The 49,169-nt window shown below is 71.1% G+C and carries 43 protein-coding genes and 2 pseudogenes; 29 read left to right on the top strand and 16 right to left on the bottom strand.

The window, feature by feature from the left end; translation table 11 throughout:
- Positions 1 to 41 precede the first annotated feature (41 nt).
- The 3 genes from AC507J_RS28935 to AC507J_RS28925 form a co-directional block, all read right to left on the bottom strand.
- Positions 42 to 464, bottom strand: a complete 423-nt coding sequence (locus tag AC507J_RS28935) for a roadblock/LC7 domain-containing protein (protein WP_169596503.1) — start codon at positions 462 to 464, stop codon at positions 42 to 44.
- Positions 461 to 2,971: a sensor histidine kinase gene (locus AC507J_RS28930; RefSeq protein WP_496293094.1), complete on the bottom strand. Its 2,511-nt coding sequence runs from the start codon at positions 2,969 to 2,971 to the stop codon at positions 461 to 463. Before AC507J_RS28930 ends, AC507J_RS28935 begins: the two co-directional genes overlap by 4 nt.
- Before the next feature lie 124 nt (positions 2,972 to 3,095).
- Complete coding sequence (locus AC507J_RS28925; RefSeq protein ID WP_496293092.1) at positions 3,096 to 4,481, bottom strand: FGGY family carbohydrate kinase; 1,386 nt, start codon at positions 4,479 to 4,481, stop codon at positions 3,096 to 3,098.
- A gap of 253 nt (positions 4,482 to 4,734) precedes the next feature.
- Between AC507J_RS28925 and AC507J_RS28920 the strand changes: the two genes are divergently transcribed.
- The gene (locus AC507J_RS28920) at positions 4,735 to 6,696 is read left to right on the top strand and encodes an anthranilate synthase family protein (RefSeq protein WP_496293090.1); all 1,962 of its coding nucleotides are present in this window, start codon (positions 4,735 to 4,737) and stop codon (positions 6,694 to 6,696) included.
- Between the two features lie 127 nt (positions 6,697 to 6,823).
- On the opposite strand, the gene wrbA is transcribed toward AC507J_RS28920, so the two are convergent.
- Positions 6,824 to 7,441: an NAD(P)H:quinone oxidoreductase gene (wrbA, locus tag AC507J_RS28915; RefSeq protein ID WP_496293088.1), complete on the bottom strand. Its 618-nt coding sequence runs from the start codon at positions 7,439 to 7,441 to the stop codon at positions 6,824 to 6,826.
- Positions 7,442 to 7,630: 189 nt separating this feature from the next.
- On the opposite strand from wrbA, the gene AC507J_RS28910 reads away from it, so the two are divergent.
- From AC507J_RS28910 to AC507J_RS28900, 3 genes are all read left to right on the top strand, one after another.
- Positions 7,631 to 8,218 carry an HAD family hydrolase gene (locus tag AC507J_RS28910; RefSeq protein WP_496293103.1) on the top strand — a complete coding sequence of 196 codons (588 nt, stop codon included), beginning with the start codon at positions 7,631 to 7,633 and terminating at the stop codon, positions 8,216 to 8,218.
- A 283-nt stretch (positions 8,219 to 8,501) separates the two neighbouring features.
- On the top strand, positions 8,502 to 9,626 hold the full coding sequence (locus AC507J_RS28905) for a winged helix DNA-binding domain-containing protein (protein WP_496293086.1): 1,125 nt from the start codon (positions 8,502 to 8,504) through the stop codon (positions 9,624 to 9,626).
- 76 nt (positions 9,627 to 9,702) lie between these two features.
- Positions 9,703 to 10,707 (top strand): NAD-dependent epimerase/dehydratase family protein, encoded by a 1,005-nt coding sequence (locus tag AC507J_RS28900; protein WP_496293084.1) that lies wholly within the window; start codon positions 9,703 to 9,705, stop codon positions 10,705 to 10,707.
- A gap of 93 nt (positions 10,708 to 10,800) precedes the next feature.
- Here AC507J_RS28900 and AC507J_RS28895 read toward each other — a convergent pair.
- Positions 10,801 to 11,177, bottom strand: a pseudogene (locus tag AC507J_RS28895) (winged helix-turn-helix transcriptional regulator).
- A gap of 136 nt (positions 11,178 to 11,313) precedes the next feature.
- Here AC507J_RS28895 and AC507J_RS28890 point away from each other — a divergent pair.
- A pseudogene (locus AC507J_RS28890) lies at positions 11,314 to 11,715 on the top strand (RidA family protein); the annotation flags it as partial.
- An 81-nt stretch (positions 11,716 to 11,796) separates the two neighbouring features.
- Complete coding sequence (locus tag AC507J_RS28885; RefSeq protein WP_496293101.1) at positions 11,797 to 12,168, top strand: Rid family hydrolase; 372 nt, start codon at positions 11,797 to 11,799, stop codon at positions 12,166 to 12,168.
- 28 nt (positions 12,169 to 12,196) lie between these two features.
- Here AC507J_RS28885 and AC507J_RS28880 read toward each other — a convergent pair whose 3' ends face one another.
- Positions 12,197 to 13,057 carry an alpha/beta fold hydrolase gene (locus AC507J_RS28880; RefSeq protein WP_496293082.1) on the bottom strand — a complete coding sequence of 287 codons (861 nt, stop codon included), beginning with the start codon at positions 13,055 to 13,057 and terminating at the stop codon, positions 12,197 to 12,199.
- 325 nt (positions 13,058 to 13,382) lie between these two features.
- On the opposite strand from AC507J_RS28880, the gene AC507J_RS28875 reads away from it, so the two are divergent.
- Positions 13,383 to 13,862, top strand: a complete 480-nt coding sequence (locus tag AC507J_RS28875) for a hypothetical protein (protein ID WP_496293080.1) — start codon at positions 13,383 to 13,385, stop codon at positions 13,860 to 13,862.
- A gap of 122 nt (positions 13,863 to 13,984) precedes the next feature.
- On the opposite strand, the gene AC507J_RS28870 is transcribed toward AC507J_RS28875, so the two are convergent.
- Genes AC507J_RS28870 through AC507J_RS28855 form a run of 4 tightly spaced genes read right to left on the bottom strand, consistent with a single transcriptional unit; the run spans position 13,985 to position 18,384 of the window.
- Positions 13,985 to 15,190, bottom strand: a complete 1,206-nt coding sequence (locus AC507J_RS28870; RefSeq protein ID WP_496293079.1) for an ABC transporter ATP-binding protein — start codon at positions 15,188 to 15,190, stop codon at positions 13,985 to 13,987.
- A gap of 39 nt (positions 15,191 to 15,229) precedes the next feature.
- A complete protein-coding gene (locus AC507J_RS28865; RefSeq protein ID WP_496293077.1) occupies positions 15,230 to 16,063 on the bottom strand; it encodes a carbohydrate ABC transporter permease in 834 nt (277 codons plus the stop codon).
- Between the two features lies 1 nt (position 16,064).
- Entirely contained in the window at positions 16,065 to 17,066 is a 1,002-nt protein-coding gene (locus AC507J_RS28860; RefSeq protein ID WP_496293075.1) for a carbohydrate ABC transporter permease, read from the bottom strand.
- Positions 17,067 to 17,094: 28 nt separating this feature from the next.
- On the bottom strand, positions 17,095 to 18,384 hold the full coding sequence (locus AC507J_RS28855) for an ABC transporter substrate-binding protein (RefSeq protein ID WP_496293073.1): 1,290 nt from the start codon (positions 18,382 to 18,384) through the stop codon (positions 17,095 to 17,097).
- Between the two features lie 308 nt (positions 18,385 to 18,692).
- Here AC507J_RS28855 and AC507J_RS28850 point away from each other — a divergent pair, with 308 nt between their 5' ends.
- The 3 genes from AC507J_RS28850 to AC507J_RS28840 all read left to right on the top strand — a co-directional run bounded on the left by AC507J_RS28850 (position 18,693) and on the right by AC507J_RS28840 (position 25,660).
- Complete coding sequence (locus tag AC507J_RS28850) at positions 18,693 to 19,271, top strand: DsbA family protein (protein ID WP_496293071.1); 579 nt, start codon at positions 18,693 to 18,695, stop codon at positions 19,269 to 19,271.
- Between the two features lie 102 nt (positions 19,272 to 19,373).
- Positions 19,374 to 24,809, top strand: coding sequence for a LamG-like jellyroll fold domain-containing protein (locus AC507J_RS28845; protein WP_496293069.1), 5,436 nt, complete (start codon positions 19,374 to 19,376; stop codon positions 24,807 to 24,809).
- Between the two features lie 137 nt (positions 24,810 to 24,946).
- Positions 24,947 to 25,660, top strand: coding sequence for a VOC family protein (locus AC507J_RS28840; protein ID WP_496293067.1), 714 nt, complete (start codon positions 24,947 to 24,949; stop codon positions 25,658 to 25,660).
- Positions 25,661 to 25,670: 10 nt separating this feature from the next.
- Here AC507J_RS28840 and AC507J_RS28835 read toward each other — a convergent pair whose 3' ends face one another.
- A complete protein-coding gene (locus AC507J_RS28835) occupies positions 25,671 to 26,132 on the bottom strand; it encodes a MarR family winged helix-turn-helix transcriptional regulator (protein ID WP_496293065.1) in 462 nt (153 codons plus the stop codon).
- A 31-nt stretch (positions 26,133 to 26,163) separates the two neighbouring features.
- Here AC507J_RS28835 and AC507J_RS28830 point away from each other — a divergent pair, with 31 nt between their 5' ends.
- A complete protein-coding gene (locus AC507J_RS28830) occupies positions 26,164 to 27,246 on the top strand; it encodes a GNAT family N-acetyltransferase (RefSeq protein ID WP_496293063.1) in 1,083 nt (360 codons plus the stop codon).
- On the opposite strand, the gene AC507J_RS28825 is transcribed toward AC507J_RS28830, so the two are convergent.
- The gene (locus tag AC507J_RS28825; RefSeq protein ID WP_496293061.1) at positions 27,178 to 27,945 is read right to left on the bottom strand and encodes a TetR/AcrR family transcriptional regulator; all 768 of its coding nucleotides are present in this window, start codon (positions 27,943 to 27,945) and stop codon (positions 27,178 to 27,180) included. The two genes, AC507J_RS28830 and AC507J_RS28825, sit on opposite strands and share 69 nt — an antisense overlap.
- 113 nt (positions 27,946 to 28,058) lie before the next feature.
- Between AC507J_RS28825 and AC507J_RS28820 the strand changes: the two genes are divergently transcribed.
- The 3 genes from AC507J_RS28820 to AC507J_RS28810 all read left to right on the top strand — a co-directional run bounded on the left by AC507J_RS28820 (position 28,059) and on the right by AC507J_RS28810 (position 30,002).
- Positions 28,059 to 29,048, top strand: coding sequence for an NAD(P)-dependent alcohol dehydrogenase (locus AC507J_RS28820; RefSeq protein WP_496293059.1), 990 nt, complete (start codon positions 28,059 to 28,061; stop codon positions 29,046 to 29,048).
- Positions 29,049 to 29,253: 205 nt separating this feature from the next.
- Complete coding sequence (locus AC507J_RS28815) at positions 29,254 to 29,685, top strand: RusA family crossover junction endodeoxyribonuclease (protein ID WP_496293099.1); 432 nt, start codon at positions 29,254 to 29,256, stop codon at positions 29,683 to 29,685.
- Positions 29,686 to 29,732: 47 nt separating this feature from the next.
- Positions 29,733 to 30,002 (top strand): hypothetical protein, encoded by a 270-nt coding sequence (locus tag AC507J_RS28810; protein WP_496293057.1) that lies wholly within the window; start codon positions 29,733 to 29,735, stop codon positions 30,000 to 30,002.
- A gap of 117 nt (positions 30,003 to 30,119) precedes the next feature.
- On the opposite strand, the gene AC507J_RS28805 is transcribed toward AC507J_RS28810, so the two are convergent.
- From AC507J_RS28805 to AC507J_RS28790, 4 genes are all read right to left on the bottom strand, one after another.
- A complete protein-coding gene (locus tag AC507J_RS28805; protein ID WP_496293097.1) occupies positions 30,120 to 30,434 on the bottom strand; it encodes a pentapeptide repeat-containing protein in 315 nt (104 codons plus the stop codon).
- Between the two features lie 24 nt (positions 30,435 to 30,458).
- Positions 30,459 to 31,433, bottom strand: coding sequence for an acetyltransferase (locus tag AC507J_RS28800; protein ID WP_496293055.1), 975 nt, complete (start codon positions 31,431 to 31,433; stop codon positions 30,459 to 30,461).
- Positions 31,434 to 31,726: 293 nt separating this feature from the next.
- Positions 31,727 to 32,479, bottom strand: a complete 753-nt coding sequence (locus AC507J_RS28795) for a TetR/AcrR family transcriptional regulator (RefSeq protein WP_496293053.1) — start codon at positions 32,477 to 32,479, stop codon at positions 31,727 to 31,729.
- Between the two features lie 144 nt (positions 32,480 to 32,623).
- Positions 32,624 to 35,329: an MGH1-like glycoside hydrolase domain-containing protein gene (locus AC507J_RS28790; RefSeq protein WP_496293051.1), complete on the bottom strand. Its 2,706-nt coding sequence runs from the start codon at positions 35,327 to 35,329 to the stop codon at positions 32,624 to 32,626.
- A 42-nt stretch (positions 35,330 to 35,371) separates the two neighbouring features.
- Here AC507J_RS28790 and AC507J_RS28785 point away from each other — a divergent pair, with 42 nt between their 5' ends.
- The 15 genes from AC507J_RS28785 to AC507J_RS28715 all read left to right on the top strand — a co-directional run bounded on the left by AC507J_RS28785 (position 35,372) and on the right by AC507J_RS28715 (position 49,133).
- Positions 35,372 to 37,303 carry an amylo-alpha-1,6-glucosidase gene (locus AC507J_RS28785; protein ID WP_496293049.1) on the top strand — a complete coding sequence of 644 codons (1,932 nt, stop codon included), beginning with the start codon at positions 35,372 to 35,374 and terminating at the stop codon, positions 37,301 to 37,303.
- Between the two features lie 140 nt (positions 37,304 to 37,443).
- The gene (locus AC507J_RS28780; RefSeq protein WP_496293047.1) at positions 37,444 to 38,772 is read left to right on the top strand and encodes a glycosyltransferase family 4 protein; all 1,329 of its coding nucleotides are present in this window, start codon (positions 37,444 to 37,446) and stop codon (positions 38,770 to 38,772) included.
- Positions 38,773 to 38,946: 174 nt separating this feature from the next.
- Positions 38,947 to 39,936, top strand: a complete 990-nt coding sequence (locus AC507J_RS28775) for an ABC transporter substrate-binding protein (RefSeq protein ID WP_496293045.1) — start codon at positions 38,947 to 38,949, stop codon at positions 39,934 to 39,936.
- 1 nt (position 39,937) lies between these two features.
- Positions 39,938 to 40,759, top strand: a complete 822-nt coding sequence (locus tag AC507J_RS28770; RefSeq protein ID WP_496293043.1) for an ABC transporter permease — start codon at positions 39,938 to 39,940, stop codon at positions 40,757 to 40,759.
- Positions 40,756 to 41,583 carry an ABC transporter ATP-binding protein gene (locus tag AC507J_RS28765; RefSeq protein ID WP_496293041.1) on the top strand — a complete coding sequence of 276 codons (828 nt, stop codon included), beginning with the start codon at positions 40,756 to 40,758 and terminating at the stop codon, positions 41,581 to 41,583. Before AC507J_RS28770 ends, AC507J_RS28765 begins: the two co-directional genes overlap by 4 nt.
- Positions 41,580 to 42,353 (top strand): ABC transporter permease, encoded by a 774-nt coding sequence (locus AC507J_RS28760; RefSeq protein ID WP_496293039.1) that lies wholly within the window; start codon positions 41,580 to 41,582, stop codon positions 42,351 to 42,353. The genes AC507J_RS28765 and AC507J_RS28760 overlap by 4 nt, the downstream gene beginning before the upstream one ends.
- Positions 42,350 to 43,126 carry a GntR family transcriptional regulator gene (locus tag AC507J_RS28755; protein ID WP_496293037.1) on the top strand — a complete coding sequence of 259 codons (777 nt, stop codon included), beginning with the start codon at positions 42,350 to 42,352 and terminating at the stop codon, positions 43,124 to 43,126. Before AC507J_RS28760 ends, AC507J_RS28755 begins: the two co-directional genes overlap by 4 nt.
- A complete protein-coding gene (locus AC507J_RS28750) occupies positions 43,123 to 44,235 on the top strand; it encodes an Ldh family oxidoreductase (RefSeq protein WP_496293035.1) in 1,113 nt (370 codons plus the stop codon). Before AC507J_RS28755 ends, AC507J_RS28750 begins: the two co-directional genes overlap by 4 nt.
- The gene (locus tag AC507J_RS28745; RefSeq protein ID WP_496293033.1) at positions 44,235 to 44,717 is read left to right on the top strand and encodes a cupin domain-containing protein; all 483 of its coding nucleotides are present in this window, start codon (positions 44,235 to 44,237) and stop codon (positions 44,715 to 44,717) included. The genes AC507J_RS28750 and AC507J_RS28745 overlap by 1 nt, the downstream gene beginning before the upstream one ends.
- 18 nt (positions 44,718 to 44,735) lie before the next feature.
- The gene (locus AC507J_RS28740; RefSeq protein WP_496293031.1) at positions 44,736 to 45,143 is read left to right on the top strand and encodes a RidA family protein; all 408 of its coding nucleotides are present in this window, start codon (positions 44,736 to 44,738) and stop codon (positions 45,141 to 45,143) included.
- Positions 45,140 to 46,018, top strand: coding sequence for a fumarylacetoacetate hydrolase family protein (locus AC507J_RS28735; RefSeq protein WP_496293029.1), 879 nt, complete (start codon positions 45,140 to 45,142; stop codon positions 46,016 to 46,018). The genes AC507J_RS28740 and AC507J_RS28735 overlap by 4 nt, the downstream gene beginning before the upstream one ends.
- Positions 46,015 to 47,043: an amidohydrolase family protein gene (locus AC507J_RS28730; protein WP_496293027.1), complete on the top strand. Its 1,029-nt coding sequence runs from the start codon at positions 46,015 to 46,017 to the stop codon at positions 47,041 to 47,043. Before AC507J_RS28735 ends, AC507J_RS28730 begins: the two co-directional genes overlap by 4 nt.
- A gap of 116 nt (positions 47,044 to 47,159) precedes the next feature.
- Entirely contained in the window at positions 47,160 to 47,750 is a 591-nt protein-coding gene (locus AC507J_RS28725; protein ID WP_496293025.1) for a DUF1707 SHOCT-like domain-containing protein, read from the top strand.
- 64 nt (positions 47,751 to 47,814) lie between these two features.
- Positions 47,815 to 48,027, top strand: a complete 213-nt coding sequence (locus AC507J_RS28720; RefSeq protein WP_496293023.1) for a helix-hairpin-helix domain-containing protein — start codon at positions 47,815 to 47,817, stop codon at positions 48,025 to 48,027.
- A gap of 296 nt (positions 48,028 to 48,323) precedes the next feature.
- Positions 48,324 to 49,133 carry a metal-dependent hydrolase gene (locus AC507J_RS28715; RefSeq protein WP_496293021.1) on the top strand — a complete coding sequence of 270 codons (810 nt, stop codon included), beginning with the start codon at positions 48,324 to 48,326 and terminating at the stop codon, positions 49,131 to 49,133.
- Positions 49,134 to 49,169: the final 36 nt, after the last annotated feature.

Raw genomic sequence — 49,169 nt, 5'->3', positions numbered from 1 at the left:
TTACTACCGCAGGCGTTAACAAGGGGCCCTTCCTTACACCCTCAGCGGGGGAGGGCCTGCTGGAGTTCCGCGCGGAGGGCGGGTGTCAGCATCTCCCCCGCCTGCTTGGCCAGCCGGGCCATCTCGTAGCCCACCACACCGATGTCGGCGTCCGCCGCCGCCAGGGTGGCCAGGATCGAGCCGTCGCGTACCTGCATCACCAGGAAGTAGCCGCGTCCCATCTCGACCACGGTCTGCTTGACCACGTCACCGTCGAACATCTGGGCCGCGCCGGCAGTGATGCTCATCAGGCCCGAGGTCACCGCGGCGAGCTTGTCGGCGTGGTCCCGCGGCAGGTGGTCGGAGATCGCGACAAGTAATCCGTCGGAGGAGACCACGACCGCGTGCGCCACTCCCGGCACCCGCTCGGCGAAGCCGCTGACCAGCCAGCTCAGGTCCCGAGCCTCCTGCGACAACGTCGTCACTGCTGTCCTCCTCTGTTCGACATCCCGGGCGGTGACACGGGGATCTCCGTGGTCTCCTCAGCCTCTGCCCGGCGCACACCGCTGTACAACCTCGACAACATCCCGCCGACCGCCGCCGGGTCCGGTTCGTGCCGGACCGGCTGCTGCCGCTGTGGGCCGGCCGGCTCGGTGACGGCGCTCAACTGCGCCATCGGCACCCGTACCGGCAGGCCCCGCTCGTTGGTTCCGGCGGTCACCGGTACCGCCGGTGGCGCTGGACTACCGGCACCCACCGCCGGCACCGCCGACGAAGGACCTTCCCGCGACCACCAGCCGCCGCCGGTGCCCGCCGGTGCCGCCGGGGCGAGCACGTCCTCCGCGCGCACCGGCACCGGATGGGCCTGGCGGGGCACCGTGACCGGTCGCCGGCCGGCGACCGGCAGGTCCGTCGGATCCGGGTTGCTCGAAACCTGCGGCCGGGTCCGCCCGGCCGGCAGTCCCCGCGGCGACGGCGGCGGGTCCAGGCTCGGTGGCGGGGCCGCCGCCAGCAGCGCGCCGGGCAGCCGCACCCGGGCCACCAGCCCGCCGGCGCCGCCGTGCAGCCGTACCTCGATGCCGTGCCGGGCGGCCAGGTGACTGACCACGAACAGACCCATCCGCTCCACCGTCGCCACGTCCGCAGCCGGCGGGGTGGCCAGCACCTCGTTCGCCTCGGCCAGCGCCGTCGCGCTCATGCCCAGGCCCTGGTCGACGACTTCGATCACCGCCCCGGTGCCGTCGGCCCGCGCCGTCACCTGCACGAAGGTGTCCGGCCGGGAAAAGGCGGTGGCGTTCTCCAGCAACTCGGCCAGCAGGTGCACAAGCTCACCGACGGCGTGCCCGACGACGTGCAGTTCGGCCACCGCCTCGTGCCGGATCCGCTGGTACTGCTCGATCTCGGCGCTGGCCGCCAGCAACACCGCGCTCAACCCGATGGGCCGGTTCCAGCGGCGGGTCGACTCGGTGCCGGCCAGCACCAGCAGACTCTCGTCGTTACGGCGCATCCGCGCGGCCAGGTGGTCCAGTTTGAACAGGTTCTCCAGCTGGTCGGGGTCGCCCTCCTCGCGTTCCAGGTCGTCGAGCAGCTCCAACTGCCGCTCCACCAGCACCTGGCTACGCCGGGCGAGGTTGACGAACATGGCGTTGACGTTACGCCGCATGTTTGCCTGCTCGACCGCGACGCCGACCGCGCTGCGGTGCACCGCGACGAACGCCTCGGCCAGTTCACCGATCTCGTCCAGGGAGCGCACCACCGCCGGGGCGACCTCGATGTTCGGCACGCCGCCGGAGACCGACCGCAGCCGGGCCAGCGCCTCGGGCAGCTCGATCTGCGCGATGCGCAACGCCTGCGACCGCAGCAGCCGGATCGACCTGGCCAGCGACCGGCCGATCAGGACGGAGATCAGCACCGCCCCCAGCAGCACCGTGATGATCACACCGACCACCATCAGCGTCTCGCGCAGCTGCGCGCCGGCGGCTGCGTCCGCCTGCTCCCTCGACGCGGCCAGCACCTCGGCCTCGAAGTCACGCAGCAGACCGTGGCGCGCCTCGCTGGCCGTCCACCACTGCTCGGGCGGCAGCAGCCTCGGCGTGGCCGCACCCTGCGTCAGGGCCCGCTCCTCCAACTGGGCCGCTGCGACGAAGATCGGATCCTGACTCAGCTGGTCGTAACGGGCCACCTGGTTGTTGGTGGCGGCGATCCGGAACGCGCCCAGGGCGGTGAACTGTCGCGACCGCAGATCGGCCAGCGCGGCCGCGGCGCCGGTGTCGTACTCACGGGCGCGCGACGCCGCGTACAGCTCCGCCCGCAGCCGCGAGGAGAGTTCCTTGGCCCGGGCGAACTGCACGTAACGCAGTGCCGCGTCGGAGAGCTCCGGCCGGTCGGCACCGGGTGACGGCTGCGCGAGCAGGGTCAGCAGCGCGTCGATGGCCCGGTGGTAGTTGCCCAGGATGGTCTCATCGCTGAGCACCACGGTGGCCAGGGTCTCCCGGATGTAGTTGACCTGCTGGTACGCCTGCGAGGCCACCGCGTAGGCACCCCGCCAGGCGGTGTCGTCGTCGGCCACCGGCTCGGCCGCCTCGCGTAGCGCCTGCGCTGCCACGTCCGAGGCCTCCCGGAACGGCCGCAGGGCGGCCAGCGTCTGGTCGATCCCCTCCTGGCCGACGATGCGCAGCGCAAACAGCTCGCCGGCCGTACGGTCGCGTTCATCCTGCAACCGGTGCACCAGCTCGGTGATCTCCTGCCCGATCCCGACCTGCGCGGCAAAGTTACCGAGCGTGCTGGCCCGCCCCACCAGGCTCTGGGTCTGCACGCCGGCCAGCACCAGGAAGGCGACCGACGGAATGATCAGCACCGTGGCGAGCTTGGTGCGCATCCGCCAGTCCTGAAGGCGCAACGGGGAGCGACGCCGGTGCGGCACCACCCGGACGTCGAACCGACGCCGACGGTGGTGCGACACCGTGTGCGCCCGGTCCGGTCCTACAGCCACCCGTTCCTCCTCCCCCACGCGTCCTCCGCGACCCGGGGAGCGCCGTCCATCCAACCAGCCCCCGGAGCAGTGTCAACGGCTCGCCCTGATGAACGGTTCAGGAAGGGTACCGCCGGCCGCCACCCTATGCCGTGGTCGGCGAAGCTTGATCATCCGTCCGGCCGATGTCGGCCACCATCGCGGCGTCGGCGATCCGGCCACAGGCGACAAGCGCCGCACCTGTCGCGCCGATCTCCGGGTAGCGCCCGAAGCGCACCCGCCGCGGCGCCAGCACGTCCGCGAACGCCCCACGCCACCACGGCGAGGCCGCCATGGCGCCACCGCCCAGCACCACCTCCACCGACCGACCGACCGTCGACTCCAACGCCACCAGATCGTCCACGACCTGCACGCACACCCCGCGCATCAGCCCGGCCAGCAGCTCCACCGCGCTGGTGGCGAAGCCCAGGCCACGCAGCTCACCCGAGCCGGCGGGCCGCCGCCCCGGCGGTCGGTCGCCGCCGAAACCGACGCCCGCCGCAGCGACCGTCTCGGGGGGCAGCGCCGCCAGCGCCGCGTCCAGCGCCGCGCCGTCGGGCAACCGCAGGGTCCGCTCGGCCCAGGCGAACAGGTTCCCACCGGAGGAGTACGCCGCCCCGGTCACCACGTGGTCGTGGTCCACCCGGTAGCGCCAGAGCCGCTGCGGCAACGGCGGCAGCGGCGCCCCCGCGGGCATCCGCTGGAGCAGGCGTACCGCCGAGGAGGTGCCGACGGTCACCGCCGCCCGGGTGTGATCGACGCAACCGGAGCCGACGTTGGAGGCGGCACCGTCGCCGATCGGGGCGGCCCAGCGTGCCCCCGCCAGGTCCGGCCAGCGCCGGGCGGATCCGGTACGCACCCGGCCGTACCAGCCCGGCGGCGCCAGCTCGGGCAGATCCGTGCCCCGGACGCCGGCCAGCGCGCAGGCCTCGGCGTCCCAGTCCAGGGTGCACAGGTCCAGCAGGCCGGTGCCCGACGCCTGCGACACCGACATCGGCGCGTCGGTGAGGAACTCACCCAGCACGTACTCGACCAGCCCGACGAAGCGGGCTGGCGGAGTGCCCAGGTGGGTCCGCAGCCAGGGCAGCCGCACCGTCCAGTAGCAGCGGTGCCACCAGGTGCCGGTGCGCTGGTGAAAGGCGTCCGGGTCGGCCGGCCCCGCCTGCGTCGCGGGCGGCTCGGGTCGGGTGTCCAGCCAGGTCAGCACCGGGCCGAGTGGCTCGCCGTCCGCCCCGAGCGGCAGCACCGAGTGCCACTGGGCGCTGATCGCCACCAACTCCACCCCACGCAGCCGGCCCCGCTGGCTCAGCTCGTCCAGACACTCGGCGAGGCAGGCCAGGTAGTCGCGGGCGTCCACGGTGCCGGTGCCGTCGTCGTGGGCGGTCAGCACCACCCGGCGGCGGGCCAGCGCGCCCGGCATCGGTCGGGCATCGCCGTCCAGCACCAGCCCGCGTACCGAGGAGGTGCCGAGGTCGAGCGCGAGAATCTTCATCGCGGGTCAACGTACCCGTTGGTTCCGGCGAGACAACCGGAGCGCGCACCGGGTACACCGATCGGCTTCCGCGCCCGGCACCGGCCGCGTAGAGTGACCGCATGCTCGCGCGACTGACCTGCTGGTGGCCCGCCGACCCGGCGGCCCATTCCCGCGCGTAGCTTCCCCACGCGGCCGCCCGACGAGGCGGCCGCCGGTCACTTCCCGGCCCGTTGGCCGCCGACGACGGCGGCATCCGGCCCAGAGGAGACCGATGACCCCGCTGACCGACCTGCTCACCGCCCTCGCCACCGGCGCCGATCCGGGCCCGTTCGCGCTGGTCCGCCGAGAGCGCGCCGAGCACCTGGACCTGTTCACCGGTGCGGTGCACACCGTCGACCGGCTCGCCGACATCCCGCTGCCCGCCGGCACGCCCGGCCCCGCCACGCTGGCGCTGGTGCCGTATCGGCAGGTCGCCGAGCGGGGCTTCGCCTGCGTCGACGACGGCATGCCGCTGGAGTGCCTACGCATCACCGGGCACCACCGGCTGCCGCTGGCCGCCGTCCTGGACGCCCTGCCCGACACCCCGGTACGCGCCACCGGCGCGGCATTCGACGTCACCGACGAGCAGTACGCGGCCACCGTCGCCCGGGTGCTCGCCGAGGAGATCGGCCACGGCGAGGGTGCCAACTTCGTCATCCACCGCGCCCTGCACGCCCGGGTGCAGGGCGCGCCGGTGACCGCCGCCCTGGCCGCGCTGCGCTCGCTGCTGCTGCGCGAACGCGGCGCGTACTGGACGTTCGTGCTGCACACCGGCACCCGCACGCTTGTCGGGGCCAGCCCCGAACGGCACGTCAGCGTCGACGACGGGCTGGTCATGATGAACCCGATCAGCGGCACCTTCCGGCACACCGGGGCCAGCGTCGACCGCGCCGCGCTGCTGCGCTTCCTCGCCGACGTCAAGGAGACCGAGGAGCTGTACATGGTCCTCGACGAGGAGCTGAAGATGATGGCCACCGTGGCCGAGCACGGCGGGCAGGTGGTCGGGCCGTACCTGAAGGAGATGTCGCACCTGGCACACACCGAGTACCTGCTCGCCGGGCACGGCTCCAAGGACGTGCGGGACGTGCTGCGGGAGACGATGTACGCGCCGACCGTGACCGGCAGTCCGATGGAGAACGCCTGCCGGGTGATCGCCCGGTACGAGCCGGCCGGGCGCCGCTACTACGGCGCGGTGCTGGCGCTGCTCGGTCACGACGACGCCGGCCGGCAGACCCTGGACGCGCCGATCCTCATCCGCACCGCCGAGATCTCCCCCGCCGGTGAGCTGCGGGTGCCGGTCGGTGCGACGCTGGTGCGCCACTCCACACCGGCGGCCGAGGTCGCCGAGACCCACGCCAAGGCCGCCGGGGTGCTGGCCGCGCTCGGCCTCGGACCGCAGGCGCCCGCGACCGGCCCGGATCCGGCGGTACGCCTCGCCGACGATCCCGACGTCCGCGCCGCGCTGGCCGCCCGTAACGCGCCACTGGCCCGGTTCTGGCTGGACCAGCGCCCCCCGGGTGCGCTCACCGTGCCCGGGTTGACCGGCCGCCGGGCGCTGATCGTCGACGGCGAGGACACCTTCACCGGGATGCTGGCCCACCAGCTCGGCGCGCTCGGACTGGCGGTGACCCTCCGGCCGTGGCACGACGCCGGAGCGGTGTCCGGGTACGACCTGGTGGTGGTGGGACCGGGGCCGGGCGACCCGACCGGCCACACCCCGAAGATGAGCACCCTGCGCGCACTGCTGGCCACACTGCTGGAGAGCGGGCGGCCGATCCTCGCCGTCTGCCTGGGGCACCAGCTCCTCGCCGGCCTGCTGGGGCTGGCCGTGCACCGCCGTGACGCCCCCTACCAGGGGCTGCAACGCACGGTGCCGCTGTTCGGCACGCCCCGACGGGTCGGCTTCTACTCCACCTTCACCGCCCGCGCCGCCGCCGACCGCCTGGACGGCCCGTACGGTCCGGTCGAGCTGGCTCGTGACGAGGCCGACGGTTCGGTGCACGCGCTACGCGGTCGGGGCTTCGCCGGGGTGCAGTTCCACCCGGAGTCGGTGCTCAGCCCGGACGGCGTGACGGTCCTGGTAGACCTGCTGCGTGACCTGCTGCCGGCGCCCGCCGGGGAGCTGCCGGCATCCGCCGGGAACGGGGAGCTGCCGGCATCCGCCGGGAAGTTGTCGGGGCGCGCCCCGGCATAGTCACACCGATCCGGGGTAGCGCTGTGACAGCCGACGGTCCGGGCGGGTTTGAGAGCCCCCGCCCGGACCGCCGGTCCACGTTCGGGTCGGCCGCCAGGTCACCGCTGCTGGCCAGCCGGATGATCGGTCAGCCGGCCAGGCCCTGCTTGAGCGCGGCGCCGATCCGCACCGCCCGCTTGGCGGTCAGGGCCGTCGCCGACAGAGCGACGTGATCCGGGGCGACCTCACCGTTGTTGCTGGTGTGCGAGGCACCGTACGGGTTTCCGGCGACGAACTGGCTCTGGTCGGTGTAGCCGGGGGTGACCACGATCCCGCCCCAGTGGTAGAAGACGTTGAACAGCGACAGCAGGGTGGCCTCCTGCCCGCCGTGCGCGGTCGCGGTCGAGGTGAAGGCCGAGTACACCTTGTCGGCAAGCATCCCGTTGGCCCAGAGCGGGCCGGTGGTGTCGATGAACTGCTTGAGCTGGGCGGCGATCAGCCCGTACCGGGTCGGTGAACCGAAGAGCACAACGTCGGCCCAGCTGAGATCGTCCGGCTGGGCCTCGTCGACGTCCTGGGTTTCCAGCCGGTGCGCCTGCCAACCCGAGTTGGCCCGGATCGCCTCGTCCGGGGCCAGTTCCCGCACCTTGCGCAGCCGCACCTCCGCGCCCGCCTCACCGGCGGCCTCGCACGCCGCCTGCGCCATCTGGTAGGTGATGCCGGTCGCGCTGTAGTAGATCACCGCCACCTTGACCTGTGCCGCCATCGCACGTCCTTTCTGTTTTTGGATCAGCTTCGGCGACTACCCGGTGTTTGCGTCGGCAAACATCGACACGTCCACCCTTCGGTGACATCCGCCCTGCTCACCGGACGGATCGGCGACCGCTGTCCACCGGCCCGCACTGAGCGGGCGGATCATCGGTGGTCGGCACCGGCCGATAGCCTGGGCGGCGTGATGCTGCCCCTGCCCACCGGCGAGTTCCAGGCGTACCTGTTCGACTGCGACGGCACCATCGTCGACTCGATGCCGCTGCACTACACGGCCTGGCGGCAGACCCTCGACGAGTGGGACTGCCCGTTCCCCGAAACCCTCTTCTACGCCTGGGCCGGACGGCCGACCGCCGACATCGTGGCCGCCCTCAACGAGCAGCACGGCCTCGACATGCCGCTGGCGACGGTCGTCGCTCACCGGGAGGCCCGTTACGAGCAGCTGCTGCCCACCGCGACCGGCATCCCCGGGGTGCTGCACCACATCGACGACGCGCACGGGCGCATCCCGTTCGCCGTGGTCTCCGGCAGTACCCGGGCGGCGGTCACCGCCTCACTCGACGCGTTGGGCATCCTGGACCGCTTCGACGTGCTGGTCTGCGCGGAGGACTACACCCGCCCCAAGCCCGACCCGGAACCCTTCCTGCGCGCCGCCGAACTGCTCGGCGTACCGCCGCGCTCCTGCCTGGTCTTCGAGGACGCCGATCTGGGCATCGAGGCCGCCGCCGCAGCCGGCATGGCGGCGGTACGCGTGCCGCAGCCCCGCCAGGGCTGAACGCCTGCGGCACCGATCCGTCACGGGGTGCTTGCTCAAGTTATCCGCAAGTTGCCCCGATCATGGTTCTCGACCGGGCTGGAAAACGCCATCCTGGTGAGACCGGTGCCGGCGAACGTGTCGCCGCCCCGCACCGGCGAACCTGAACGGGGGATCGCGCTCCGCCACCAACGGCGTTGGCGTAGCGCGATCAGGGGCGCTGCGATCAGGGGCGCTGCGGCGGTGGGATGTCGGTGCCCGCGCCTATGCTGCCGTCGACCACTTCAAGGAAGGCGGCCGACCCGTGGCACCCACCGGTAACGGGGCACTGACCGGCAGCGAGGCGCTCGCATTGCGGATGAGCAGCCTGCGGCTGCGTCCGCATCCCACCGCCGCACCGCTGAGCACGGTGGCCGAGGTGGTGCAGTGGTTCGGCGCCATGCAGGCGCAGGACCTGGCCAGCGGCTTGTGGTCTCTTGGCGTACGGCTGCCCGGGTCCACCCACGCGGACGTGCACGCCGCGCTGGAGCGCCGGGAGGCGCTGCGGACCTGGCCGATGCGCGGCACCATCCACCTGGTACCGGCCCGCGACGCCCGCTGGATGCTGGAGCTGACCGGGGTACGCGCCCTGGCCGGCGCGGCCCGGCGGCGCGAGTTCCTCGGCCTGTCGGAGGCCGACGCGGACCGCGCGGCCGACGTGCTGGGCCAGACCCTGGCCGGTGGTGGCCGGCTGACCCGCACGGAGTGCGTGGCGGCGTTGACCGCGGCCGGCATCGACGGCGCCGGCCAACGCGGCTACCACCTGCTCTGGTATGCCAGCCAGCGCGGCGTCACCTGCATCGCCCCCAACGTCGGCACCGAGCAGACCTTCGCCCTGCTCGACGAGTGGGCGCCCGGCCAGCACCGGCCCGACCGGGACGAGGCGCTGGCCACCCTGGCGCTGCGTTACTTCCGCAGCCACGGCCCCACCACCCGGCAGGACTTCGCCGGCTGGACCGGCCTGACCGCGACCGACGCGAAGCGCGCCATCGCCGCCGCCGGAGACGACCTGGCCACGGTACGCGTCGACGGGGTCGAGGCGGTGCTGCCAGCGCCGCTGCTCGACGCGGATCGGACGGCCGTCGACGACGTGCTGATCCTGCCCGGCTTCGACGAGTACCTGCTCGGCTACAAGGACCGCACGCTCATGCTCGACCCGGAACACAAGCAGGCGATCATCCCCGGCGGCAACGGCGTCTTCCAGGCCACCGTGGTGGTCGGCGGCCGGGTGGTCGGCACCTGGAAGCGCAGCCTCGCCAAGACCCGGGTCACCCTGACCGTTGCGCCCCTGGTCGACCTCGACGCCGTGCGCCGCAAGCAGGTCGAGCAGGCCCTCGACCGGTACGCCGACTTCCTCGCCCTGCCACCCCGGGTGACCTGGAGTCGGTGAGCCGTCGCCGAGTCGGTGTTCTGCCCACGGCGAAGATCCTTGGCTGCCTGGCATCGCCGCTGCTTGGCTGGTGGGCATGCAGATCCTGGTGCTGGGCGGGACGGCGTGGCTGGGTCGGGAAGTGGCCCGGCAGGCGGTCGATCGGGGGCACGCGGTCACCTGCCTGGCCCGGGGCGAGAGCGGCGCGGTGCCACCCGGCGCCATCCTCGTCGCCGCCGACCGCACCGATTCCGCCGCCTACGACGAGGTGCGCGGCCGGGACTGGGACGCCGTCGTCGAGGTGTCGTGGCAGCCGGGCTTCGTCCGGAACGCCCTGCGGGCGCTCGGCGACCGGTCCCGGCACTGGAGTTACGTCTCCTCGGTCAGCGCCTACGCCGCACACGACACGCCCGACGCCGACGAGACCGCCGCCACCCTGCCGCCGACGACCCGGGAGGTGGTCGACCGCACGGCGTACGGCGAGGCCAAGGTCGCCTGCGAGCAGCTCTCCAGGGCCGAGGTGGGTGACCGGCTGCTGGTCGCCCGCGCCGGGTTGATCGGCGGCCCCGGCGACCACACCGGCCGCTCCGGCTACTGGGTGGCCCGCGCCGCCCGCGCCCCCGGGGCGCCGATGCTGGTCCCCCGCACCCCCGACCTACCGACCCAGGTCATCGACGTACGCGATCTCGCGGCCTGGCTGCTCGACAGCGCCCAGGCCGGCACGGTGGGCACCTTCAACGCGGTCGGCCCGGTGGTGCCCTTCGGTGAGTGGATCGGCCGGTGCCGTGCCGTCGGTGGGCACACCGGCCCGGTCGTCGAGGCCGACCCGGACTGGCTGCTGACCCAGGGCGTGGCGCAGTACATGGGCCCCGGGTCGCTGCCGATGTGGCTGGTCGAGCCGGGCTGGGCGGGCTGGTCAGCGCGCAGCGGCGCGGCGTCCGTCGCCGCCGGGCTGCGCCACCGACCGCGCACCGACCTGCTGGCGGACACCCTCGCCTGGGAACGCGAGGCCGGACTGCACCGCGAACGGCCCGCCGGACTGAGCTCCGCCCGCGAGGCGGAGCTGCTCGCCGCCATGCCCCGTTCGGCCGGTGCCGCCTGAGGCACCGGACTCGCTCAACTGCCTCCTGACGCCGGAGGCGCCGGCTCGCCCGCTCAGCTGCCTCCGGCCGCCGGAGGCAGCGGACTTGCCCGCTCAGCTGCCGAAGCTGTGGCGTGCGCTCTCGATGTTCCCGATGTTGCGGCGGGTCCACTCGCACATCAGGTCGACGGTGGCGCGCAGCTCGCGGCCGGGCTCGGTAAGCGTGTACTCGACCCGGGGCGGGACCGTCGGGTGCACGGTGCGCTCGACCAGGCCGTTGCGTTCCATCATGCGCAGGTTCTGGGTCAGCATCTTGTGGCTGATGCCTTCGAGCGCGTCGCGCAGCTCGCTGAAGCGCAGCGTGCCGTCACCCAGGGTCTCGATGATCAGCAGGGCCCACTTGTTGCGACGTCCGAGAAGATCTCCCGTGCCAGGGTGCCGGCACGCATGATGTCGTCCTGGGCCGGATCGCTGGACCGGGTGGTCACCATCAGGTTCCTCCGTCACCGAAAAGTGCCTTCTTCCATGTTCGCCATGACTCTCCTACGGTTACGGTTTCTAAGTAACCTCAAGTGACCACGGTGGTCGGGACTACAGATCACGTGGCGAGAGAGGAAGCGAAACGTCATGGCCGTCACGCTCACCAATCCGCAGGGGCTCCCCGAGAACACCGCGTACCACCATGTCGCGGTCGCGACCGGTGGCCGGCAGGTTTTCGTCGCGGGCCAGGTCGCCTGGGACGCCGACGGCGTCACGGTCGGCGCCGGCGATCTCGCCGCCCAGGTCGAGCAGAGCTACCTCAACGTCGCCACCGCCCTGGCCGGGGTCGGCGCCGGGATCGACGACGTCGTCCGACTGACCGTCTACGTCGTGGACTGGACGCCGGACAAGATGCCGGCATTCCTCGACGGCGTGGCCCGCGCCACAGCCCGGCTCGGCAGCACCGCGACGCCACCGGCCACGTTGATCGGCGTCGCCGCCCTGCACACCCCGGAGCATCTGGTCGAGGTCGAGGCCACCGCGGTCGTCGGAGATCCGGCACCCGGAGCCGCCGACCCACGGCCGGAGTTCTTCGCTACGCCCGGCTACGGCGAGCGGCAGCTGGACCGGATGCGCTACCACCAGGCCGTCCGGATCGGGAACCGCGTCGAGATTTCGGGCCAGGGTGGCTGGGACGACGACCTGCGCTTCCCGGACTCCCTGGAGGACGAGATCGTCCGGGCCTTCGACAACATCGAACGCACCCTCGCAACCGCCGGGGCCAGCTGGCGCGACGTGGTGCACGTCAACTCGTACCACGTGCCCGAGGTCGACGGCTTCATCGGCGAGACGCACAATCGCGTGATGGTCGAGCAGTTCCGCAAGCACATGGGCGACCGCGCCCCCGTCTGGACCGAGACCGGCGTGCCCGCGCTCGGTGCCCCGGGCATGCGGGTCGAGATCCGGGTGACCGCGGTCGTCGAACCGACCGAAGGCCGCTGATCCGCACCGACGTTGCCGCGTCGGTCGGTCAGGAGGTCGGGTCGGCGGCCAGGAAGGCGCGGATGGTTGCGGTGACGGCGGGCCAGTCGCCGGCGAACTCGTAGAAATGATGGTTCGCCTGGCTCTCCACCAGGCGCGCTCGGGAGATCCCGGCGACCAGGGCCTCGGCGTGCGTGAACGGCACGGCGCCGTCGCGGCGGCTGGCGATCACCAGGGTCGGCTGGCTGACCTGGCTGGTGAGATCCTCGCGGGGTCGCTGGTCGTTGCGGAATCCGCTGCCGGAACGCATCCGGGAGAAGAGCCAGACCAGTTGCGTACGCTGCTCCGGGGTCAGCTCGGCCAACGCCTGCTCTGGCGGGAGGGCGGAGAGGCCGGCAAGCAGCTGCCGTAGGCCTCGATCCGGCGAGCGGCGCAGCAGCGCCCGCATCCCGCCCCAGGTCAGGCCCTCGGTCCAGGGCGAGAACATCAGGCCGGCGAGGAGCCGGGTGCGGGGGTCCGGGTAGGGCAGCGGCCCCACGGCAGCCTGCGTGATCAGCCGCTCGACCAGGGCCGGGTGCCGGGCGGCCAGGGCCACCCCCGTCGGCCCGCCGGCCGAGATGCCGACCGACGCGGCGACCCGCTCGATGCCCAGGTGCCGGCAGAGGTCGGCGGTCACGTCGGCGAAACCGGGCACGGTCGTCCCGGTGGTCAGCGGGGTGCGACCGTAGCCCGGACGCGACGGTGCCAGCACACTGACGTTCGCCTCGGCGTACACCCGCTCGTCCAACGTCAGGCCGGCCCGCATGTGCCCGCCGTGGAACACCACCACGACGGGGTCGCCACGCCGCTCCAACCGATATTCCACCCGGCCACTCGGTAGCTCCACAATGGTCGTCGAGTGCTCGGTCATCGGGATCACCATACGAAGAGTAGGGCACCACATCGCACAGCGATGCCCCGCTCGACTCCGACTTCGGATCCGACTCCGACTCCGGCGTCGGCGTCGGCGTCGGCGTCGGCGTCGGCGTCGGCGTCGGCGTCAGCGTCAGCGACCGGACGCGCAGAGTACGTGTGTCGGTGTGCGCCATACTGGGATCAAGCTGGCGGGGGATCCGGCCGATGTCCACATTTACGGCGATCTCCGCTGTCCAGGGTGGCTCTGGCACACGAGCGGCGCTGCGCACGGGGAGGTTTCCCTGCCGGAGCGGACGTAGCTGCATCAGAGAGGATATGTAGTGTCTCGGACGTACCGGCGCGTACTCGCGCGGATCGGTTTGGCCCTTGGCCTTGTGCTCGCCTCGATCACCTTCGTGGCCTCCCCCGCCTCGGCTCACACCCTGAACCAGGCCGTCGTCGCATCGCAGGGCTGCGGTTGGTCCAACGGTGTCTACACGGTGCTCACCAGAACGGATCTCTGGGACGACCGGAACAACATGCCCCTGGGCGAGGTCTACGTCCTGTGGAGTAGCAGCTATCAGCAGAACTGCGTGCTCACCCTCCGGGTCGGCCGGGCAGACGGCGTCGCCAGCTACACCGAGGCCGTCCTGGAGCGTCAGGGCATGAGCACCATCCGAGACTCAGGGAACTATGCCCACTACGCGGCGGCCCGCGGGTACGCCGCCGGCACCTGCATCAGGTGGACGGGCGCCATCGGGGCGATCTACGGCGGAGGGATCTACGGCACCACCAGCACGGTGTGGCGATACTGCGGCTGAAGGTTGCCCCGGTGAATGCCGACGCCTCGGGCCCGCGACGCTCCTGCGTCGCGGGCCCGAGGCGGTCCGACTGTTAAAAAGGGGCCCTTCCTCTACACCAGGCGTTAATAAGGTGCCCTTCCTTACATCAAGGTGCCGGCGGCGCGGCCCTCGTGCAGAGTGAGATTGCGGCCGTCCGCCGGGTTGAACAGGTGGATCTTCTCCAGGTTGAACCAGACCCGGTGGCTCTGGCCCTCGGTGACGGTCGACTCGGCCGACAGGCGGGTGACCAGGTTGGAGCCGGCGCCGCTGAAGTCGGCGGCACCGGCGTCGGCGGCCAGCTCCTCCAACTCGGCGGCGGTGGCCCGCTCCCCCTCGACGGTGAAGTAGACGTACTTGTCCGAGCCCATCGACTCGACGATGTCCACCGGCGCCTCGAACACCATGCCCCGACGGCGGGTCTCCTCGTCGATCACTTCGGCGTCCTCGAAGTGCTCGGGGCGGATGCCGAGGATCAGCTCGCGGGGCGCCTCCGCACCCTCCAGCTCGCGGCGGATCCGGTCGCCGATCGGCACGTCGCCCAGGGCGGTACGCAGCTTGCCCTCCTCGACGGTGGCGGTCAGGAAGTTCATCGACGGCGAGCCGATGAACCCGGCGACGAAGAGGTTGCGTGGGTGGTCGTACAGCTCCTGCGGCGGCCCTACCTGCTGCACCGCGCCGCCCCGCATGATCACCACGCGGTCGCCGAGGGTCATCGCCTCGGTCTGGTCGTGGGTTACGTAGACGGTGGTGGTGCCGAGCTGCTTCTGGAGCCGGGAGACCACGGTACGCATCTGCACCCGCAGCTTGGCGTCCAGGTTGGAGAGCGGCTCGTCCATCAGGAACGCCTTGGGCTGGCGGACGATCGCCCGGCCCATCGCCACCCGCTGCCGCTGGCCGCCGGAGAGGTTGGCCGGCTTGCGGTCCAGCAGCGAGGTCAGCTCCAGGACTTTGGCCGCCTCCTCGACCTTCTGGTTGATCGTCTCCTTGTCGAGCTTCGCCAGCCGCAGCGGGAAGGCCATGTTCTCCCGCACGGTCATGTTCGGGTACAGCGCGTACGACTGGAAGACCATGGCGATGTCCCGGTCGCGCGGAGCCTTGTCGTTGACCCGCTCCCCGTCGATGCGCAGCTCGCCGGAGCTGATGTCCTCCAGCCCCGCGATCATGTTGAGCGTGGTGGACTTGCCGCAACCGGAGGGGCCGACCAGGATCACGAACTCGCCGTCGGCGATCTCCAGGTCGACGTCCCGCACCGCCGTGGTGCCGTCCGGGAACTTCTTGCTCACCTTGTCGAGCACGATGTCAGCCACCGTTACCACCTGATCCCTTGGCTTCGCATTTTGACTCACCTATCCCTTGACGGCGCCGGAGGTCAGGCCGGAGACGATGCGGCGCTGGAAGAAGAGGACGAACAGGATGATCGGTACCGTGATCACCACGGCGGCGGCACAGATCGCCCCGGTGGGGTCCTCGAACTGCGACTCGCCGGTGAAGAACGACAGCGCCACCGGCACCGTGCGGGACCGCTCGGTGGAGGTCAGCGAGATGGCGAAGAGGAAGTCGTTCCAGCAGAAGATGAAGACCAGGATCGCCGTGGTGAACACGCCCGGCGCGGCCAACGGAGCGATCACCCGGCGGAACGCCTGCCCCTGGGTCGCGCCGTCCATCTTCGCGGCCTTCTCCAGATCCCAGGGAACCTGCTTGAAGAACGCCGACAGTGTGTAGATCGCCAGCGGTAGCGCGAAGGTGATGTACGGCAGGATCAGCCCCGGCCAGGTGTCGAAGAGCCCCAACTGCCGCTCGATCTCGAAGAGCGGCGAGACCAGCGACACCTGTGGAAACATCGCGATCAGCAGGGCGACGCCGACGAGTAGCCGCTTGCCGGGGAAGTCCAGCCGGGCGATCGCGTACGCGGCCATGGTGCCGAGCACGACGGCGATCGTGGTGGCGATCAGCGCGATGCCGATGGAGTTGATCAGGGCCCGGACGAACTGGTCGGTGGCGAAGATGTTGCGGTAGTTCTCAAGCGTCCACTCGCGCGGGATGAAGTTGCCGTCGGTGAGGGTGGCCGGTGTCTTGAACGACAGCGACATGATCCACAACACCGGGATCAGCGCGAAGACGACCACGATGGTGTTCATCACGCCCCACTGGAGCCTGGCTCGGGTGGTGGTGTCGGCCATCTCAGCGCCTCTCCCCGTCGTCGCTGCCGGGAGCAGCGGTACCGAACAGCTTCACGAAGATGAACGCGATGATCGCCACGGTGATGAAGATCAGCACCGACATGGTGGAGCCGATGCCGAGGTTCAGACCCCGGATCAGGTTGTTGTAGGCGATCATCGACACCGACGAGGTCTGGTTGGCCCCGTTGGTCAGCACGTAGATGTTGTCGAAGACCCGGAACGCGTCCAGGGTGCGGAACAGCAGGGCGACCAGGATCGCCGGCTTCATCACCGGCAACATCACCTTGGTGAACCGCTGCCAGGCGGTGGCCCCGTCGGTGGAGGCCGCCTTGAGCAGGTCCTCCGGCACCAGCGCCAGGCCCGCCATCAACAGCAGCGCCATGAACGGGGTGGTCTTCCAGATCTCCGCCAACATGATGATCGCCAGGGAACTGGCCCGCTCGGTGAGCGGCGCCCCGTCGGAGAAGAGGTTGGCCAGGTATCCGGTGCCGGGCGTCCACGCGTACCGCCAGGAGAAGGCGGCCACGACCGTGACGATGCCGTACGGGATCAGCGCCGCGGTGCGCACGATCCCCCGGCCGACAAGCGTACGGTGCATGATCAGCGCCAGCCCCATGCCGAGCACCAACTCGACGGCGACGGTGACCACCGTGATCAGCATCGTGACGCCGAACGCCGTCCACCAGAACTCGTTTGTCAGCACGGTGATGTAGTTGTCCAGGCCGACGAACTCGCGTTCGGCCGGAAAGCGCAGGTCGAAACGCTGCAACGACAGCCATACCGAGTACAGGATCGGATAGCCGGTCACCGCAACCATGACCAGCGCGGCCGGCGCGCAGAGCAGCCAGCCCAGCTTGCGCTCGGCCCGCTTGTTCTCGCTCAGCGGGGCCCGCCGGCGTCGGTTGGCCCGCTGGGCGGGCACGGCGGCGTGCTGCCCGCCGGTGCGGGGGTCGGCCTCGTCGGCGGCCACGTCCGCACCGGCCGGGGTGGCGTTGATGCTCATGCCCTCACCTCCCGGTGGATCGGCTCGCTCACGGCAGAACCCCCCTCGACTCCAGGGCGTCGGCGATGGCGTCGCGCAGCTCGTCGGCGGTGGCCTGCGGGTCGATCGCCGACGGCGGCGACAGGATCGCCGACATCACTGTGGAGATGCTCTGGTACGCCGGGGTCAGCGGCCGCACCGCCGGCTCCCGCAGCTGCTCCAGGATGGCCTCCTTCATCGGGTACGCCTCGTCCATCTCCGGGTCGTCGAAGACGCTCTCGATGGTCGGCGGAACTCCGTCGTTGATCGCGGAGAACTTCTGGTTCTCGGCGCTGCGCAGGCACTTGGCCGCGGCGAAGGACTCCTCGGGGTGCTGGGAGAACCGGCTGACCGCGAGGTTGATCCCGCCGATGGTCACCCGGCTCGGCTTGTCCGCGTCGACGGCCGGCACCCGGGCCCACCGGACCCGTTCCGCCAGGTCCGGGTTGGCCTCCTGCATCGCCGGATAGACGTAGGGCCAGTTGATCTGGAAGGCGCCGTTACCGGCCTGGAACTCCAGCCGCATCGGGTCCTCGGTGGCGTTGCTGAACGACGGCGAGGTCACGCCCGACGTGGCAAAGTTCGCCAGCACCTCAAGTGCCCGCACCGCCCCCTCGTCCAGCAGCGATTCGGTGCCGTCGGAGCTGAGGATGTTGCCGCCGGCGCTGGCGACCAGGCTGTTGTAGAGCACCACCAGACCCTCGTACTGGGCGCCCGTGGCGAGCACCTGGTGCGGCTGGCCCTGCCCCTTGAGGTCCTGGGCGATCGAGATCATCTCGTCCCAGGTGGCGGGCGGCTCGGGTACCAGGTCCGTGCGGTACCAGAGCAGCTGGACGTTTGTGTGCTTCGGCGCCCCGTAGAGCTTGTCCTCGTACCGGGCGGTGTCCAGCGGGCCTTCGAGAGTGCCCTGCTCCACCTCGGCCCGGTCCTGGCCGGTCCACTCCAGGATCCAGTTCGCGCTGGCGAACTCCTGGGTCCAGGTCACGTCCAGACCGAGCACGTCCATGCCGTCGTCCTCGGCCGCGAGCCGCCGCACCATCTGCACCCGCTGCTCGTCGGCCTCGCGCGGCAGCACCCGGTTGACGATGCGGTACCGCCCCTCGGCCTCGGTGTTGCACCTGTCGACCACCTGCTGGAGGTTCTGCTCCGGCGGGTAGTACAGGTTGATCGTGGGTACGCCGCCGTCGCCGCCGCCGGAGGAACAGGCCGCCATCGGCGCCACCAACGTCAGCGCCGCGGCGGTCGCGGCCACCCGTACGCGGGCTCGCCGCCGGGGCCGGATCTTGTCACGCCCACTCATGTCGGCCCCCGCTGCGCTCCGCACCGCCATGAGGCACCGGCACGCTGAGCCGGATGTGTCGCTCGCCACGCTCGCTCATGACCCTCCCCTCGCACCTCGGCAACAACCCGGGGAAGGTCTCCGTGCCCCGGCGCACGGCGCGACGGTCAAGGCGTCCACCTGCTGGTTTCCCGCCCGTCACGTTTCGTGGCTGCAACACTGCCCGAGCTGCGAAGTCGCGAAACCTCACCAGAATGAGACGACTTAAACATGCAATTAGCGTCACGCTCCGCACTGCCGGCCGTCGCCGTCGGCGTTAGCCTCGGGCGGTGGACGTCACCTTTTTCTTCGACCCGATCTGCCCGTGGACCTGGCGCACCTCACGCTGGCTGGTGTCCGTCGCCGATCCTCGCGACCTGCGTATCGAGTGGCGGGCGTTCAGCCTGGCCATCCTCAACGGCGGTGACGTGCCACCGGAGTACGCCGAGGCGATGACCGCCTCGGGCCGGGCGCTGCGCCTGGTCGAGGCGTTGCGCGCCGAGGGCCGCCACGCCGACGCCGGCCGGTTCTACGCCGAGTTGGGCGCGCTCACCCACGACGCCGGCAATCCGCCGAGCGGCAAGCTGGTGGCGGCGGCCGTCGAGGCCGCCGGGCTCGACGACGCGGCGACCGCCCTGGACGACGCGGGCTGGGACGACGCCGTGCACGCCTCGCACGCGCTTGCCTTCGGCTCGGCCGGGCCGGACATCGGCTCCCCGGTGCTTATGGTTCCCGACGCCGAGCGGGGCCTGCACGGGCCGATCCTGACCGAGGTGCCGGAGCTCGACGACGCGCTGACGATCTGGGACAGCATCGTGCCGCTGATGCGCCTGCCCGCCTTCCACGAGATCAAGCGCGGGCGCCGCTGAGCGCGGCGACCTCGATCCGGCGCGCTGCCGTCGAACCTGGCTGACCACTGGATTCGAGGTTCACCCAAGGTATGTTCCAGCGGTTGAATCGACGCTTGGCGCATGCTGAAGAAACCCATCTTCGGGTGCGCGATGGCGCTGACGGTGGTACTTACCGTCACGCTGGCGACAGTACCCGCGGGCGCCGCGCCGCCCGACCCCACGTCAGCTGGCCAGGCGACCACCGCCGGACTCGGCGCCGCCTGGGCGAAGGCAGCCGAGACGGGTACGCCCGTCGAGGTTCCCGATCGGTTCACCGAGACCATGAAGGTCTGGGCCGAACCCGACGGCAAGCGCCTGCGCGCCCAGCTGCACACCCGGCCCATCCAGCTCAAAAACCCGGACAGTGGCGTCTGGGAGCCCATCGACACAAGCATCGTCGCCCGCGACGGCGAGCTGCGGACGGTACGCACCAAGACGCCGCTGACCTTCGGCGGTCGCGGGAGCAGGGAGCTGGTCTCTGCGGCCGGAACGCAGGGCACCGCTGGACTCAAGGTCCGGCGGGCGCTGCCGGAGCCGAAGATCTCCGGCAGCACGATCACCTACCCCGACGCCGTGGCGGCAGGTGCGGACCTGGTGGTGCAGTCCCAGGCCGACGGCTTCGTCTCCCAGGTGGTCTTCCGGCGTAAGCCGACGGGCCCGGTGACGGTGCGGCTGCCGCTCACGCTGCCCAAGGGCACCACGTTCGGCAAGACCTCCGGCGGCCTGCCGCAGCTGAAGGACGCCAAGGGTAGGGCGAAGGCCGCGCCGATCGTACTGACCGCGGTGGACGCCAAGGCGGAAGCCTCGGCAGAGGGCGGCAGGAGCGTCCCGGTCACCACCCGGGTGGAGACCTCCCGCGCGAAGTCGGAGCTGGTCTTCACGCCGGATCCGGAGTTCCTGGCCGACCCGGCGGTGACCTATCCGGTGACGATCGCCGCCGCCTCGGAATGGTTCGGCGGCGGAGTTCCGGACGATGCCTGGGTCAGCAAGAACGACCCCTACAACAACCACGCGGCCGACGGATGGCTACGTGCGGGCACCACCCAGACCAGCGCGGACATCGCGCGGGTCTACCTCAAGTTCAACACCGCGGCCCCGCAGCTGAAGGGGGCGACGGTCGTCCAAGCCGACCTCATCATGTGGAACTACAAGTCCGGCGGTCCCAACGGTGCCCTGTGCGGGGATCCGCTGGGGGCGGGCATCGTCGCCGCCCGTGTCTCTTCCTCGTGGAGCCCTTCCGGCTTGAGCTGGTACAACCAGCCCGCCACCGCCGGCGGCACCGAGGGGCTGAACCGGGCCGGCTACAACTACGACGCCAGCGGCACCTGGTGCGCCAAGGACGAGCAGCTCTGGCATCGGGTCACCGGCATGGCCCGCGCCTGGATCGAACAGGACGTGCCCAACCACGGGCTGGTGCTGCGGGCCGCGAGCGAGACCGCGGCAATCAACTGGCGGCAGTACTACGCAAGCGAATACAGCGGCAACCCGTACCCGGGCTACCGCCACCCACCCACCCTCATGGTCGAGTACACCCCGCCACCCACCGAAACCCAGTGGGTGAAGTTCGAGGCGGACGACCTGACCGAGTTTCCCACCTACCAGCAGGCCAAGGCGTTGGCGGCCGAGCCCTTGGACGACGCCGCCAACTGGTCGCTGACGACCCAGGAGGCCGACGGGATCGAGCAGCTGGGCCTGGGCGTGGCCAACGAGATCACCGCCAGCCAACTACAACCATCACCGAGCGACGTCGAGGTCGACCCGGCCACCATGGATCCCGACGAGGCCCCGGCCGGTAGCCTGCCCAGCGACGAGACGCCACCGACGGTCACCGAGGTACGCCCCGCCGCCGACAGCGCCGACGTCCCGGTCGGCACCACAGTCGCCGTGACCTTCAGCGAACCCGTCTGGGAACCCCAGATCACCATCAAGGACATCGCCGGAACCGCGGTCTCGGGAACGACTGCCCTGGACGCCACCAACAAGGTCGCCACCTTCACCCCCACCCAACCCCTGAAGTCCGGAACCGTCCACAGCGCGGAGGTGAGCGAGGCCTACGACGCGGACGGCAACGAAATGGCCCCACATTCCTGGCGCTTCACCACCGAGAACGACACCACGCCACCTGTCGTCTCCGCGAACACCCCGGCGGCCCAGGCGACGAACGTGCCCGTCACGACTCCGGTCACGGTGACGTTCAGCGAACCGGTCACCGACGCCCGGTTCACCCTGAAGGGCGCTGCCGACACGGTGGTGACCGGCACGTCGGCCATGGACGCCACCCAGCGGGTTCTCACGTTCACTCCCGCCGCGCCACTGGCCGAGAGCACCGCGTACAGCGCCGAGGTGGCCGGGGCCAAGGACGACGCGGGCAACACCATGGTCGCGCCGCACACCTGGTCGTTCACCACAGGCGTGCGACCACCCACCGGGCTGGTGGCCGCCTACGGCATGAACGAGGGCGCCGGGACGGGCGTGAGCGACTCCTCCGGCCAGCACCACACCGGAACGGCCACCGGCACGACCTGGGCCACCAACGGCAGGTACGGCAAGGCGTTGTCGTTCAACGGCAGCAGCAGCCGGGTCACCGTCGCCGACGCTCCTTCCCTGCGGCTCGGCCGCACGCTGACCCTGTCCGCCTGGGTGCGACCCACCACCGTCACGAACTGGCGTACCGTCGTCGGCAAGGGACTCACCCAACGGCAGGGTGCCTCCTACGTGCTGTACGCCGCCAACGGGACCGCGCCCTCGGGCTGGCTGGAAACCGGCGGCCAGTCATATCAGGTGAACGGCTCGGCGCCACTCCCCGCCAACGCCTGGAGCCACCTGGCGGTCACCTACGACGGCACCACCGCTCGGCTCTACGTCAACGGGACCCGGGTCGCTCAGACGCCACTCACCGGGGCGCTCGACGTGGACGGTGGGGCGGTCACCATCGGTGGTAACGACGTCTGGGGCGAGTACTTCAGCGGCCTGATCGACGAGGTACGCATCTACAACCGCGCCCTCGACGTGGCGTCGATCCAGGCCGACATGAACACTCCCGTCGGCGCTTCCGACCCCACCCCGACTCCCAGCCCGACCCCGACCCCGTCCCCGACGCCCACCGGGCCGCCGGCCCAGGTGCCCGGACTGGTCGCCGCGTACGGCATGAACGAGGGCGCCGGCAGCACGGTGTCGGACTCCTCCGGGCAACACAACACCGGCACCGCCGCGGACACGACCTGGGCCACGAATGGCAAGTACGGCAAGGCGCTGTCGTTCAACGGCCGCACCAGTCTCGTCGATGTCACCCACGCGCCCTCGCTCCGACTCACCGGAGCGCTTACCCTCTCGGCCTGGGTCAAACCCGATGACCTGGACGGCTGGCGCACGGTGGTGCTGAAGAACATGGCCTCCGGATACGGCGCCTCCTACGGCCTGTACGCCTCCGAGGGGAGCGTGCCCGCGGGCTGGCTCACCACCACCGGGGATCCCTTCGGGCCCAGCGGGTCCACACCGCTGCCGCAGGGCGCGTGGAGCAACGTGGCGCTCACCTATGACGGGAGCAGGGCCACCATCTATGTAAACGGCGCCAAGGCTGGTGAGGTGGCCGCCACCGGCGGCATCCGCGACGACGGCGGAACGGTCACCATCGGCGGCAACGAGATCTGGGGCGAGTACTTCAGCGGCCTGATCGACGAGGTACGCATCTACAACCGCGCGCTGACCGCGGCTCAGATCCAGAGCGACATGAACACCCCGATCGGCACCGCACCGGCCGGCGCCGCCCAGGTCGCACCGCGCGCCGCCGCCACCAGCACCGCGCCGCAGATCGCGAAGCTGGCGACAGCCACCGGCAAGGGCACCACTCCGACGTTCACCACCTGGGTGACCGATGCGCAGGACCGCCCGACGACGGTGCAGGTGGAGGTGGCGCCGCAGCCGACCAAGTCAGCCAAGAGCAAGTGGACGGTCGCCAAGGAGCTGACCTGGTCGGGAACGGTGACTGGAAAGCCCGACGGGTCGCGGCACACGCTGCGGATGCCGTCCGGGAAGGTCGAGCAGGGCCAGTGGATGCGGTGGCGGGCCCGGCCGACGGTCTCCGGCACAACCGGCGAATGGTCCAGGTGGCAGACGTTCCGGGTCGGCGACGACCGGTCGGTCGGCAAGCTACCTGCGCCGGCCCCGGCCGCCGCACAGGACCCGAACACCGGGACGCCCTTCGACTACCAGCGGATGAGCCGCACCGACTGCAACAACGCACGTCGGAGTTCACCCCGGCCGTACCACGGGTTCGGCTGGACCGTCCTGCACCCCTACTCGGCCTGCTACAGCAGGATCCTGGGCTGGGGTGACTGGGAGGTGGACCTCATCACCGGCCTGCCGAAGACCCGATGCCCGAAGTCCCAGGGCGTGATGATGACGGCCAACGTGATCGTGTACACCAACCTGGGCACGAAGAACGGCTCACCGGTTGTCGGCGGCGAGAGCACGCCGGACCTCACGGCCAGGGACATCAGCCTCTGGACCAGCATCACCGAGATCCAGACGGTGGGTCCCAACTGCACACCGACAAACGCCTTCGACGGCGAGACGATCCAGCTCCGGGCCTATGCCCAGGGATCCGACAACTCCGACTGCACGAAGACCAAGGGACGGGACCGGACCGCTACCATCGGGGACTTCAAACGCAACGGCGAGGACGCGTTCGTCTTCCGGTCCGAGGGAACGGCGTGGGGAAACTGCACGCTGCGCCCCAAGCTGTATCCCGGTAAGAGCTTCCTCTTCCTGGACCCCACTCCGTTCCGCCTGTGGCAGTACCTGACCACGGAACAGGGGGCTCCGACCAGGACGGGCGATCTGCCCTTCGTCGCCAGGTGCGACAGTCGGCGCATCAGCTATCCCATCGTCCGGAGCAACGGAAGCTTCGGCTGGGCCGGCAACACGGGCGGATGCCGGTTCCTCGGTGCCGACCGGGTGTACACGATGTACACCGGCGACCCGCACCGCGGCGAAGTGGCCCGGCATATCCAGGCCGCCTTCCAGAACCCGCAGGGCACGGACCCGAAGGTGGACAAGCAGGGCAGACCGATTGCCAAGAAGTTCCCCGGAAACTACGACGCGTGTGTGGGGGTGCCCAGCGGCACGCGATGCGTGAAGGTTCCCCTGACCAGACGGATCAACAGTGAACGTGCCCCGGACGGCGTGTTGTTCAACTCCAAGAACAGAAACCTTCGGGACAGGTACTGCAAGAACCTGCCCGGACGCGACGATCCGAACAAGCAGTGCGACGAGTATCCGTTCCGATCCACCTTCCAGGCGATCGGCGTCGACGGCAAGATGGACAACGGCGTCTGGGTGCCGTCCCTCAACGCCTCACTTCGCATGGTGAGTACGGCGCACAACCAGGCCGCCGGACGTGACCTGGGTGCCTTCTACGCCCGCTATCGGGTATTCACCAGCGGAACCTCCGACGGAGGATTGTCGAACATGCCCGCCAACGCCTTCTTCGTCAGGATCAAGGACGGCACTCCGTAGCCCTGCCCGGCGGGACCGTGAGTCAACCCTGAACGACGGGACCGTGGGTCGTCTCCGTGACGAGGCGACCCACGGTCCTTCACCATGTCGGTCCGGATGCGGATGCGGATGTCGGAGTCGGGAGGCATGATCGGCGGATGATCGCGCGCTTCAAGGACATCTGCCTGGACGCCGCCGACGCCCACGCCCTCGGCGGATTCTGGGCCGGCATCCTGGACGGGACGCTTGTCGACCTCGGCGACGGGGACACTCGGGTGGCGCCGGCTGCGGGCCGCTCCGCAGCCGAGTCGATCTGGGTCAATCGGGTGCCCGAACCGCGTACCGTCAAGACCCGCGTACACCTGGACCTGCGGCTGGCCGAGGCGAGCCCGGCGGCGTTGCTGGCGGCTGGCGCCCGGCTGATCCGGGAGCCCGACGCGGAGATCAGTTGGTGGGTGCTGGCCGACCCGGAGGGCAACCTGTTCTGCGCCTTCGCCCCCGGCGAGGAGACCCGGCCGGGCCCGTTCGAGCTGGTGGTGGACTCGGCTGACCCGGTGGCTCAGGCCCGTTGGTGGGCCGGCGTGGTCGGTGGCGAGGTCGACACCAGCGAGCAGGCGTACGCCTCGGTGGTCGGCGCGGCCGGCTTCCCCTGGGACTACTGGGTCTTCGACCCGGTGCCGGAGCGCAAGACGGTCAAGAACCGGCTGCACTGGGACGTCGACCTGACCGGCCCCGAGCCGAGCGCGCTGATCAGGGCCGGCGCCACCCTGCTGCGGGAGCCGACCGACGCCGCGCGGTGGTGGGTGCTGGCCGACCCCGAGGGCAACGAGTTCTGCGCGTTCGCGCCCCCGGTGGACGCCGCCGACGACTGAGCGAGACCGGCTACGGTTCGGCCAGCCTTCGGGCGAGTTGTTCAACGGCGGCGAGGTCCTGTGGGGCGAGTCGGTCAATGAAGTGCCGCCGCACGGACGCGACGTGAGCCGGTGCGGCGTCCGCGAGAGCGTCCAGGCCCTCGGTGGTGAGCACGAGCAGGCAGCCTCTGCCGTCGGACGGGTCCGGCTCGCGGCGCAACAGACCGCGGGTTTCCATCCGGGCCGCGTGCCGGGACAGCCGGCTGCGCGACCAGCCCATCTTGTCGGCCTGGTCGCCGAGGGTGCTGGTGTGCGCGGGGCGCTCCGACAGCGTGCTCAGCACCTCGTAGTCCGCTTCGGAGAGGCCGATCGCGGCCAGGTCGCGTGCGGTGCCGGTCTGGACCGCGACCATCACCCGCCGGAAGGCCCGCCAGGCCCGTTCCTCGTCGGCTTCGAGCCAGCGTACGCCGTCAGTCGGCGACTTCGTTGACATGTAATCAATCTACCATCTAGGCTTCGTTTCCATGTCAACGAAACCGCTCCGCGTCCTTGTCCTGATCTCCAGCACCCGCCCCGGCGCCCTCGGTCCCGCCGTCGGCGAGTGGTTGATCGAGGCGGTCGCCCCTCGGGCCGGGGAACTCGACGTCGAGGTCGTACCGGTGTCTCTCGGCGAGTTGGACCTGCCCTTCCTCGACGAGGAGGAACATCCGTCCTCGGGCGTCCACCGGCATGAGCACACCCGGCGGTGGAGCGCGATCGTCGACGCGGCGGACGGGTTCATCGTGGTCACGCCGGAATACAACTTCGGGATGCCGGCGACGCTGAAGAACGCGCTGGACTACCTGAGCGCCGAATGGGCCTGGAAGCCGGTCGGCTTCGTCAGCTACGGCAACACCTCGGCCGGCACCCGGGCCGTCCAGCACGCCAAGCAGGTGGTGACCACGCTACGAATGGTCCCGCTGGGCGCCACGGTCGCGATCCGCATCGGCGACTCGGTGCAGCAGGGGCGGCTGCGACCGGACGGCACCCGGGACGCGGCCGGTGCCGCTCTCCTGGACGAACTGGTCCGCCTCGCCCACTGCCTGCGGCCGATGCGCGTACGCCAGCGGGCCGGGACCCGCTCCGGCCCCTTGCCCGGCTCCTGGGCGGGGCGCCTGACCCCGCACGACGCGCCAGAGGTCACCGTGTTGCAGCGGTGCTGCTGGGTGGAGGAGGCCTTGATCAACGACACCCTCCAGATACCGGCCCTGCACGAATCGCCTCAGCAGGTACGCGAGTGGCTCGCGAGCTGGCACGCGACGGGGCTCTGGCTCGACGGCCGGCTGCTGGGCATGGTGCGGACCCGCCGCGTCGGGGCGGAGCTGCACCTGGGCCGGCTCGCCGTCGTGCCGGACCTGCGCGGCCGGGGGCTGGGGCGGTGGCTGTTGCGTACCGCCGAGGCCGCCGCGGACCCGCAGTGCCGTCGCATCGTGCTGTTCACCGGCGCGAAGAGCCTGCACAACCTCAGCCTCTACCAGCGCGAGGGCTATGCGCCGGTGTCATCCGCCGGGTCGGACGGCGTTGTTTCCCTCGCCAAGGACGTGCTCGGGTCGCCCGTGCGGGTCTGACGACGTCCAGCCCTGCCGCCGCAGCCGTTCGATGCCGTCCAGCAGCAGGTCCAGCGCGAACTCGAACTCGAACTGGTCGTCGCAGCCCTGCCCCACCACCGACGCCTCGTCGTGCGAGGCCGCCAGGGCGATCGCCGCGACGTGCGGGAACCGGGCCGCGACCTCCGGCGGCAGCGGCGTCGGCGGCTCCGGTTCGCTCGCGCCGGTCCGCCCGGCCCGCCGGGCGGCGTCGAACAGTTCCTGGCTGAAGCCCAGGACCCGGCTGCCCAGCGCGTGCATCACATGATGGGTGAGGTCGACGGTGAACCCGCCGGCCAGCAGGATCCCGATCGTCGAGTCGAGGTAGGCCAGGACGGCCGGGGTGGCCATGTTCCGTGACTCGATCGCGAGCGGTGCCCAGGGGTGGCGCAGCAGCACCTGCCGCGCCGAGAGGATGCGGGCCCGGATCGCCATCTGCCAGTCGACGTCCGGCACCGGCGCTTCGATCTCGCCGACGACCACGTCGATCATGCCGTCGAGCAGTTCATCCTTGTTCGCCACGTGCTTGTAGAGCGCCATCGGCACGACGTCGAGATCCTGGGCGAGATTGCGCATGCTTAGCGACTCGATGCCCGCCTGATCCGCGAGCGCGACGGCGGCGCGCAGGATCCGTTCCCTGCTCAGCGGCGTCCGGCGCAGCGTCTCAGCCTGCTCGGCCACATTCCCATCCTCGGTCGTCGGCGGCGGTTGAACCATAACCGTCTTGACAGGTGTACGGCGTACACCTAGCTTTCCTCTCATGAGGTGTACGCCGTACACCGAGGGGAGGAAAGATGAAGGCGATCGTCCAGGACCGCTACGGTCCCCCGGAGACGCTCCGGCTCGCGGAGGTCGACACGCCCGTACCCGCCGCCGACGAGGTGCTCGTCCGGATCGAGGCGGCCTCGCTCAACGCGTACGACTGGCATGTCATGCGCGGCGACCCGCGGATGGCGCGGCTGGCCTTCGGCCGATCGGCACCCCGGGCGCGCATCCGGGGCCGCGACTTCGCCGGCCGGGTCGTCGCCGTCGGCAGCCAGATCCAGGAGCTACGCTCCGGCGACGCCGTCTTCGGCGACCTCGGCGACGCCAACGGCGCCTTCGCCGAGTACGTCTGCGTGTCGCCGGCCTCGACGCTGGTCGCGCCGAAGCCGGCGAACCTGACGCCCCAGCAGGCCGCCGCCCTGCCGCTCGCCGGCATCACCGCGCTCCTGGGACTCTGCGACGCCGGGCAGGTCGAGCCGGGTCAACGCGTCCTCGTAAACGGCGCCTCCGGCGGCGTCGGCACCCTCGCCGTCCAACTGGCCAAGGTGCTCGGCGCGACCGTGACCGCGGTGTGCAGCACCCGCAACGTCGACCTGCTCCGTTCCCTCGGCGCCGACCACGTCGTCGACTACACCCGCGCCGACTTCACCCGCGCCGGCCACCGCCACGACGTCGTGTTCGACCTGGTTGGCAACCGTTCACTCACCGCGCTCCGGCGGGCGCTGACCCCGACCGGGAGGCTGGTGCTCTCCGGCGGCGGCGTGTATCGCGGCGGCAGCCTCGTCGGACCGGTCTGGCTGCTCACCCGCGGCCGGCTGCTGGCACCCTTCGTCCGGCAGCGCATCCTCACCACCGCCGCAGCACCCGGCCGGCACCACCTCGACACGCTCCGCGCCCACGTCGAGGCCGGCCGGCTCACCCCGGTCATCGACCGCAGCTATCCGCTGCCCGAGGTGCCCGCGGCCCTCCGGTACCTCGAAGGCGAACACGCCCGAGCGAAGGTGGTCATCACCATCTGATCTTGGAGAGGTGCCCGGCGGTGCTACCGAGCGGCCGCACGGTGCACTAGCGTTTAGCGGAGCATCGCCGCCAGCGCGTACGCCGTCGCCGTCGATACGCCACCGGCCGACCCCGACCCGCCCGATCGGTTGGTTCTCGCGGGAACAGCCCCTCACCGGCTTACCGGTTGGGCAGGATCGTCCCCAACGAGGAGGTGTCGTCGTGGTGCAGGACACCCGCGCTCTCACCCTGACGTTCGAGGTCAATGGCCTGCCACCGGTCAAGACCGAGGCATTGTCCATCTTCGCCGCCGGGCACCGGCAGGCGACGAGAGTACGCGCCCTGCTCCAGGCCGCCTGCGAGGCGGCGCAACAAACCGGCTGGACCCCGCTGTCCGGGCCGATCGAGGTGGACGTGACCCTGCGCTGCCCGCCCGGACACCGGACCTCCGACGCCAGCACCCTGCTCGGCGGGGTCTGCGCGGTGTTGCAGGACAAGAAGCGGATCGCCAACATCGGCCTGGCCCACCTCGGCGTCCTGGTCGACGTCGCCGTCTACGACGACGACAAGCAGATCCGCCGGCTGTCGTACGTCGAAGAGCCGGCGGAGGAATTCTCGTATCAGGTACGCGTCACCGCCGTCCCACAGCCGGTTTGACCGCCGGCCGTCGTGGGGTACGGCAGCCGCCGACGAAGGGAGCGCCGATGTCGGAGCCACATGTCACGCTGGAGCCTCGCGATCCGGTTCAGGAGAAGCTACGTGGCCCCCTGGAGGAGCAGCTGACCTCCGCCCTCCAGGCCGCAGCCGACCGGATCCGGGACAGCTACGCCGGTGAGCCGGTGGAGCAGGTGTGTCAAAGGCTGCTCGACGAGACACGGGGCGGCCTGCACCCCGACATCGCCGCCGGCTTCGAACCCGACATGGACGAGTTCTGCCGGGTCGCCGTCGCCATCGTGCGCGGCGAGACCACCTGAGCCGGTCCAGCCGCGGACGTTGAAGGATTCGCGGGGTCAGGACCGGCCCCGCAGGCGCCGGCCCTGACCCCGGTCCGGCGTGGGCAGCGGGCCAGGCCAAGCGCTGGGGCGGCCCTGTCAACCAGCCCCAGCACGGTGCCGGCCCGTCTCGCACTCAGCTCCACGGTGCCCCACACACCGAACTTCGGTGCCGCGGCCCACCCCGGCAAGCCGCGGCACCGAAGACGAGGCTAGGCCCGCCCCGACGAGCCGACGATCGTCAGACTGGGCGATTACCAGCAGGGTGCAAAAACGGCAACCTGCTGTAACACCGTGCCGACCGCTGACGCTGATCAAGATCGAGGGCAGGACTCCCCCGATCGGCCGGCTCAGATCGGCCCGGCTCAGATCGGCCCGGCTCAGATCGGCCCGGCTCAGATCGGCCCGGCTCAGATCGGCCGGCTCAGATCGGCCGGCTCAGGCCGGCGTGAAGACCACCCGGGAACGCAACCGCCGGAAGCCGGTCCGTTCCAGCTCGGCCACCACGGCCACCCGGTGCGCGTCCACGTCGGCGATCACCTCGTACGCCCCGGCGCCGGCAAGCGTCGCGACCGCGTCGACCAGCAGCTCACTGCGGGCCGCCGCGTCGAGCAGTCCGAAGTAGGCGATCATCGGATAGCAGGCGTCGCCGGCCGGTGCGGCCAGCCCGACCGGTTCGCTACCGTCGAGCGCCACCCGCCAACCCGACGCCGGGCCGGTCAACCAGGCCAGCGGATCACGGGCCAGGTCCACCCCGCCGACCATTCGTGCCGTCTCCGCACCGGTAAGCAACTCCGGCTCGGCGATCCGGGCCACCAACGAGCTGATCTCCGCCGCGTCGGCGGCGGGCCGGATCGAGAACCGACCGGCGACGGCCGGCAGCAGCGACGAACGGCTGGCAGAGGCCGGACCAGACGACGACCGGCTTTCCAGGGCCGGACCAGACGACGAGCCGCTGGCAGAGAAAGGCTGCGGGCCGCCAGTCCACGAGCACCGCAGCCGCTCGCCGCCCTCGACCAGCCCCGCCGACCGGGCCGCCGCCATCGTGGCCTCGACCGTGGCCCGCACCCGCGGCTGCCGCCGCCAGTACGCCGGCGCCGAGGCGTAGTACGTCTTCGGGCCACCGAGCGCCGCATGGGCGGTACGCAGCAGCGCGGCACCCACCTCCGGCTCGGCGGCCAGGTCGAAACGTTCCAGCCACGGCTCCCCCACGGCGCCCGGCGGCAACAACCAGGCGGCCCGGCCGACCACCCGGCCGGCGCGCAGCGCGATCCAGGTGTGCTCGGGACGGTAGCCGCCACCGGCGATCCCGTCGGCGTAGCTCACCTGCCGCAGTTGCGGCAACGGGTCGGGCATCGAGTCGAACAGTGCTTCCTCGCCCGCGACGAGCGGGCGGATGACCAGATCGGTCATGAGCGGATCCTCCGGAACGCGGCGCCCCGGTCAGATCCGCGTGGACGCCGGACCGCGGAGGGGGCGCAGAACGTTGGACATCGTCCTGACCTCCTTCCCACTCGACGGCGTGCCGCGACCCTACCGCCCCATCGCACCCCCGTCACCCCGATTCACTCGCCCCGCCGAAGACGCGCCAAAGGGCACCGCACACACAGCTTCGGACGTTGATCTTGCACTTCCCGCCCTCGCAAAAGGCTACGAAAAGGGCATTCCGGCGACCGAAACTGCAAGATCGACGCGGCGGGTGGGGGTTAGGGAGGGGGGAAGAGGTGGGTGGTCAGGAGGTGTTCGCGTTGGTCCTGGGCCTCGGGGCGCAGGCGTCCGCCTCGGGTGAGCATGACCAGGCCGTGCAGCAGGCTCCAGCCCAGCTCGGTCAGGGTGTCCGGGTCCCGGCCGGCGGCCAACGGGGTCAACGCCGTACGCAACTCGTCGAAGGTCGCCGCGACCGTCTCGGGGACCTGCTCGGCACCGAGGGTCAGGTCCGGTGTGTACGCGAACATGGCGTCGTAGATCTCCGGATTGGCGTACGCGAAGTCCAGGTAGGCCGTCATCACCGCCGGCCACACCTCGGGCGGCCGGTCGACCGCCGTACGCGCGGCGGTCAGCGCGGCGGCCAGGTCGGCGAAGCCGCGCACCGCGACCGCGGCGACCACCGCGTCCCGGTCGGCGAAGCGCTGGTAGAGCTCGCCGAGATCGACGTCGGCCCGCTCCGCCAACCGGCGGGCGGTCACCGCCGGCCAACCCTCGGCCTCGGCCAACCGCCACGCGGTGGCGACGATCGTGTCCTCGTCCGGCTCGGTGCCCGGGCCGTCCCCGCCCTGCTCGGCAGCAGGGCCGTCGCCACCCTGCTCGGTGCCCGGACCGCTCCCGGCACCAGGACCGTCCCCGTTCCGTTCGGTGCCCGGATCGTCCCCGCCCTGCCCGCTGCCGGGGTCGTTTCCGTTCCGCCCGGTGCTCGGATTGCCTTCGCCCTGCTCGGTGCCCGGGTCGTCTGCGCCCAACACGCAGCCGATGCTAGCGGCCTGAAACTCAGCGTGACTCTGCGGCGACGGATTGGCGACTCTTCGCGCGGAGAGCTACCGGCGGCTCGTGTGGAGAGCTACCGGCGGCTTCGCCGGCGAGCTACCGGCGGCTCGTGCGGAGGAGCGCTAGCGGCGGAGGGTGAGGATGAGGTCGGCGACCAGGGCGCTCCAGCCGGTCTGGTGCCAGGCACCGAGACCGGCGCCGTTGTCGCCGTGAAAGTACTCGGGGAAGGCGATCAGGTCGCGCCAGTCCGGGTGGGTCTGGAACAGCTGGGCCGCCCCGTAGATCGGCCGGCGACCCCAGTCGTCCCGGGTGAACAGCGCGATCAGCCGGGCGGAGAGGTCGTCGGCGATCTCGTCCAGGGTCTTCTTCACCCCGGACCGGGTCGGGTACTCCACCTGGAGGTCGTCGCCGAAGAACGCCGCGTAGTCGCGCAACGCGCTGATCAGCAGGAAGTTGGTGGGCATCCAGATCGGACCGCGCCAGTTGGAGTTGCCGCCGAAGAGGCCGCTTGTCGACTCGGCCGGCTCGTAGCCGACGCAGAACTCCTGCCCGCCGAGGGTCACCGCGAACGGCTTGTCCAGGTGGGCGCGGGAGAGCGTACGCAGGCCGTACTCGGAGAGGAACTCCTCGGTGTCAAGCATCCGGGCCAGCAGCCGCACCACCTGCTCCGGCCCGCACATGGAGAGCAGTCGCTGCTGGCGACCGTCCGGGCCGAGCCGCCGGGCACCGACCACCGCGGCGTACTCGGGGCGGTTGGTCAGGAACCAGCGCAGCCGGGCACCCAGCTCGGGCAGCCGGTGCAGGGTACGCGCGGTCAGCCGGGTCACCGCGGCCAGCGGCAGCAGCCCGACCACCGAACGTACCTTCAGCGGCACCTTCGTGCCGTCGGCGAGCCGCAGCACGTCGTAGAAGAACGCGTCCTCCTCGTCCCACAGCCCCTGGTCGTACGCGGCCGCCGCGATGTACGCGAAGTGCTCGAAGAACTTCGTCGCGGTGTCCTCCCAGGTGCGGTCGTGCTCGGCCAGCACGATGGCGATGTCGAGCAGGTTGAGCGCGTACATCGCCATCCAGCCGGTGCCGTCGGACTGCTCCAGCACCCCGGCCACGGGCAGGGCCGCCGACCTGTCGAACGGGCCGACGTTGTCCAGCCCGAGGAACCCGCCCTCGAAGACGTTGTTGCCGCCGGTGTCCTTGCGGTTTACCCACCAGGTGAAGTTCATCAGCAGCTTGTGCATCATCCGGGCCAGGAAGTCGTGGTCCCGGCTGCCGTCGATCTCGAAGACCTTCAACGCGGCCCAGGCGTGCACCGGCGGATTGACGTCACCGAACGCCCACTCGTACGCCGGGATCTGTCCATTGGGGTGCAGGTACCACTCGCGGAGCAGGAGCAGCAGTTGATCCTTCGCGAAGCCGGGGTCGACCCGGGCGATGCTCACGCAGTGGAAGGCCAGGTCCCAGGCGGCGTACCAGGGATATTCCCACGGGTCCGGCATGGAGATCACGTCAAAGCTGGTCATGTGCCACCAGGCGCTGTTGCGCCCGTGCCGACGCCCGGCCGGCGGCGTCGAACCCGGATCGCCCTCCAGCCACCGCTTGACGTCGAAGTGGTAGAACTGCTTGCCCCACATCAGCCCGGCGATGGCCTGCCGGGCGATCAGGGCCTCGTCGGCGCTCGCCTCGGCCGGGATCACCCCGGCGAAGAACCGGTTCGCCTCGGCCCGCCGGGCCCAGATCACGGCCTCGAAGCCGGCACCCAGGTCGGCCGGCGGCGGGTCACCGTCGCCGGGCGGCGGCGCGGTACGGGTCAGCCGCAGCCGGATCTGCCGCTGCTCGCCGGCCGGTACCTCCAGCACGTAGTGCAGCGCTCCCTTGGTGCCGGTCAGGTCCGGGTTCACCGTGGCCGCCCCGGTGACCACGTGGTCGTTGATGCCGTCCTTCGGGTACGGCGTGCGGCTGGGCAACCCCCACAGCCGCTCGGCATTCGTGTCGTTGTCGCAGAGCAGGGGCGTCGGAGCGCCGTCGCCTTCGAGCACGACCTGTCCCAGCACCCAGTGCTCGCCGACCAACCGGCGTCCTCCGCCGACGATCCGCGGCACCCGCTCGTCGCTGCCCGGCAGCCCCCACGCCCAGGTGTTGCGGAACCACAGGTGCGGCAGCACGTGCAGCCGCTCGGCGCGGTCTCCCCGGTTGGCCACGGTCACCACGACGCAGAGATCCGTCGGGCCGGCCTTGGCGTAGTCGACGGTCACCGCCCAGTACCGGTCGTCATCGAAGATGCCGGTGTCGACCAGCTCGTACTCGGTGTCGTCCCGGCCGCGCAGCGCGTTCACCGCGACCAGTTCGTCGTACGGGAAGGCGGCCTGCGGGTAGTGGTAGCGCCAGCGCATCCACGAGTGGGTGGGCGTGGAGTCCTCGTACCACCAGTACTCCTTGACGTCCTCGCCGTGGTTGCCGCTGTCGCCGCCGAGCCCGAACATCCGCTCCTTGATGATCGGATCACGGCCGTTCCAGAGCGCCAGGGCGAAACAGAACGTCTGCCGGTCGTCACAGACGCCCGCCATGCCGTCCTCGGACCACCGGTACGCTCGGGAACGCGCATGATCGTGGGGGAAGTAGTCCCACGCCGTGCCGTGTTCGCTGTAGTCCTCCCGCACCGTCCCCCACGCCCGCTCGGAGAGATAGGGGCCCCATGCGCGCCAGTCCTGCTCGCCGGCGTCGGCCTGGGCCAGCCGGATGCGCTCGGCGTCGGGAGCCGGGGCGGAGGGCGTACCGTCGGTGATCACCTGACCATTTTCGACGCCGCCGGGGTACTTCACCACAGCGGCCATTGTCGTCGTGCCCTGTTACACATCGCCGCCGGTGGAGGAAAGTTGAGTGAGATTCGCTTCGGTTCCCAGGTCTGCGGCGAGCTGACCAGCGCCGCCGGGCGGGAGTGGCTGGTGCCCGACGGCCTCGGCGGCTACGCCATGGGGACCGTCGGCGGGTTGCGCACCCGCCGCTACCACGGGCTGCTTGTGGTGCCGGGAGAAACCCCGGCCTCGCGCAAGGTGGGACTGGCCAGCCTCGACCCGGCGGTGCTGCTGCCCTCCGGCGCCCGGGTACGCCTCGGCGCACACGAGTGGATCTCCGGCGACGTCGACCCGCGCGGCTTCGAACTGTTGGAGCGTTTCGACCTGACCGACGGGCTGCCCCGCTGGCGGTGGCGGATCGGCGACGTGGTGATCGAGCGGGAACTGGCGATGCTGCCCGGCCGCTCCTGCGTGGCGGTGGTGCACCGGCTGGTCAGCGGCGGTCCGGTGGAGCTGGAACTCGCCGCCGCCGGCACCTGGCGCGACGCGCACGGCGAGCGCCGGGCCGACGGGCCGCCGCTGCGGATGGACCCGGTCGACGGCGGCACGATCATCGAGGGGGCGTACCGGCTGGCCGGGCCGGGCTGGACGCCGCAGGGCCACTGGTGGCGGGGCGCCTACCACCGCGAGGAGGCGGCGCGCGGCCTGCACCCGGAGGAGGATCTCTGGTACGCCGGCCAGTTCCGGGACACCCTGCGTCGGCCCGGCGACACGGTGTCGGTGCTGGCCTGGGCGGGTGACCTGGCGCAGGAACCGCCACCGGCCCCGCAGGTGGTGGCGACGGCCCGGCAGCGTAACCGGGCGGTGGTGGCCGCGGCCAAGCCGGCCGATCCGGTCCAGGCGACCCTGGCGTTGGCCGCCGACGCGTTCGTGGTGCAGACCGCCACCGGGCCGGACGTGGTCGCCGGCTACCCGTGGTTCGGCGCCTGGTCGCGGGACACGATGATCTCCTACGAGGGGCTGTTCCTCTGCACCGGCCGGGCCGAACTCGGCCGGGAGCTGCTGCGCTCGTACGCGGCGACGCTTTCGGAGGGGATGCTTGCCAACACCGCCGACACCGGCCGGGTCGAGTACAACACCGTGGACGGCACGCTCTGGTTCCTGCACGCGGTGAGCCGGCACGTCACGGTCACCGGCGACACCGATCTCGGCGACGAACTGCTGCCGGCGCTGCACGAGGTGATCGACGCCCATCTGGCCGGCACCCGGTACGGCATCGGCGTCGACCCGGCCGACGGCCTGCTCACCCAGGGTGCTCCCGGTGCCGCGCTTACCTGGATGGACGCCCGGGTCTACGGGGTGCCGGTCACCCCTCGGCATGGCAAGCCGGTCGAGGTCAACGCGCTGTGGATCAACGGCCTGGCCGGGATCGCCGAGCTGGCCGAACTCGCCGGCCGGGACGCCGACGCGCTGCACCGGCTGCACGAGCGGGCGACCAGGTCGTTCCGGGAGCGCTTCCCCACTCCGGGCGGCTGGCTGCACGACGTGGTCGACGCGCCCGCACCGGCGTACCCGCTGGGCGGCGCGGCGGTCCACGACGACGACCTGCTCCGTCCCAACCAGCTGCTGGCCTGGTCGCTGCCGTTCGCACCGCTGGAGCCGGACCCGGTGACCCTGGGCCGGGTCGGTGCCGGGCTGCTCACCCCGCTCGGCCCGCGCAGCCTCTCCCCCGACTGCCCCGGCTTCACCGGCCGGCACGGCGGCGGACCGGCCGAGCGGGACAGCGCCTACCACCAGGGCACCGTCTGGCCCTGGCTGATCGGCCCGTACGCCGATGCCAGCCGCCGTGCCGGCCTGCCGGTCGACGAGCTGTTCGTCGGTCTGGAGGCGCACCTGAGCGAGTACGGTCTCGGCTCGGTAAGCGAGACCGCCGACGGTCTCGCCCCGCACGCCGCCACCGGCTGCCCCTTCCAGGCGTGGTCGGTGGCAGAGCTGCTGCGCGCCCGCCGGTAGCGCTTTACACCCCCGCAACGGATACGTCTCCGCAGGTTATCCAGGTGCGATAAGGATTGGTCCCGATCCACCCGCGATACCAACGCCGCCCGCCACGGGCCGGCGGGCGGCTGCGCGGAGACAACTCAAAGGGGGCGCGTATGTCACCGAACGCCAACGTGATCGACATCAACCCCGCACGGTCGCAGCGGGTGCTGATGCTGTCCTGGGAGTACCCACCCGTTCTCGTCGGCGGTCTCGGCCGACACGTGCACGCCCTCTCCGTCGCCCTGGCCGCCGCCGGCCACGAGGTCACCGTCGTCACCCGGCACGCCGCTGGCGCGCCGCTGGAGGAGCAGCTCGACGGGGTACGGATCATCCGCGCCGCCGAGGACCCGGTCACCTTCCCGCTGGCCACCAGCTCGCTGCTGGCCTGGACGATGGCGTTCAACCACACCCTGACCCGCGCCGCCCTGCGCGCCGCCGACACCGGCGACTACGACGTCATCCACGCACACGACTGGCTGGTCGCGCACACCGCGATCACGCTCGCCGAGCACCTGCACCTGCCGCTGGTGACCACCATCCACGCGACCGAGGCGGGCCGGCACCAGGGCTGGCTGCCCGAGGAGATGAACCGCACCATTCACGGCGTCGAGCACTGGCTGAGCAACGCCTCGACCCGTTTGATCGCCTGCTCCGGCTACATGCGCGAGCAGGTGAGCACGCTCTTCGACGTACCCGGCGGCCGGGTCGACGTGGTACCCAACGGCGTCGACGACCGGGCCTGGCGGGCCCGCCCCCGGGCGGTCGCCTCGGCCCGCGCCCGCTTCGCCGGGGACGGTCCGCTGATCGGGTACGCGGGCCGGCTGGTCTACGAGAAGGGTGTGCAGCACCTGGTGGACGCGGTGCCGCAGCTGCGCGACCGGCACCCCGGGCTGCGGGTGCTGATCGCCGGCGACGGCCCCTACCGGGGGGAACTGGAGGAGCGGATCGGCCAGCTCGGGCTCGCCGGCACCGTACGCTTCACCGGGTTCCTCGACAACACCCAGCTCCCGGCGGTGCTCGGCGCCACCGACGCGACAGTCGTACCGAGCCTCTACGAGCCCTTCGGCATGGTGGCCCTGGAGGCGGCGGCGGCCGGCGCACCGCTGGCCGTGGCGCGCACCGGCGGCCTGGCCGAGATCGTCGAGCCGGGCGTCACCGGGGTCACCTTCCCGCACAGCGATCCGCCGGCCCTGGCCGGCGCGGTCGGTCAACTCCTCGGCGACGAGGTCTTCGCCCGTCGGGTCGCCCGCCGGGCCCGCAACATGGTGGGCCAGCGGTACGGCTGGGCCACCATCGCCGCCCGCACCGCCGAGTCGTACGGCACCGCGCGCCGCGAACACGCCCCGGCGCAGACCCGCCGCCCCGCCGAGGTGCCGGTGCCCCGTCAGCCGATCTCCATCCCCGACGGCAATCTGCTCGCGCTGAGCAGCGCCGCCTGCTAACCAACCGACCGAACGCACGGTCGCTGACCCGGGTGCCGCAGTAGAGCTGGCGGCACCCGGGTCTTGTTCGTGGCCGCCAGACTGAAATGCCCCTTCTTTCATCCCACGATGCGGGATGCCGTTGGCTGGATTAGATATTTGATATCAGATCAACGCCAGAGGGAGGGACATCACATGAACCTGAGACGTGGCACCCTGGCGACCTGCCTGATCACCGCTCTCGCCGTGGCGCTCACCGCCTGCGGCGCCGACGACAACGACGAAGAGAGCAGCACAAAGAGCGCCAAGTTCGGCTTCAGCGGTTGGGCCGTCGGTTACCTGCCGACCGCGATCGCCATCGACCGACTCAAGGACCAAGGCTTCACCATCGAGGCCGTCGAACTCGGCGGCAACGCCAACCAGTTGCAGGCCGCCGCGCAGCAGCAGGTGGACATCACCGCCATCGCGCAGGTGATGGACGCGGTCGACGAGGGCGTGCCCCTGCGCTTCTTCCTCGGCGGCAACTCCAACGAGTTCGTGATGGCGGCGCAGGCCAACTACACCAACTGCGCCGCACTCGACGGACGCAACGTCGGCATCCAGTCCGAGAGTTCCTTCGTCGGGCAGCTCGCCATGCAGTGGGTGCAGCGGGACTGCCCGGGTACGAAGCCCAAATACACAGTCGTCGAAGGCTCGGAGAACCGGCTCGCCGCGATGCTCCAGGGCCAGATGGACGCGAGCCCGATCGACCTCCAGGACTGGACGCTGCTGTCCCGGGAGCGCCCCGGAGACTTCACGATGGTCGCCGACCTGACCCAGACATTCCCGATCATGCGAGCCGCGTTCGCCGCGCGGCCCGACTTCCTCAGCGCGAACAAGGACCTCGCCACCGCCTGGGTGCGCACCCACCTCGACGTCTACCAGGAGATCTACCAGAAGCCGGAACTGCTTGTGGAGAAGGGCCGGGAACTGCTGCCCGAGATCGACGCCGAGGCGCTGCCGGCCATCGTGGACGCGTTCATCAAGGCCAAGGTGTGGCCCGAGGACGGCGGCCTCCAGCCCGAGGCGGTACAGGCGACCATCGACTTCTTCAACGCCGACGGCAAGCCGTACCAGAAGGTCAAGGCGCCGGCCGACGTGACCGACCGGAGCATCCTCGATGCCGTTCTCGCCGAGCGGAACTGACGTGAGCAGCCAGATCCTTCCGGCGCGCCACCCGCTGAAGGTGGCGCGTACCGGAGGGGTCCGGTTGGTCGACCAGCGCTGGGGACGGGCCGGGCTGCGCTGCCTCACCCTGATCCTCCTGCTCGGCGGCTGGCAGCTCGCCGGCACCGCCGGCGGGGTGGGCCTGCCCAGCCTCACCCGGACCGCCACGGCCCTGACGGATCTGCTCAGCGAGCCGGCCTTCTACCAGGCCCTCTGGGCAACCAACCAGGCGCTGCTGCTCGGCTTCGGCCTCGCCGTCGCGGTCGCCCTGCCGCTGGGGCTGCTGATGGGCCGGCTCGACCTGGTCAACCGCACGGTACGGCCCTACCTGAGCCTGCTGATCGCGGTTCCGGTGATCGCCTTCATCCCGGTCATCCAGGCCACCCTGGGGCTGACGCTCTCCGCCCGGGTCGCGGTGGTCTTCCTCTTCAGCGTGGCGTACGTGGCGGTCAACTGCGCAGTCGGTGTGCGGTCCACCGACCCGGCGCTGCTGGAGATGGCCCGCAGCTTCGGCGCCGGCCGGCTGGCCCGGGTCCGCGAGGTGATCCTGCCGGCGGCGGTACCGGGCCTGATGGCCGGGGTCCGGGTCGGTCTGGGCCAGGCCCTGATCGGCATGGTGGTGGCGGAACTCGCCCTGGTCGGTGCCGGGGTGGGCAGCCTCATCGCGGAGTACCAGGGGCGCTTCCAGGTCGCCTCGGTGATGGCCGTGACGCTCGTCGTCGTGGCCGAGGGTGTGCTGCTGCTGTCGCTGGCCGCGATGTGCGAGAAGCGACTCAGTCGATGGAAGGGAGGCACGACATGACGGAGCGCGACACCGCCCCTGCCGCAATCGACGTGCGCGGGGTCGGCAAGACGTACGTGGACGAACGACGCCGCCAGGTCGTCGCCCTACAGGACGTGAACCTGACTGTGCGACCCGGCGAGTTCGTCAGCATCATCGGCCCGAGCGGCTGCGGCAAGACCACGCTGCTGAAGATGGTCGACGGCCTGATTCCCTTCGACCACGGCGAGATCGACGTGCTCGGTGACCCGGTACGCGGCCCCGGCCCGGAACGCGCCGTGGTGTTCCAGAGCTTCGCCCTGCTGCCCTGGCTGACCGTGGTGGACAACGTCGCCTTCGGGCTCAAGCAACGTGGCGTCGGTCGGGCCGAGCGCACCCGTACCGCCCGGGACCTGCTTCACCGGGTCGGGCTGCGCGGCTTCGACGACCACTACCCCCGGCAACTCTCCGGCGGCATGCAGCAACGGGTGGGACTGGCCCGCGCCCTGGCGGTTAACCCCTCGGTGCTGCTCATGGACGAGCCGTTCTCCGCGATCGACGCCCAGACCCGGCTGCTGTTGCAGACCGACCTGCTGCGGATCTGGGACGAGACCGCGATGTCGGTGCTCTTCGTGACCCACGCGATGGACGAAGCGGTCTTCCTCTCCGACCGGGTGGTCATCATGCGGCCCCGGCCCGGGACCGTGCACGAGGTGATAGACATCGACCTTCCTCGGCCGCGTACCGAGCGCACCCGGCAGGACCCGCGCTTCGTCGAACTCACCGGCCAGGTGTGGGACCAACTCCGGGGCATGATCGTCACAGGCGGGACGGAGAACGTCGAACCCGCCGGGGCGAGCGCGTGAACGGCCTGGCGGCGCGCCGGGCCCTCGCCGGCCCGGCGCCCTTCCTGCTGTCCCTGGCGGTGGTCGCCGTGGTCTGGGAGGTCGCCGGTCGTACCGCCGACCTGATCACCCTGCCGCCGCTCAGCGCCGTCCTGCGCCAGTTCGGCGCCATGCTGGCCAGCGGCGAACTTGTCGACCCGCTGGCCGACAGTCTCCGCTCCCTCGGCATCGGCCTGGCCATCTCCATCGTGGTCGGCACGATCATCGGGGTTGCGATGGGGCTCTCCCCCGCGGTCGATGCCGCGCTCGACATCTACGTCAAGGCTGGGCTCGCCGCGCCGATCATCGCCTTCGTGCCGTTGTTCCTGCTGGTGTTCGGCATCGGGAGCACGACGCGCATCGCGACCGTGGTCGCCTTCTCGATCTGGGTGGTCATCGTCAACACCGCCACCGGCATCCGGCGCAGCGACGCCGCCCTGCTGGAGATGGCCCGCTCCTTCGGCGCGTCCCGTACCGCGCAGTTGCGGGAGATCCGGCTGGTGGAGGCGTCGCCGTATCTGCTGGAGGGGTTGCGACTCGGGGTCGCCCGGGGCGTCAAGGGACTCATTAACGGCGAGGTGCTCATCGCCATCGTGGGGCTGGGCGGTCTGGTCAAGCGGTACGGCACCGTCTTCAGCATGGACAAGCTGTACGCAGTGATCCTCTTCATCGTGATCCTGGCCCTGGTCTGCGTCGGGCTGGTCGGTCTGGTGGGCCGGATACTCTTCCGCCACCGTCCGCAAGGGACATGACGTCGACGCTGTTGACGGCGTACGCGGTGGCGGGAACGAATTGGCATCGGGACAGGAGAACAGCCGACATGGAACGAGGGTTTCGCCTGACGCCGCAGGGCGGTGCGCGGCAGCGCACGATGGCGGAGACAGCCGCGGCTGAACTACACAGAATGATCATGTCAGGTGAGTTGCCGGCCGGCACCCACCTGAGGTTGGCGGATCTGACCGCGACGCTGGACATGAGCGCCATGCCGGTCCGGGAAGCGCTACGTCGCCTTGAGGCGCTGGGGCTGGTGGAGATCATTCCGCACAAGGGCGCCTGGGTTCGGGACGTCTCCCTCGACGACCTCGTCGACACCCACCAGACCCGGCTGGCGTTGGAGACGCTTGCCATCCGGATGGCTGCCGAGCGGTTCACCGCGCAGGACGGAGAGATCGCCCGTCAGGCACTGCTCGATCACACCAAGCTCGTCGGCGCGAACGACCCCCTGCCGGCACGGCAGGCACACACCGCCTTCCACTTCAGCCTCTACCGGGCCTGCGGATCTCGCTGGTTGCCCCGGGCCATCGAACCGGTCTGGGAGAACAGCGAGCGGTACCGGTTCGCCACCCGACCCACCCCCGACGGCCTGGCCCAGATCCAGGCCGAACACCAGGCGATCCTGGACGCCTGCGTGGCGAACGACCCGGACGCGGCGGTGGCCGCCCTCACCCTGCACCTCGAGAACGCCATGCGGCGGATCCGGGAGTCCATGCCGGCCCGCCTCCCGCAACAGGCAGCGCAGCGATGACCGCCGAGACGGCCCTGACCGACCGGGTCCAGGTCGATCCGGCCTGGCTCACCACGCTGGTCAGCCGCATCTTCACGGCAGCCGGGCTGCCGGCAGCGGCGGCCGGCACGGTCGCCGGGTCGCTTGTCGACGCGGACTGCCGAGAGGTGCACTCGCACGGGACCATGCTGGTGCCGATGTACCTCGGTCGGCTCCGGAAGGGTTCGGTGAGCACCGCCACGCGGGCCGAGCCAGTGCTCGACCTCGGTGCGGTGGCCGTGCTCGACGCCGGGCACGCCCTCGGGGTCCTCACCGCCGACCAGGCCATGGAGCTGGCCGTGGAGAAGGCCCGCGCGTACGGAGTCGGGGTGGTGAGCGTCCGGCGCGCCTTCCACTTTGGGGCGGCCGGCCGATACGTGCGGGCCGCCGCCCGCGCCGGGCTGGTGGGGGTGGCCATGTCCAACACCCGCCCCCTGATGCCGGCGCCCGGCGGCGGGCATCCGGTGGTCGGCAACAACCCGCTGGCCGTGGGCCTGCCGACTGGGGACCAGGAGACCGAACCGGTGGTGCTGGACATCGCCCTCTCCGAGGTGGCGCTGGGTCGGATCAGGCTCGCCGAGAGCACAGGTACCCCGATTCCCGTCGGCTGGGCCACCGACGAGGCGGGCCGGGACACCGTCGACCCCACCGCCGCCCTGGCCGGCATGCTGCTGCCCACCGGCGGGCACAAGGGTTTCGGACTGGCGCTGATGATCGACGCGCTGACCGGAGTGCTCTCCGGCGGTGGGTTCGGCCAGCGGGTCCGTGGCCTGTACGCCGACACCGCGGTGCCCAACGACTGCGCGCATCTCTTCCTGGCCCTGGACCCGGCCGCCTTCGGCGATCCGGCGGAGTTCACCGCCCGCCTGACCGAGCTGGGCCGAGAGGTGACCGCGCCGCCGTACGCCCCCGGCGTCGACCGGGTGCGCCTGCCGGGCCAACGCTCGAACGAACGGCTCCGGGCCTCCGCGCGCCGAGGGGTGGTCCTGGAGCGGTCCCTCGTGGACACCCTCACCACCCTCGCGGCGGAGCTGGGGGTGCCGATCCCATCCTCGTCCCGCCCACCGGCACCGTCCGAAGGAGCTGACTGATGCCCACCGACAACCCCTCCGTCGACAACCTCTCCGCCCCGGCCGCGTACTCCGGGGAGCTACCCGATCGCTCGGCCGAACCGGCCGGCACAGATCCGGCGCTGCGCCGGTTCCGGGAGATCATGGTCAACGTCAATGACCTGGAGTGGGTGAACAAGACCCTGGCCGGGCTCTCGCAGAAGATGCTCTGGCGGGACGACGAGACCGGTGCCTCGATCGCCCTGGTCCGCTTCCAGGCGGGTGCCGGCATCCCCTCCGCGCACGCACACGCCTCGAACCAGTTCATGTACTGCCTCTCCGGCCGCTACACCTACCAGCCCACCGGCATCACCCTCGTGCCCGGCTCCTTCTACTGGAACCCGAAGGGCAGCATGCACGGCCCCACCCGGGCCGAGGAGGAGTCGGTGCTGCTGGAGGTCTACGACGGTCCGCACTATCCGACGCAACCCGACTGGTACACCAGCGCCGACGACGCCCACTGAGGGCAGGGAAGGAAAGAAATGCCGAAGGAACTGCTCGTCTCCCCCGACCTGGCGCCGCCGAACGGGCACTTCGCCCAGGCGACCGTCGTACGTCCCGGCCGCATGGTCTTCATTTCCGGCATGACCGCGCGGACCGCCGACGGCAGCATCGCCGGCATCGGCGACGTCGCCGAGCAGACACACCAGGTCTGCCGCAACCTCGACGCCGCCGTGCGTGCCGCCGGCGGCACACTCGACGACGTCGCCCGGGTGGACGTCTACGTCCTGGACATCACCCACTTCGACGCCATCCACGCGGTACGACGGCAGTACTTCACCGGCCCTCCGCCCGCGTCGACGATGGTCGAGGTGTCCCGGTTCGTGCACCCGGACTACCTGATCGAGATCAACGCCATCGCGGTCGTCGACACAGAGGAATCGGCGTGAAGTTGGGGCGAATGCGCCTGGACGGCGACTGGCGCACGGTCTCCGTCCAGCTCGCAGAGAACGAGGTCACGGTCCTACCCGCCGAGTTGGGCACGGTCGACGACCTGGTTCGAGGCGGCCGGCAGGCGCTCTCAGCGGCGCGGGCCGCCGCTGCCGACGCGCCCCGGCAGCGGCTCGACCCGAACCTGCTCGGTGCTCCACTTACCCGTTTCAACCGGGACATCCTCTGCACCGGATGGAACTACTGGGCCCACTACGAGGAGTCGCAGGGACGCCGGGAGGGGCAGGATCCCGCCGAACGTCCCCGCCACCCGACCTTCTTCACGAAGGGACCGGACACGGTCATCGGCCCGTACGACGACATCCGGTACGACGCCCAGGTCTCCACCAAGTGGGACTACGAGGCCGAGGTGGCGCTGGTGATCGGCAAGCAGGGGCGTTCGATCCCCGAGGAGCAGGCGTTGGAACACGTCTTCGGCTACCTGGTGGCCAACGACGTGTCCCAGCGGGATCTCCAGCGGGCCCATGGCGGCCAGTGGCTCAAGGGCAAGAGCATCGACGACACCATGCCGCTGGGGCCCTGGGTGACCACCGCCGACGAACTCGGCGACCCGGCGGCGCTGCGCCTGCGCTGCCAGGTAAACGGCGAGGTGTTGCAGGACGCCAGCACCGGTCAGATGGCGTTCTCCATCGCCCGGCTGATCGCCGAGCTGAGCTGGGGCATGACCCTACGCCCGGGAGACCTGCTGTTGACCGGCACCCCGGCCGGCATCGGCAACGCCCGGGACCCGCAGATCTTCCTGCGCCCGGGAGACGTCGTCACCACCGAGGTCGACGGGCTCGGCACCCTCCGCAACCGGGTGGTGCAGCGATGACCGTGCCGCGCCCGAGTGGTCTTCCCGAGGATGAGCCGGCCGACCGTACCCCGGCGCTGCCCTCGGTCGACGTGCACACCCACCTGGCGCCGCTGCTACCCGAGACCGGCACCGAGGAGCTGGGCGTCAGCACCGACGGCGGGCGGCATCTGGTGGCCGGACACCCCACCGGACCGCCCGCCCTGTACCGGCCAGCCGAACTGCTGGCGCACCTGGACGCGGCCGGGCTGGACGTCGCGGTGGTGAGCGTGCCGCCGCCGTACCACGGTCAGCACCTCACCGGCCCGCTCAGCGCCCGCTGGGCGGTGGCCGTCAACGACGGCCTGCTGGCCCGGGTCTCCGAGCTGCCCCGGCTGCGGCCGCTGGCCCTGCTGCCGTTGCACGAGCCGGCGGTGGCGCTCGCCGAGTACCACCGGATCCGGAGCGACCCGCGCTGGTGGGGGGTGACCATCGGGGCGGGCGGACGGATCCCGTCCCTGGCGGACCCGGCCTTCGCCCCCCTCTTCCAGATCCTGCACGACGACGGACGCGCGGTGCTGCTGCACCCCTCGGCCTCCCCGGATCCCCGGCTGGAGCAGTTCTACCTCGGCAACCTCCTGGGCAACCCGGTAGAGACCGGCGTCGCCGTGGGACAACTGGTCTTCGGTGACGTGTTGGGCCGGTACCCGGGACTGCGCCTGGTGCTGGTGCACTGCGGCGGCGTCGTGCCCGCGGTGGTCGGTCGCTGGGAACGGGGAGTGGCGACCGATCGGCCCGGTCTGCTGCCGCTCACGCTCTCCCCCACCGAGGCGGTACGGCGGATGTGGACCGACTGCCTGAGCCACCACACCTCGCTGACCAGCCTGGCCGCCGAGGTGTTCGGCCCGGACCGGCTGCTGCTCGGCAGCGACTGGCCGTACCCGATGGGCATCGAGGACCCGGCGGCCTTCCTCGGCGAACGGAAGTCTCCCTTGATCACCAGGGCGGCGACGGTGAACGCCGCCGCGGCCCTCGGCACCCGTCCCGGCCTGCCGCCCGCCCCCTGACCATCGATGGCCCGCCGACCGGTCGGTCACCTCGGCGGCAGGGTGGTCGCCGTCGTCGCCCCGGCCCCGGTTGGCTGGCTCCCGGCGTCCTGGGCAACGCCAGTAGGCTCGGGCAGGTGGAGTTGGAACGGCACGACGACGATGACCGGCTGCGCGTCTCCGACCGGGAGCGGGAGGAGGTCGTGGAACTGCTCGGCAAGGCCACGGCCGAGGGCCGGCTCACCCTCGACGAGTACACCGAGCGGGCCGGTGCCGCACACGCCGCGCAGACCCGGGGCGAGCTGGCCCGGCTGACCACCGACCTGCCGGGCGCGCCCGGTCGTCCGCCGGTTCGCCGGCCCGGTGGACTCGTCCCGGCGCCGGAGAAGCTGCTGGCCGTCTTCGGCAACGACGTACGCAAGGGCGGCTGGTCGGTGCCCGACCAGATCGACGCCCGGGCGGTCTTCGGCGACTGCCGGATCGAGCTGCACGAGACCCAGTTGCCCCGTCAGATCACGATCGACGCGGAGGCGATCTTCGGCAACGTGACGGTCGTGGTGCCCGAAGGCACCGACGTCCGGCTCTCCGGCAGCGCCATCTTCGGCGACAAGAAGTCCAAGCTGAGCGGACCGATCACGCCGGGCGGCCCGGTGATCGAGGTGCGCTGTCGGGCCATCTTCGGCGACGTGGTCGTCCGTCCGCCACGCAAGGGCAAGCGCTGGTGGTGACTGCCGCTCAGCAACAGCGGGCGGCCCGGCCGGTCGCGTGGTGTTCCTTGGCTATCGTGCTCGCGTGAGTACTCGCCATCTGCCGGCACAGATCGGTGACCTGCCGCCGCTCGGGCGACCGGCCAACAGCGCCCTGCTCGAAGCCGGCATCACGACCCTCGCCCAGGTGGCCGCGCACCGCCGCGGCGAGCTGCTGGCCCTGCACGGGGTCGGGCCGAAGGCGATCCGCATCCTGGCCGCCGCGCTCGCCGAGCACGGCCTCGCCTTTGCCGATTGACCGATCGCCGAACACCGCCTCTTGACCGATCGCCGAACACCGCCTCGTCTTTTGCCGGTTGACCGAACGGGGCCACGCGCCGGCCGGACGCGCCGACGGCCCCGGCCGCGTCCCATGGCCGACACAGTGCCCTGCGCCGCGACCGCACGCTGACATACTGCCTGCTGATCGGCCCGGTCCGCCGAACGCGGCCCGGTGGCGTCCCTTGTGGATGGTCCCGGGCGTCCCCTGCGTCCCGCCGCGAACTACAGTGACGTAGTTTTGGCGCTCAAGATCCCTGGGGAGGGCGAGCCGAGATGATGGGACCGTCGCACGCGCTGTCCGGCGCGGCGGTATGGCTGAGCGGGTCCTGGGCGCTACAGCATTTCTACGACTACGAGCAGTCGCCGCTGGCGCTGGCCGTCGGTACGGCCGTCTGCGCCGGTGGCGCGCTGCTGCCCGACCTCGATTTGTCAGGCAAGGTGACCCGCAACAAGGGCGGCGCCACCGTGGCCCGTACGTTCGGGGTCTTCTCGCTCTTCATCGCCGAGGTGGTGGAGAAGATCTCGCTCGGCGTCTACTACGCCACCAAGCTGAGCCGCGATCCGAAGCGCAACAACGGCCACCGCACCCTGACCCACACCATCCCGTTCACCGTGCTGCTGGGTTGGGGCACCACCACGCTCTGCGCCAACTACGGCAAGTGGGCGGTGATCGGCATCCTCTTCTTCATGATCGGCCTGGCCCTGCGCGGCCTGTTCGACAAGTGGGCCGAACGCGCGGGCTGGCTCATCGTCACCCTGGTCTCGGCCGGCGCGGCCGTCTTCACCGCCGCCAACCTGCCCGGCGACCGGGGCTATCCGATGATCGGCCTCGCGGTCGGGGTGGGTGCCTTCGTGCACATCATCGGCGACATGATCACCCGGGCCGGGGTGCCGATCCTCTGGCCGATTCCGATCAAGCGCCGGATGTGGACACCGATCAGCCTGCCCGACAAGATCGCGCTGCGCGCCGGCGGACGTGTGGAGATCGTCTTCGTCCGCACCGGGCTGACCATCGTCTCGGTGCTGGCCGCCCTCGGCCTGGTCGCCCCCTCCGTCCTCCAAAAACTCACCCAAGACCTCTAACCCCACCCCACCACCAGACCCACCCACCACCAGAGC

The sequence above is a fragment of the Micromonospora sp. PRAS1 genome (genome assembly GCF_059553435.1).
This window is presented reverse-complemented; position numbering and strand designations above follow the sequence as displayed.

Coding starts and splice junctions, on each gene's coding strand:
- AC507J_RS28925 (WP_496293092.1), bottom strand. CDS start 4,481: ATGAAGATTCTCGCGCTCGACCTCGGCACCTCCTCGGTACGCGGGCTG.
- AC507J_RS28920 (WP_496293090.1), top strand. CDS start 4,735: ATGACCCCGCTGACCGACCTGCTCACCGCCCTCGCCACCGGCGCCGAT.
- wrbA (WP_496293088.1), bottom strand. CDS start 7,441: ATGGCGGCACAGGTCAAGGTGGCGGTGATCTACTACAGCGCGACCGGC.
- AC507J_RS28910 (WP_496293103.1), top strand. CDS start 7,631: ATGCTGCCCCTGCCCACCGGCGAGTTCCAGGCGTACCTGTTCGACTGC.
- AC507J_RS28900 (WP_496293084.1), top strand. CDS start 9,703: ATGCAGATCCTGGTGCTGGGCGGGACGGCGTGGCTGGGTCGGGAAGTG.
- AC507J_RS28885 (WP_496293101.1), top strand. CDS start 11,797: ATGCGCTACCACCAGGCCGTCCGGATCGGGAACCGCGTCGAGATTTCG.
- AC507J_RS28880 (WP_496293082.1), bottom strand. CDS start 13,057: ATGACCGAGCACTCGACGACCATTGTGGAGCTACCGAGTGGCCGGGTG.
- AC507J_RS28865 (WP_496293077.1), bottom strand. CDS start 16,063: ATGGCCGACACCACCACCCGAGCCAGGCTCCAGTGGGGCGTGATGAAC.
- AC507J_RS28860 (WP_496293075.1), bottom strand. CDS start 17,066: ATGAGCATCAACGCCACCCCGGCCGGTGCGGACGTGGCCGCCGACGAG.
- AC507J_RS28855 (WP_496293073.1), bottom strand. CDS start 18,384: ATGAGTGGGCGTGACAAGATCCGGCCCCGGCGGCGAGCCCGCGTACGG.
- AC507J_RS28845 (WP_496293069.1), top strand. CDS start 19,374: ATGCTGAAGAAACCCATCTTCGGGTGCGCGATGGCGCTGACGGTGGTA.
- AC507J_RS28840 (WP_496293067.1), top strand. CDS start 24,947: ATGATCGCGCGCTTCAAGGACATCTGCCTGGACGCCGCCGACGCCCAC.
- AC507J_RS28835 (WP_496293065.1), bottom strand. CDS start 26,132: ATGTCAACGAAGTCGCCGACTGACGGCGTACGCTGGCTCGAAGCCGAC.
- AC507J_RS28830 (WP_496293063.1), top strand. CDS start 26,164: ATGTCAACGAAACCGCTCCGCGTCCTTGTCCTGATCTCCAGCACCCGC.
- AC507J_RS28820 (WP_496293059.1), top strand. CDS start 28,059: ATGAAGGCGATCGTCCAGGACCGCTACGGTCCCCCGGAGACGCTCCGG.
- AC507J_RS28810 (WP_496293057.1), top strand. CDS start 29,733: ATGTCGGAGCCACATGTCACGCTGGAGCCTCGCGATCCGGTTCAGGAG.
- AC507J_RS28800 (WP_496293055.1), bottom strand. CDS start 31,433: ATGACCGATCTGGTCATCCGCCCGCTCGTCGCGGGCGAGGAAGCACTG.
- AC507J_RS28790 (WP_496293051.1), bottom strand. CDS start 35,329: ATGGCCGCTGTGGTGAAGTACCCCGGCGGCGTCGAAAATGGTCAGGTG.
- AC507J_RS28780 (WP_496293047.1), top strand. CDS start 37,444: ATGTCACCGAACGCCAACGTGATCGACATCAACCCCGCACGGTCGCAG.
- AC507J_RS28775 (WP_496293045.1), top strand. CDS start 38,947: ATGAACCTGAGACGTGGCACCCTGGCGACCTGCCTGATCACCGCTCTC.
- AC507J_RS28765 (WP_496293041.1), top strand. CDS start 40,756: ATGACGGAGCGCGACACCGCCCCTGCCGCAATCGACGTGCGCGGGGTC.
- AC507J_RS28755 (WP_496293037.1), top strand. CDS start 42,350: ATGACGTCGACGCTGTTGACGGCGTACGCGGTGGCGGGAACGAATTGG.
- AC507J_RS28750 (WP_496293035.1), top strand. CDS start 43,123: ATGACCGCCGAGACGGCCCTGACCGACCGGGTCCAGGTCGATCCGGCC.
- AC507J_RS28745 (WP_496293033.1), top strand. CDS start 44,235: ATGCCCACCGACAACCCCTCCGTCGACAACCTCTCCGCCCCGGCCGCG.
- AC507J_RS28740 (WP_496293031.1), top strand. CDS start 44,736: ATGCCGAAGGAACTGCTCGTCTCCCCCGACCTGGCGCCGCCGAACGGG.
- AC507J_RS28730 (WP_496293027.1), top strand. CDS start 46,015: ATGACCGTGCCGCGCCCGAGTGGTCTTCCCGAGGATGAGCCGGCCGAC.
- AC507J_RS28715 (WP_496293021.1), top strand. CDS start 48,324: ATGATGGGACCGTCGCACGCGCTGTCCGGCGCGGCGGTATGGCTGAGC.